The sequence below is a fragment of the Nonomuraea turcica genome (assembly GCF_030718205.1).
Taxonomy (GTDB): domain Bacteria; phylum Actinomycetota; class Actinomycetes; order Streptosporangiales; family Streptosporangiaceae; genus Nonomuraea.
In genome coordinates, this window is the sequence record NZ_JAUZQF010000019.1 from 226,328 (window position 1) to 283,006 (window position 56,679).

Genomic DNA, 56,679 nt, shown 5'->3' on the forward strand with positions numbered 1-56,679 from the left:
GGTAGCGGGTTTTGCCGGTGGTCGTGACGTGCTTGGACGGGTGGAACGCGCCGGTGGCGTAGTAGGAGCCGGTGATGGTGTCGCCCACTGCGTACGTCTGCCCGGGGGAGATCGTGTACTGGAGTGGGGTCAATGGCTGGTACGACGAAGGGTCCCGCGTATAGGCAGACTTTTCGGGATAGGCGCGGCCATACACCTTGGTGTTGGGTTTCAACGGAGTGACCAGTTGGCCCTTGGCCGGGACGGCGGTGGGGCTCGCGGCCGGGTTGTGGAACCACGCCTTCTGGCCCAGGTACCAGATGGCGGTCCAGTCGCCCCGCCGCTCGGCGACGGCGAAGCGCTGACCCGTCGCGGCGCGGGCGGAGTGGTCGTGCACGCTGTAGGAGCCGGGCTTGCCCACGTGCTTGCCCACGTCGGTGACCAGCGGGGCGGTCTCGCTCGGCGCCGTGTGCAGCCAGACGGTGGCGGCGCCGTGCGGCGGGCAGTCCGGGCCGCTGGTGGTGGCGGGGCCCTGGGCGCCTTGGGCGTTGGCGAGGCCCTGGCCGCCTTGAGGGGCGGCGATGCCCTGGCCGCCTCGGGGAGCGGCGGGGCCCTGGTCGCTCATGGGAACGGCGAGGCCCGGGGCGCTCTGGGCGGTGGGGCCCTGGGCGTTCTTGGCGGCGGGGGCCTGGTCGCTCTTGGTGGCGAGGCAGCCGGTGAAGCGAGGGCGGTTGGTCTCGTACGACGGGCGGATCATGACGGAGTCGCCGCCCTTCACGGCCGTGAGCGGACTGCCCATCAGGTCGAAGTAGTGGGCCCAGTCCCAGTAGGGGCCGGGGTCGTTGTGCATGCCGGCGACGGACTTGGGGGTGCTGCCCGGGACGTTGTCGTGGCCCAGGATGTGGGCGCGATCGAGTGGGATGCCGTACTTGTCGGCCAGATAACGGACGAGCTTGGCGGACGCCCGGTACATCGCCTCCGTGTACCACGACCCGCCCTTCGCCAGGTACCCCTCGTGTTCAATGCCGATGGAACGGGTGTTGACGTCCCAGTTGCCCGCATGCCAGGCGATGTCCCTCGTCGCCACGTGCTGGGCGACATGTCCGTCACGGGAGCGGATCGTGTAGTGCCAGCTCACGTACTTCGGGTCGCCGATCATGGCGGGGATGCCCTGGAAGGTGCCTTCCGTGTCGTGGATGACGATGTAGTCGACGGATCGGGGGCGCAGCAGGCGGTCGTGGTTGCCGTAGTCCCTGTTGTTCTTCTTGCCGAAGCGCTGGTAGGCGGCGGGCATCCAGGCGCAGGCGAGGGAGGCCGGGCACTCCGCCGTCGCGGGCCTTTCCACCGGCGGTTCCGCCTGCTCGGCAGACCAATCCTGGGACAGGGGAGCGCTGTTCATGGACGGCAGCCCGTCGCCGTCCGCACCGAGGACGGGCTGCCCGTCGGCCCCGCCGACCGGCCGGGTGCCGGCTGCCGTCTGCGGGGTGTCGCCTGCCGCCTGCTGGTCATTGACGTCCGGCAGCGGTGGATAGCCCGCCGCCGGCTGGGCGCCCTCGCCGGCGCCGGAGGACTGGGCCTCCGTGCCGGTGTACGGAACACGCAGGCCCGGTACGGGGTCCAGCCGCACCACGTGCCCGTCGTCGGTGCGGCGCAGCATCCCCTCCTGGATCACCGCGAACACCTCGTCGGCGAACTCCCGCGCCGCTGCCGGGTCCTCCGCTCCCGAGTATCGGGCGATCGCGTCGTACCAGTCGGCCGGGTCGGTGCTGGGGCGGTGCTGGTAGGAAGCGAGCAGGGCGGCGCCGGCGCGGATGTTCGCGGAAGGGTCGGTCCGCAGCCGGGCCGGCTCCACGCCGGCCAGCCGCCCCGCCTCGGGCAGCGTGGTCCGCGGCGTCGCCTGGACCGTCCGCGGCGCAGTCTGGATCGTCCGTGGCGCCGCATGGGCGGTCCGCAGCGCCGCGGCGGGCGGCGCTGCGGTGGACCGGCCCCGGTGTGGCGGCATCGGCCGGGCCTCGTCCCCCCGGGCGTCTCCCAGTGCGTCGCCGATCACAGTAGAGCCGGTGGGGATCGCGTCCACGAGGTGCATCGGCCCGTATCCGCCGGCGGTGCTCGGCCACCCTCCGTGCGTGTCCCACCGGGACCCCAGGTACGCGACCCCGAGCAGCACGCTCACCGGCACCCCGAATTCGCGGGCGGCGGCCACGAAATCGTGCTGCCGCCCCGAGGCGAGGTCCTCCCCGGGCGCGGTGAGCACACCGGCGGCAAGGATGGCGGCGAGCAAGATCTGCATGACATCTCCCCCGTGCAACGTCACGATCTGACTACTCAGCGTAACTGTTCCCAGAAAGGGATGTGTCAGACGGGACAGGTGATACGGATGAGGTCGCTGTTCATACCGCGTGGCGGAGTTAAATCCTGCCCGATATCGGGCAGGATGTTGGCGTGTCTCGTTCCAGAGCCGTAGTGTCCTCCTCTGTGTCCACGGCACGACATCCGTACGAAGATCTCATCGCGCACCTCACCAGGACGAGCCCGCTGGGGCCTGGAGAGGCCGCCCGCGTGGTCGCCGACGTGCTGTCGTACTTCTTCGAGTCCGTCGAGGAGTACGTCCGCCGCCGCCACGGCGAGCTGAAGTCCCGCGGTCTCACCAACGACGAGATCTTCCCCAGGATCGCCGCCGAGTTACGCGGCCGCCGCGTGGCCGCCCCAGAGCTGTCGCTCCGGCAGCTTCGCAGAATCGTTTACGGATAAAGAGGAGGACCTCGATGTGCGGAATCGTGGCCTACGTAGGCCCCAAGGACGCAGCGCCCATCCTGCTGGAGGGCATGCAGCGGCTTGAGTACCGGGGCTACGATTCGGCGGGGATCGTGGTGTCCAACAAAGGGCTGAAGGTCCGCAAGTGCAAGGGCCGGGTGGCCGACCTGGCCAAGGTCGTGCCCACGCGGTTCAAGGGCGGCCTGGGCATCGGGCACACCCGATGGGCCACGCACGGCGTGCCCAGCGATGAGAACGCCCACCCGCACCTGTCGGCCGACCAGCGCATCGCGGTCGTGCACAACGGCATCATCGAAAACGCCGGCGAGCTGCGCGCCAAGCTGATCGCTGACGGTGTCGAGTTCGCCTCGGAGACCGACACTGAGGTGCTCGCCCACCTGATCGCCCACGCCGTCGACGAGAACGACTCCCTGGAGGAGGCGGTCAGGAAGACGCTCAAGAGCATCGTCGGCACCTACGGCATCGCGGTCATCGACGCCGAGCGGCCCGGCGAGGTGGTCGTGGCGCGCAACGGCAGCCCGATCGTGCTCGGCATCGGCGAGAAGGAGATGTTCGCCGCCTCCGACGTGGCCGCCCTGGTCCGCTACACCCGCCAGGTCGTGCACCTGGAGGACGGCGAGCTGGCCGTGCTCAAGGCCGACGGCTTCCACACCTTCGCCAGCGACGCCCGCGAGACGGCCAAGGAGCCGCTGACCGTCGACTGGGACGCCGGCCACTACGACACCGGCGGCTACGAGCACTACCTGCTCAAGGAGATTTCCGAGCAGCCCGAGACGATCACCCGCACGATGAGCGGCCGGCTCGACGAGCGCTTCCACGTGGCCCACCTGGGCGGGCTCAACATGGACGCCCGTGAGACGCGCGGCTTCCGGCGTGTGAAGATCATCGGCTGCGGTTCGGCGTACTACTCGGGGCAGATCGGCGCGCAGCTCATCGAGGAGCTGGCGCGCATCCCGTCCGACGCCGAGCCGGCCAGCGAGTTCCGCTACCGCAACCCGGTCGTCGACCCCGACACGCTCTACGTCGCGATCAGCCAGTCGGGCGAGACCTACGACACGCTCGCCGCCGTGCAGGAGCTCAAGCGCAAGGGCGGCCGGGTCATCGGCATCGTCAACGCCGTGGGCAGCGCCATCGCCCGCGAGGTGGACGGCGGCATCTACCTGCACGCAGGGCCGGAGGTCTCCGTCGCCTCGACCAAGGCGTTCACCTCGACCGCGATCGCGTTCGCGCTGCTCGCGCTGCACCTGGGCCGGGTGCGCGACCTGTCGCCGGCCGACGGGCGGCGCATCGTGGAGGGCCTGCGCCGGCTGCCGGGGCAGATCGAGGAGATCCTCACCCAGGGCGACAAGATCGCCGAGCTGGCGCGCAAATACGCCGAGCACCCGAGCATGATGTTCGTCGGCCGCGTGCGCGGCTACCCGGTGGCCAGGGAGGGCGCGCAGAAGCTCAAGGAGATCTCGTACGTGCACGCCGAGGCCTACCCGGCCAGCGAGCTCAAGCACGGCCCGCTCGCGTTGATCGGCCCCGACATGCCCACGGTCGCGATCGTCCCCGACGACGAGCTGCTCGACAAGAACCTCACCACGCTCGGCGAGATCCGCACCCGCGGCGGCCGGGTGCTGATGGTGGGCCACCGCGAGCCCGAGCACAAGCTGGCCGACGACGTGATCGTGATCCCCAAGAACGAGATCGAGCTCGACCCGATCCTGCTCACGATCCCGCTCCAGCTGCTCGCCTACCACGCCGCGGTCGCGCTCGAACGCGATGTGGACAAGCCGCGCAATCTTGCAAAGAGCGTAACTGTCGAGTAATCGGCTCTAATTCAGCCGCAAAGCTCGTTATTCCGCTGCGAACGACATAAATTCAGTGGTGTGCGGCCGTTCGACCAACACAGGCCTAATCCCGCACGCATGTACGACTACATGCTCGGCGGGTCGGCCAACTACGCGGTCGACCGGGAGGCCATCGAGCAGCTCGCGGAGCTGATCCCGGAGGCGGTCCCGCTGGCCCGCGCCAACCGGGCCTTCCTGCAGCGTGCCGTTCGGTACGTGGCCGCCGCCGGAGTACACCAGTTCCTCGACCTGGGCAGCGGGCTGCCGACCCAGGGCAGCGCGCACGAGGTCGCACCCGAGGCCCGGGTCGTCTACGTCGACCACGACCCGGTGGTCGCCACGCACGCCAAGGCCCTGCTCGCGGAGCTCGCCGAAGCACGAGCTCCGCGAGCTCCGGGCAGGGCCGTCGTGGTCGAGGCCGACCTGCTGGACCCCGATGACGTGCTTGCCCAGGCCGGGCGGTTCCTCGACCTGGCCGAGCCGGTCGGGGTGCTGCTGGTGTCGATCCTGCACTTCCTGCCCGACTCCGCGCAGCCGCAGCGGGCGGTGGCCGCGCTGCGCGAGCGGATGCCCCCCGGCAGCCATCTCGTGATCACCCACGCCACCACCCGAGGACGGCTGGAGGAGGAGCGGCCGCAGGGCCCGGCGGCGAGTGGCGGCGATCGTACGCCCGCCGAGATCCGCGCGTTCTTCGGCGATTTCGCGCTGGAGCCGCCGGGGCTGGTGCAAGCCGTCGACTGGCGTCCTGACCGGCCCAAACTGGTGGGGGACTGGTCGTTGCCGTCGTCACTGATGGCGGGCGTGGCGAAAAAGGTAGCAGCGAAAAAGTAGCTGTTTGACCGAATTAATCCCGCTATTTCAGCATCTATCTTCGGCGCGATCTCAACACGTACGTGTGCATCTCTCTGTAATGGGTGAATAACTTAGGGTAAGGAGGGGTCGGGCGAAGGAGAGGCACATGCGCCGTCGGCGGTTCGTCGCATGGGGGCTGGGCGTGGCCGCGATCGCGGCCGGCTGCGGGACCGGGCACGTCACCGGCGGCGCCGGGGCGGGGCGGCGGGCCGAGTTCTCGATCAACCCGGGCGGGCGCCGCTGGGACCGGGTCGGGCAGGCGTTCGCCGGCGCGGCCCGCACCTCCGGATACGAGACCGGCACCGGGACGAGGATCACCGTGACCGGCCTGCCCGCGCTGGCCGCCGCCGAGCTGAACAATGCCGAGACGCTGCTCGACACCGCCACGCCGCTGTCCAGGCTGGCCGGCGACGTGGAGGTCGTGGTCGTGCCCGCGAACTCCCGCTTCAAGGACTTCGCCGACTTCGGCGCCCACCTGCTGGCCCGGCCGGGCCAGACGCCGCTGGCGGGCGGGCCGGAGGGGGCGCCCGACCACCTGCTGTTCGGACTGATCGCCAAGGGGCTCGGCGCGGACACCAGGCAGGTCGACTACACCGGCTACCCCAGCAGCCAGGAGGCCATGATCGCGCTGCTGTCCGGCAAGGCCTCGGCCGCCGCCGGGCTGCTCCCGGACTGGCGTGGGAGCATCGGCCAAGGCCGGGTGCGGGCGCTGGCGGTCTCCTCCGCCGTCCGGGTGCCCGACTTCGACGTGCCGACGTTGCTGGAGTCCGGCGTACGCGTGGACTTCGCCGACTGGACGGCGGCCTTCGGGCCCGACGACATGCCGGAGGAGAGCCGCGCATCGGCCATTCGCATGTGCGAGGACGTCACCGGCTCGCCCGGCTGGCGGGCCGCCTGCCGGGCGGCCGGCTGGATCTCGATCCCGCTCAGCGGCGACGACTTCGCGCGATGGCTCGGCTCCGAGGTGGAGCGCACCCGCGCCGTCCTGCGGGACCTCGGCCTCGTGGACGCGACCAAAGCCACAACATGCTGGGGTAGTTGCGGGAACGGCCACTAGATGTAGGATCCTGATCGTCGCTGGTTCGCCTCCCCGGAGGCGAAGCAAAAGGGAACCCGGTGCGATTCCGGGGCTGCCCCGCAGCGGTGAGCGGGAACGACCGCCGTCATGAGCACTGGAGCGATCTGGGAAGCGACGGCCATTAGGAGCCTTTGAGCGCGCCCGCGAGCCCGAAGACCTGCCAGTGGCGTGCAGTGTCCATGGCCTCGAGGGAGGGCCGCGGAGCGACGGGGACCCGCCGTGCTCTCGCGCTGCCCTCACGGGGATGAGCTCGCGAGGAGAGAGCACGTGACGCAGGTCATTGAGATCGACCGCCGGCTGGCCATCGAGGAGGCCGCGGCCCGGGTGATCACCGACCCGGCCAACTCCAGGGTCGCCGCCCGGCTGCTGGCCGAGGAGATCGCCGACGAGGCGGCCGCCCACGGGGTGCGGACGTTCTCCGAGTCCATCGCGGCCACCTACGCGGCCGGGCTGATCCAGGACGGGCTGGCCGCGTTCGTCACCACGCACGCCGCCGAGCTGGACGCGCTGATCTCGGAGGAGGCCGACGGCCGGTTCGAGTACTTCGGCCTGCGCACCGTCTACGACCGCTACCTGCTGCGCCACCCCGAGACGCGGGCCGTGCTCGAGCGGCCGCAACACTTCTTCCTGCGCGTGGCCTGCGGCTTGTCGGAGACGGTGGGGGAGGCCGCCGAGCTCTATGCCCTGATGTCCACGTTGTCCTACCTGCCCAGCTCGCCCACATTGTTCAACTCCGGCGCCCGCCGGCCGCAGCTGTCGTCGTGCTTCCTGCTCGACTCGCCGCGCGACGAGCTGGAGTCGATCTACGACCGGTACGGCCAGGTGGCGCGGCTGTCGAAGTACGCCGGCGGCATCGGCATCTCCTGGACTCGGGTGCGCTCGCGCGGCTCCCTGATCCGGGGCACGAACGGCCACTCCAACGGCATCGTCCCGTGGCTGCGTACCCTCGACTCCTCGGTCGCGGCGGTCAACCAGGGCGGCCGGCGCAAGGGTGCGGCCTGCGTCTACCTGGAGACCTGGCACGCCGACATCGAGGAGTTCCTGGAGCTGCGCGACAACACCGGCGAGGACGCGCGCCGCACCCACAACCTCAACCTGGCCAACTGGGTGCCCGACGAGTTCATGCGCCGGGTGGAGGCCGGCGAGGTCTGGTCGTTGTTCGACCCGAAGGAGGTGCCCGACCTCACGGACCTGTACGGGGAGGCGTTCACGGCCGCGTACCGGGCGTACGAGGCCGCCGGGCGATATGTCATGCAGATCCCCGCCCGCACCCTGTACGGCCGCATGATGCGCACCCTCGCCCAGACCGGCAACGGCTGGATGACGTTCAAGGACGCCGCCAACCGCACCTCCAACCAGACTGCCCGCCCCGAGAACGTCATCCACCTGTCGAACCTGTGCACCGAGATCCTCGAGGTCACCAGCGACGGCGAGACCGCCGTGTGCAACCTCGGCTCGATCAACCTGGCGGCCCACCTCACCGCCGGGGACATGGACTGGGAGCGGCTGCGCCGCACCGTCCGCACCGCGGTGCGCTTCCTCGACCGCACCATCGACCTGGGCTTCTACCCGACGCCCGAGGCAGAGGCGGCCAACAAGCGGTGGCGGCCGATCGGCCTCGGCGTGATGGGCCTGGCCGATGTCTACTTCACCCTGCGGCTGCCGTTCGACTCCCCGCAGGCCCTCGCCCTGTCCACGCGGATCGCCGAGGAGATCGCGCTGGCCGCGTACGACACCTCGGCCGACCTGGCCGACGAGCGCGGCAGGCACCCGTCGTACGCCGACACCCGGGCGGCCGGGGGAGTCCTGCACCTGGACCACTACGTAGCGAGCACGCCGCTCTGGGACGCCCTGCGTCAGAAGATCGCGATCAACGGTCTCCGCAACTCCCTTATGATCGCCATCGCGCCGACCGCCACGATCGCCTCCATCGCCGGCTGCTACGAGTGCATCGAGCCGCAGGTGTCCAACGTGTTCAAGCGCGAGACCCTGTCAGGGGAGTTCCTCCAGGTCAACCGCTACCTGGTGGCCGACCTGCAGGCGCGCGGGCTGTGGACGCAGCAGCTGCGGGACGCGATCAAGCGCGCCGACGGCTCGATCCAGGACGTCCCCGGCATCCCCGAGGACCTGAAGTCGCTCTACCGGACCGCCTGGGAGCTGCCGCAGAAGGCGCTGATCGACCTGGCGGCGGCGCGGCAGCCGTACATCGACCAGTCGCAGTCGCTCAACCTCTTCATGGCCAGCCCGACCATCGGCAAGCTCTCCTCGATGTACGCCTACGCCTGGAAAAAGGGCCTGAAGACCACCTATTACCTGCGCTCGCGCCCCGCGACCCGCATCGCCCAGACCACGGTGGCCGCCTCCGCTCCGGAGGCCGTGGTGGAGGCCGTCGCGTGCTCGCTGGAGAACCCAGAGGTCTGCGAAGCCTGCCAGTGACCCGTTGACCACTTCACCGAAGAACGCGGCCAACGATGCGCTCGTCACGGCGCGCACCCTGTGAAGAAATGTTTTGAGGAGAAAACGTTGCTGCTCGACCCCGGCATGGACCTCACCCTCCGCCCGATGCGCTATCCGGACTTCTACGAGCGCTACCGCGCCGCCATCCGGAACACGTGGACGGTGGAGGAGGTGGACCTGCACTCCGACCTCGCCGACCTGACGAAGATGACGCCGCAGGAGCGGCACCTCATCAACCGCCTGGTCGCCTTCTTCGCCACCGGCGACTCCATCGTGGCCAACAACTTGGTGCTCAACCTCTACCAGCACGTCAACGCCCCCGAGGCCCGCCTCTATCTCAGCAGGCAACTGTTCGAGGAGGCCGTCCACGTGCAGTTTTACCTGACCCTGCTCGACACCTACCTCCCCGACCTCGACGAGCGGGTGAAGGCGTTCGACGCCATCGAGCACATCCCGGCGATCCGCGACAAGGCGGAATTCTGCTTCAAGTGGATCGACTCCATCAACGGCCTGGCGCGCCTGGAAACCGCTGCCGAGCGCCGCCGATTCCTCCTCAACCTCATCTGCTTCGCCGCCTGCATCGAGGGCCTGTTCTTCTACGGCGCCTTCGCCTACGTGTACTGGTTCCGCTCCCGAGGCCTCCTCGGCGGCCTGGCTACCGGCACGAACTGGGTGTTCAGGGACGAGTCCATGCACATGGAGTTCGCCTTCAGCGTGGTGGACACGGTCCGGGCCGAGGAGCCGTCGTTGTTCGACGACGAGCTGGGCAAGCAGGTCACCGCCATGCTGGAGGAGGCCGTGGCGGCCGAGCTGGCCTTCGCCGAGGACCTGTGCGGCGACGGCATGGCCGGCATGAGCGTGGACCAGATGCGTCAATACCTGGAGTACGTCGCCGACCAGCGCCTGGCCAGGCTGGGCCTGCCCCGCCACTACGGCTCGGCCAACCCCTTCGCCTTCATGGAGCTGCAGGACGTCCAGGAGCTGGCCAACTTCTTCGAACGGCGTGTCTCCGCTTACCAAGTGGCGGTTGAGGGCAATGTGACCTTTGACGAGATGTTTTAAGACAAAGGGGGCATCAGCGTGCAGTCTCCGTCGGACTGGCCCATTCTCGTAATCTCGGTGATCGGGGCGATCATCCTGGTTGAGGCGGTCCGCCGGACGCTGAACAGGATCGGGCGCAAATTCGCGCTCGCCCGGCACCTGGTGGAGCACTGCACGTGGCCCGCGTTCACGGTGGCCGCCGTCCTGGCGTTCAACCTGGTGTTCGGGCCCGGCATGTTCGGCGACTCGCCGTCCGAGCGGAGCCTCGCCGGCACGGTCGAGCGGGTGCTCGGCCTCGTCTCGATCGCCGCGATCACCTGGCTGATCGTGCAGGCCACGTACGCGCTGACGGACGTCATCCTCGACCGGCTGGTGCAGGTCGAGGGCGAGCGTAACCGCCGGGCGCGGCGGATCATGACCCAGATCGCGCTGGTCCGCCGGGTCGCCGGCGCGATCATCATCGTGGTCGCGGTCGGCGCGATGCTCTTCTCCTTCCCACAGGTGCGGGCCCTCGGCGCCGGCCTGCTCGCCTCGGCCGGCATTGCCGGGGCCATCGTCGGCATCGCCGCCCAGCCCACCATCGGCAACATGCTCGCCGGGCTCCAACTCGCCTTCAGCGACGCGCTCCGCCTCGACGACGTCGTCGTGGTCGAGGACGAATGGGGCAGGGTCGAGGAGCTCACCCTCACGTACGTCGTGCTGCGCCTGTGGGACGAGCGCCGGCTCGTCCTGCCGGTCAGCTATTTCACTCAGACCCCGTTCGAGAACTGGACCCGGCACGGCAGCCGCGTCCTCGCCGTCGTGTTCCTGCGCGTGGACTGGTCGGTGCCGGTGAAAAAACTCCGCGAGGCCCTGTACGAGTTCCTGCAGGGCAATCCGCTGTGGGACCAGAAGGATTGGACGCTCCAGGTCACCGATGTGCTGCCCAACGGACTGGTCGAGCTCCGCGCCCTCATGAGCGCCGCCGACTCGCCGTCCTCCTGGGACCTCAAGTGCGACGTACGGGAATTCCTCGTCGACTACGTCAGGGACAACTTCCCGGAATCCCTGCCCCGCTTCCGCGTCGAAACCCCGGAGACCAGGGTCGGCTTGCCTTGGGAACACGCGGAGAAATAAATGGGTGGCTCGCGCGCCGATCACCGGTTTACCGTAGTAACCGTCCACCCGAGAAGAGCAAGCGGAGGAAGGCGGCGAAAATGCGCGACCTGAGCATTGCCCGGCCGCTCACGGCCTGCCCCGAGCAGCCGCCGCGCAGGTTTTCCGGATAGTCCTCGAGGACTACCAGGAAAGCCGTCTCGACCATATCCGAGGCGGCTCTTTTCATGCACGACATCCATATCCGAGTGTGGGGTAGCTTGGTCGCCCGCCTGCCTTGGGAGCAGGAGCATCGCAGGTTCGAATCCTGCCACTCGGACGACGGCCCTGAAAGAAAAGGGTCGCGGGCCACGGCCTGGCCGACGGGAATGGCGCCCCCCGGCCGGGCCACGCCCTCGCCCCGGGCACGGCCCACGCCAGCCAAGCCCGGGGCCCAGCCGCTGCCTGCACGGGAACGCACGCCACCTGTGGCACGCCTTGCGCAAGCATGAGAAGTGGGGGCGGTGCGTGCACTAGCGTCCCCTTATGGCTACTTTCGCCAGGCTGACCGGACGGGCGGTGGCGGGCGCCGGAGTGCTGGCGCTGTCGCCGGTCCTGGGGCTGGCCACGCTCGCCGGGATGGCGATGGTGGGCGCGGAGCCGACGGCGTTCGCGGTGACGGGCCTGGCGGTGTTCGCGTCGGTGTTCTTTCTGGGCCTGCTGCTGTGCGTGCCGAGGCCGAGGGCGGCGTGGGGGCGATGGTTACGCGCGGCGGTGATCCTCGGGGTGGAGGCGACGGTGGTCTGGCACGTCAGTGTGACCACCTTGCGCCCGGCTCCGTCTCACACTCCACCGGCGCCGGTGGCCGGGCAGCGCGAGTGGCGGCTGCCGACGGGCTCGGTGCTGGCGTACGTGCGGCTCGCGCCGAAACGGGTCACCCGGCCCGACCCCGTGGTGTTCCTGCACGGCGGCCCGGGCGTGGCCGATCTGGCGGCGTCCTCGGCGTTTTTCGGGAAGCTGGCGGCGGACGGCCACCAGGTGTACGTCTATGACCAGCTCGGGGCCGGGCGTTCGGCGCGGCTGCGGGACCCTCGGGGGTACGGGCTGACGCGCGACGTGGCGGATCTGGAGGCCATCCGCCAGGCGGTGGGCGCCAAGCGGCTGAACCTGATCGCCCAGGATTACGGCGCCCAGCTCGCGGCCGCCTACCTGACAGCGCATCCGGACCGCGTCGCGAGGGCGGTGCTCTCCTCTCCGGCCGGACTTCACCCGGCCGGACCGTCCCGGGGAGCGCCCGCCTGGGAGCCCCAAGGGCGAGAGGCGGACGGGAAGGTCGAGGTGGCGGCGGTGTTCGGACGCGACGGGACACCGGACCCGCGCCTGCTCGCCGTCTCCACGCTGTTGCGGGTGGACCCGCGGGCGGCGCACGCGTTCGCGGGTGACCGGGAGTTGGACGCCTACCTCGACCTCGTCCGCGAGGGAGCCCCGCATCCCTGCCCCGCCGCCGCACCCGGTTCTGGCGGGTATGTCGGCCTGACCGGGCGGGCCGCGCCGGGCTCGCTCCGGCTGAGCCTGGCGACGGTGACGGTGCCCGTGCTGATCGTCAAGGGCCAGTGCGATGAGCAGAGCTGGGCGTCGGCCATGGAGTTCCGGCGGGCGCTGCCCTCGGCCAGGCTCGCCTACCTCGGCGGCGGCACGTACCAGAGCGAGGCGTATCTCGGGCTGCTGCGGGCGTTTCTGTCCGGCCGTGCGGTGCCCGCCTACGAGGGCCAAGGCCTGCCCCCTGGCTACCGAGGCCCCGCCTGACCAAGTCCCCCACTCATCCGCTTCTTGGCGGCCGACAGCGTGGCATGGACGCCGAAGCCGCCGCTCGCCCGCCGGTCGCGGCTGGTCGACGGCGCCGTCCCCCGGCGCCATAGTACGAGAGTGTTGATGTTCACCCCCCGGCACCGCCGGACTACCGCCTGCCTCACCGTCGCTACCGCCGCCGCGCTGCTCGTCCCCGGCACCGCCCACGCCGGCACCGACCCCACCGCGACGGTCTTCTACCCCAACCCGGTCCAGACCCTCGGCAACCAGTTACTGACGGACGACAAGGACCGCGACAGCGCGGCCTTCGCCCTCGCCTACCGCACCGTCACTCTCACCGACCTGGACGGCTCCGGAACCCTCACCGGGCGTTACGTCCGGGTCAAGAGCGAGACCGGCAAGCCGGTGAAGGGCACCTTCTCCTTCCACCGCGACACCGACCAGTTCGAGCAGGTGATGGGGTACTACTGGGTCACCACCGCCCAGCACTACCTGCAGTCGCTCGGCTTCGGCTCCCGGCTGCGCCCGGTCAACCAGCGCCAGATCGAGTTGCGGATCAACCAGTACGGTCCCGACAACTCCTTCTTCCGCGAGGACAAGGCCAACATCACCCTCGGTAAGGGAGGGGTGGACGACGCGGAGGACGCCGAGGTGATCGTCCACGAGTACGGTCACTCGGTGCAGGACGGTCAGGTGCCTGGCTTCGGCACCACGCTGGAGTCCGGCGCGATCGGCGAGGGCTTCAGCGACTACCTCGCCGTCGCCGTGACGAGCTGGAAGACCGGCGTGCCCGCGAACGCGCCGGAGGCCTGCGTCGCCGACTGGGATGCGGTCTCCTACACCTCCACCACCCCACACTGCCTGCGCCGCCTCGACGGTACCAAGCGCTACCCGGAGGACGCGGTGGGCCAGGTCCACCGCGACGGTGAGATCTGGTCGGCGGCCCTGTACGACATCCGCGCCCGCCTGGGTGACAGTCTAGGCAGCACGATCATCATCGATGCCCAGTTCGACTTCGCCAAGGACACCACGTTCCGTGCCGCCGCTGAGGCGACGGTGGCCACGGCGCAACACCACGGCGGCGCCACCGCCGCCACCGCAGTCCGCGAGGCCTTCGCATCCCGAGGCCTTCTCTGACCGAACAGCACTCCGCCGGAGCAGGCGTGCGTGAGGTGCTCGAGCCCGAGGTCGCAGCCCTGGCGGCGGCCCCGGGCCGAGCGGCTCTAGCCGGAGCCGAGAGAGCCGACCGTCACACGCCACTCGCGCAGCTCGCGATCCTTGGTGACCTGCAGCTGTGTGTAGGGGTCCTGGTCGACGAGCGCCTGCGCCGCGGTCTCGTCCTCCGCCTGCAGGACGATCATGCCGGCCGTCAGGTCCGTGTAAGGGCCGGCCGCGACGAGGCTGCCCTGCTCCAGGAGCTTGTTCAGGTGTGCGAGATGGTCCTCGCGGCGCTCCGCTCTCAGTGGGGTGTCGTTGTAGCCGTAGGTCAGGACGAACAGTGCCATGCCGAGATGCTCCTTTTCCGCTGTTTCTACTGTTGGACGACCGGGACCGGCTGACGTTGCCCGTCGAGGTCTCCCAGCCCGTACACCCGTCGTGCGTTGCCGGCGAAGACGTCGCGTTGGCCGGCGGGCGGGAGGTGGGCCAGCGCGTCCTTCCACGTGCCGACCAAATGCGGCATGATGGTCCAGATCTTCTCGACCGGGAAGTTGGTGCCGAACATGGCCCGGTCGGTGCCGAACCAGCCGATCACCTGGTCGGCGACCATGGAGATGAGATCGGGATCCACGCGGTGGACGAAGGTGCCTTGCCCGGTGAGCTTGACGACGATGTTCGGCCGCTCGGCCAGCGCCGCCATCCCGGCCCGCCACGCCTCGAGCCACTCGTGGCCGATGAGCATGCCCGCGTGCACGAGGACGAAGGTGACGTCCGGAAAGGCGGCCGCCAATTCGCCCGCATCCGGCATCTGTTCGGGAAAGACCTGCAGTTCGAACAGCCAGCCGAGGTCGGCGAGCGCGCCGATGTTCTTACGGAAGACCGGATCCTTCATGCGGTCGGGCGCCGTGGCGAACCGGAACTCCGGCCGCTCGTGCCAGTGCAGTTGCTGCCGGATCCCCCGGATCAGTGGGGTGAGCGCAGCCTGCCGTCGCATGATCTCCGGAGCGGCCTCGTCGAACATGTCGGCCGATCCGATGACGGCCATCGGCCAGCCTGTCTCCTGATGAACCTCGCGGAGCCATCGCACCTCGTCCACGACCCGGTCGAGCGGCCAGTTCGTCTGTACGTAGACCGACTCGCCGATGCCCGAGGCCGTGGCGTCGGCGATGTACTCGTCGATCAGGTAATCCCGCCTGATCGGCTCGTAAGGCCCGAAGATCCGCGGCACCATCGGGCCGGACAGCCACGGCAGGTCCCCGGCCCGCCAGATGTGATGGTGCGAGTCGACGATGTCGCCCGTGTAGCGGGTCGTCTCCGACATGACGATCACTCCCTGACCAAGGTCTGTACCTGCTCGTACGCCGTACGCAGGTCGCGTACGCCGGCAAGTGCGTCCACACTGCCGAGCACGGCCGACATGCCGCGGGTGACCGGCCGGTACGCCGGGTCGCAGGCGAGCGGCGACCACCACAGCAACCGGTGGCTCAGCAGCGACAACCGCCGCACGGCCGCCTGCATGGGCCCGCAGTCGCCGCGTTCCAGGCCGTCCGAGAGCACGATCACGAGGGCGCCGCGCGCCACGGTGACATAGCGGGGGTTGCCGAGGAACTCCTGGAGCGAGGCGCCGATCCGCGTCCCGCCCTCGGCGTCCAGGACGACGTCGCTCAGCGAGCCCACGGCCGCATCGACGTCACGGGCGCGCAGCGGCCCGGTGACGCGGGTGAGCCGGGTGCCGAAGGTGAACACCTCGGCGCGTTCGAGGCGGCCGACCACGGCGTGGGCGAAGCGGAGGTAGGCGGAGCTGTGCTGCTTCATCGACCCGGACACGTCGATGAGCAGCAGCACGCGGCGCTGCCGCCGCGGACGGTTCCGCCGCCGCAACGTCACGATCTCGCCGTGTCCGCGCCAGGACTCACGGCAGATTCTGGCGACGTCGATCCACGGCCCTCGCCGGGCTGGCCGGCGGCGGCGTGACCGGACCGTCGGCACCGCGCCGGGCAGTTCCCGCCGCAGCAGCGAGAGCACTGCCCGGTCGGCCTCGCTCGCCGGGCCGAACACCGGGCGTCTCTCGCGCTCCGAGGAGCCGGCCTTGAGGCCCGCCTCCCCGCCGAACGTCGCCGTGAAAGGAGCTTCGTCCCCCTCTCCGCGCGGCGCGGGGGTCTCGTCGTCGGGGGACTCCTGATCGCGGACGGGCCGTGCCGCGACCTCCCCGAACCAGCGCTCGAACGTGGGGGAGTAGACCTCCAGGTCCTCGCTGGAGGTGGTGAGCGTGGCCGCCCCGATCCAGTAGAGGTGCGTGGCGTCGCGCGGGCCGACGGCCTCGATCGCCTGAAGGAAGACCCGCTGTCGGGGCACCGGCACGCGCAGGCCCTGATCGTGCAGGTCCCGCAGGAACCCGTGCACATGATCGCCGATGCGCGCGACGAGGGACCGCTCAGTCACGGAACATCTCCGCGGCATGGCGGCCGACAAGGGCCAGGTCCTCTTCGTGCTTGACGAGCAGCCCCGCGGACCGGCGCATCGCCTCCAGCCAGCTCGAGCCCTCGCGGGCCAGCGCCTGCACGCCGCGGGCCCAGGAGACCGACTCCGCGATGCCGGGGCGCTTCAGCAGAGCCAATCCGCGGATGCGATGCACGGCGGCCACGAGACGGGCCGCGCTCCTTTCGTCCAGACCCGGCGCCTGGGCGCGGATGATCGCTCGCTCCCGTTCGGCGTCGGGGAAGGGGATCCAGTGGTAAAGACACCGGCGCTTGAGCGCGTCGTGCAGTTCGCGCGTCCGGTTCGAGGTGAGGATGACGAACGGAGCGCTCGCCGCCCTGATGGTGCCGATCTCCGGGATGGTGATCTGAAAGTCGCCGAGGAACTCCAGGAGAAACGCCTCGAACTCGCTGTCCGCACGATCGATCTCGTCGATCAGCAGCACCGCCCCGGATGCCGCCCGCAGGGACCGCAGCAGCGGGCGCTGGAGCAGGAACTCCTCGCGGTACAGGTCGCCGACGCCGCGCCCCTCCACCTCGGCGGCCCGCAGGGACAGCAGCTGCTTCGGGTAGTCCCACTCGTACAGGGCCTGGGAGGCGTCCAGCCCCTCGTAGCACTGCAGCCGGATCAGCTCGCGGTCGAGGACCCGGGCCAGGACGTTCGCGATTTCGGTCTTGCCGACCCCCGGCTCACCCTCCAGAAGCAGCGGCAGCCCGAGCACGCCGGCCAGGTGGACGGCGGTGAGCAAGCCCTCGTCGGCGAGGTAGCCCTCCGCGGCCAGCCGCCGATCCAGCACGTCCTGATCAGCCGGCACGGCCGGCCCGCAGCTCGTCGAGTCCGCGCAGCACCTTCTCCGGAGTGAACGGCATGCTCGTCAGCCGTACGCCGACCGCGTCGTACACGGCGTTGGCGATCGCGGGGATCGGCGCGTTCGCCGTCATCTCACCGATTCCCTTCGCGCCGAACGGCCCGTTGTCGGCAGGCCGTTCGAGGAACACGCTGGTTTGCGCCGGGATGTCGGCCGGCCCCGGCATCAGGTATTCGGTGAAATCGACAGGGCCGTGCTCGCGCGAGTCCGGGTAGTACGGCTCGGTCGACTCGAACAGGGCGTGCGACAGGCCCATCCAGGCACCGCCCTCCACCTGCTGCGTCGCGATGGCCGGGTTGAGCGCCCGGCCGATCTCGTAGGTGTTGTAGAGCCGTAGCACCTCGATCACACCGGTCTCATCGTCGACCTCGACCTCGGCCACCGTGCACGCGTGGGCCTGGCAGGAGTCCGGGTCCATCTCGCCGGTCTCCGGCACCGGGGTGCTCGGCTCCTTGAGGAAGATGCCCCGGCCGGAGATGGTCCGGCCCTGCCGGAAATGCGCGGCGAGCGCGACTTCGCTGATGTGGATCTTCTTTTCCGACGATCCTTTGAGGCGGATGAAGCCCGTGCCGTCGGTCTCCAGATCCTCCGCGTCGACCTCCAGCTCGTCGGCGGCGACCTGGAGCATGACGTCCCTGGCCTCGCGCGCCGCCATGATCACGGCGTTGCCGACTCGGTGGGTGCCGCGGCTGGCGAACGTCCCCATGCAGTGCGGGCCGGTGTCAGTGTCGGCGGTGTCGACGATGATGTTCTCGATCGGGATGCCGAGCGTCTCCGCCGCGCATTGGGCGACGACCGTTCGCAGCCCCTGGCCAAGATCCACCGAGGAGAGCGTGACGACGAATCCGCCCATCGTGGTGGCGTGGACGAGTGCCTGCGACGGGTCGCCGCCGAGGTTCATCCCGGTCGGGTAGTTGACCGCCGCGTATCCGCGCCCGTGCCGTAACGCCATAGCTCAGCCCTCCGATCGCTCGGTCGACGACATCGCCCGGTACTCCGGCGGAAGGTCGTGCCCCACCAGGTCAGCGGCGCTCTGGATCACCTCGACCAGCGCCGTGCCGGACGCGATCTTGCGATGCGCTTTCATGTCGCCGTCCCGGTAGGCGTTCTTGAGCCGAAGCTGCAGCGGGTCCATGTTCAGCTCCCGGGCGATGCGGTCCATGTGCGACTCCAGCGCGAAGTCGCCGATCGTGACGCCGAACCCGCGCATGGCGCTGGACGGCGTTCGGTTCGTGTAGACGCAGTAGGCGTCGACGTGGACGTTCGGGATCGTGTACGGGCCGGGCATGTGCGCCGCCGCCTTGGTGGTGCCGTACGGGCTGTGCCGGGAGTACGCGCCCGCGTCCACGTAGAGCGTGATCTTGCGGGCGACGATCCGGCCGTCGTCCATGACGCCGTCCTTGATGTAGATGCGCTCGGCCGCACGCGGGGACGACACCTGCATCTCCTCGGCGCGGCTGTAGACGTACTTGGCGGGCCGGCCGGTGAGCGTGGCGGCGATGCAGGCGAGCGGTTCGACGATGACGTCGACCTTGCCGCCGAACCCGCCCCCGACGGTGCCCCCGACGACGCGCAGGCTGGTGGGCGGGACGCCGAGGATGAGCGCGGTGTTGTCGAGGGTGAAGAAGGCGGCCTGGGTGTTGCTGTGGATCCGCAGCCGGCCGTCGCCCTGGGGGACGACGATGCAGCCGGTCGGCTCGGTCGGCGCGTGTTCGATCGGGGAGGAGCTGTAGCCGCCCTCGATGATGCGGTCCGCCTCCGCGAAGCCCCGCTCGACGTCGCCGAAGCGGACCCGGCGGCAATGATGTCCCTCGTACACGAAGTGGTTGGTGCCCGCCTGCTTGATGATCGGGGCGCCGTCGGCCAGCGCCTCCTCGACGTCGAGAACGGCGGGCAGGTCGGTGTAGTCGACCACGACCCGGGCCGCGCCCTCGCGGGCGGCGTCCTCGGTCTCGGCGACCACGGCGACGATCGGCTCGCCGCGATAGAGGACCCGGTCCTCGGCCAGTACCGGCTCGTCGTCGGGTCCCACGCCGATCAGGCGCAGCACGACGTACCAGTTGTTCGGGACGTCCTCGTGGGTGATGACGCGCAGCACGCCCGGCACCGCGAGGGCGCCGGAGACGTCGACCCGGTTGATGAGGGCGTGGTGCCGCGTGGACCGGTGGATCTTGACATGCGTCATCCCCGGCAGCGTCATGTCCTCGAAGAAGACCGTGCGGCCGGTGACGTGACCGCGGGCGTCCGAGCGCTGGACCGCGGAGCCGATGACGTCGAAGTCGCCCGCACGCTCGGCCTTGAAGTACGCGACGTCGATCGGGGTGAGGCGTGCCATCAGACCTCGGCCTCCACGGGCTCGAGCCGGGCGCCGCGGCGGCGCTCGGCGGCGGTGAGGACGGCGGAGATGATCGGCTCGTATCCGGTGCAGCGGCAGACGTTGCCGCAGATCGCCTCGGTGACCTCCTGACGGGTCGGATCCGGCTTCCGGTTGAGCAGCGCCGTGGTGGACATGATCATCCCGGGGGTGCAGAATCCGCACTGCGTCGCGAAGAGGTCGACGAACGCCTGCTGGACGTCGCTGAGCCGGTCGCCATCGGCCAAGCCCTCGATCGTCTCCACGACAGAGCCGTCGACCGTCACGACGGGGATCAGGCACGAGACCACGGGCCGGCCATCCAGCAGCACCGTGCAGCTGCCGCAGCCCCCTTGCGCGCAGCCGCGCTTGGCCCCCATCAGCCCGAACGTCTCGCGCAGGGCGGTCAGCAACGTCGTCGACGGCCGGGCGATCAGCTCCCGCTCGGCGCCGTTCAGCTTGAGCGTGACGATTGTCGAGGGCATACGATTCCCTTTCATGCCCCGAGCAGGGCGCGACGCAGGTGGACGGGATAGACCCGAGCGCGGTACCAGGCGGAGGCGTAGGCGTCGTCGAACGGCTCGAAGACGTCCGCTTCGGCCGCCCGGGCGACGACCTCGGCGTTCAGCGGCGCCCCCAGCAGAACGCGCTCGGCGCCGACCGCGCGCACCAGGCGGCGCGCGAGGCCGCCGAGCACGAGACGCACGTCGCCGACCAGGCCATCCTCGATCGTGATCCGGGCCGCCACCGTGACGATGGATCCTGAGTTGAGACGCCGCCGAGTCGCCTTGTAAAACCGGAACGCATCCTTCGCCGGAGCGGTGAACCGGACACGGGTCACCAACTCGCCCGCCCATGGGCCGTCGGTGACCACCCGCTCGAGCGGCTCGCGGCGCGCGCCGTCGGCGCCGAGCACGTCCAGCTCCGCGTCCAGGGCCAGCAGAGCCGCCGCCAGGTCGCCGTACGGCTGCGGCACGAAAAGGTTGCCGGCCACGGTGGCGAGGCTGCGGACCGGCGGGGAGGCGATCGAGCGGACACAGCCGGACAGGTAGCTCAACCGGGCATCGTCCTCGACGTCCGCGAGCGTGGTGGCCGCCCCTAGGGTCACCGTGGCGCCGGCGACGTCGATGCCGGAAAGTCCCGCCCTGCGCAGGCTGACCAGCCGCAGGTCGCCGCCGGCTTGATCGTTCAGCCGGGCCATCAGATGGGTGCCGCCGCCGAGGGGCAGGGCCCCCGCCTGAAGCGCCGCATGAGCCGCCTCGGCGCTCTCAGGCATCTGAACCGATATCAGCATGCGCACTCCTATTATCGATATCGATAATTGGAGCATAGGTGGCATGATCTAAGAGTCAAGGGCGCTCTGGGCCCTCAACGTCACAGGAGGCTTGTTGTCGGAAAACCCGTCCATCGTCCCGCGCTCCGCGCGGCCGACGCTGAGCCAGCAGATCCGCGACGGTCTGCTGCAGCGGATCGTCGCCGGCGAGCTCGGCGAGGGGGACCGGCTGATCGAGACGAAGATCGCCATCGAGTTCGGAACCAGCCAGGCCCCGGTCCGGGAGGCGCTTCGGCAGCTCGAGGGCCTCGGCCTCATCGAGGGCCAGCCTCGTCACGGCAGCCGGGTGCTTCCCTTCGCCGAGCAGACGATCCGTGAGGCGTACATCGTACGGGCGGCACTGGAGGAGACGGCGACACGGCTCGCCATGCTGGCCGGAACCCTCCCCTTCGACCGGCTGGGGGAGGCGGTCGAGGAGATGTACCGCTGCGCCCGGGACAACGACGTGCACGGCATCGGCCTTGCCAGCGCGCGGTTTCACCGGCACGTCGTCCAGGCCGGCGGCAACGGGCTGCTGACCCGGGCCTGGGAGGCGCTGCAGATCGAGGCGCGCACGGCCATCGCCCTGATGGTCACCAGGCCGGAGCTCGAGCGGGTCGCCGATGAGCACCGCGAGCTCCTGGACGTCATGCGCGCCGGTGACGTCGAGATGGCCTGCCGTCACGCCCGCGACCACCAGTGGGCCTACGCCGACACGCCGCACGACCCGTACGGAACGCCGAAGCGTGGGGACTGGAACGTGTGACGGCAGACCCGCATGACGTGCTGAATCGTCGCGCGGGCTCGTCGCGTTCCGGGCTCAGGAGTCCGCGGTGAGCCGCTGCGCCTGCGCACGGCCGACCGCGGCAGCCCGGTGGAGAAAGTCGGCGATCAGGTCCAGCTCCGCGTCGTCGTAGCGGTCGAGCGCCTCGGCGAACGCCCTGCCCGGGATCTCCCAGGCCGAGCCGATCCGCGCGCGGGCTTCGGGGGCGAGGGCGACCAGGGCCCGCCTGCGGTCGTCGGGGTCGGCCTGCCGCACGACGAGGCCTGCTTTGTCCAGGCGGTCTATCAGGCGGGTGGCCGCGCTGGGGGTCAGGCCGGTGAGGCGGGCGATCTCGCCACTGCTCACGGGGCCCGACTCCAGGTCGAGCAGCGCCACGCACTGCAGGTCGGTGGGGTGGATGCCGAGCCGGTCGGCCATGGCCTGGTTGAACAGCGTGTAGGCCGCGTAATGGCGCTGGCTCTCATCGGCGATGCGCTTCAACGTCTCGGCTCGGTTTGACACAGGCCGCTCCATGCTTCTAATAATTTGCATCATGCAAACTTTGCGTGGATCAAAGTTTGTGCCACGCCTCCATCCTAGCGGGAGACCCGCATGCTCGTCCGCGCGTCTCGCCCGCTACGGCCTGGTGTGGCTCCTGCCGAGCACACCGCAGACCCTCCACTCGAAGGGATATCAACAGAAATGACCACTCTTGTCACCGGCGCCCGCGGTGCCGTCGCCAGCGCCCTCATCGGCCTCCTGCGCGAGCAGGGGCGGCCCGTCCGCCCGGCCTCCAAGGCCCCCGCCGACCCGTCGGTCGTCAAGTGCGACTTGAGCGACCCGTCCACCTTCACCGCCGCCCTCGCGGGCGTGACGTCGGTGTTCCTGTACGCCGAACCCTCGCACGCCGGCGAATTCGCCGAAACGGCCGCCGCGGCCGGAGTCGAGCACATCGTGCTGCTGTCCTCATCGGCCGTGCTCACGCCCGATCCCGACGCCGGCCCGCTGGCCAAGTCCCACATCGACGCGGAACGCGCCGTGGCCGCCTCGCCGGTGCGGAGCACGTCGCTGCGGCCCGGCACTTTCTGCGGCAACGCGATGGCATGGTCGTGGCCCGTCAAATCCGGGACGCCGATCAGCCTGCCGTACCCGGACGCGCACGTCGATGCCGTCCACGAGGCCGACGTCGCCGCGGTGGCCGCCGCCGTGCTCGCCGACCCCGCGCTCGGCGGCCGGCCGTACACGCTGACCGGGCCGCAGTCGCTCACGTTCACCGAGCAGATCGGCATCCTGTCCCGCGTCACCGGGCGTGACATCTCCGTCAAGCACGTCACCCGGCAGGAGTGGAAGGCCGAGATGGCCCAGTACATCGACGGGCCCGTCGCCGACGCCCTCCTGGACTACTGGCAGAGCTGCGACGGCCGCCCGGCCGAGCTCACCACGGTCGTCGAAGAGTTGACCGGGCGTCCCGCGCGCACCTTCGCCTCATGGGCCGAGCAACACCGAGCCGCCTTCCTCGGCTGACAGTTGGTGGCTAGCCGGTCACCACGTGCATGTACCACTTCCGTGACCGGTCGCTGTCGCAGTCGTACTGGACGAGGTCGACATTGTTCTCGGTGCTCGTGCCGCCGGCGACGGTGACGCATTTACCGGTCAGCCGGTTGATCAGGATGACCTCGCTACCATCGGTGGCGCCGGCCGGCGCGGACAGGGCGGTCAGGCTCAGGGCGAGGGTGGCAGTCAGGCCGAGGATACGCCTAGTCACCGTCGCCGACGGCCCGCCTCGCCCGGGGACGGCGGGCTAGGTAGACCACCGCGGGTGGCAGGTTGCGCCAGACGGTCGTGCTCGTCACGACCTCCTCGAACTCTGTCCGCAGGCCGCCGAGCAGCCGCCTCGCCGGGGCGGCCCAGCGCGTCCAGTTGTAGGCGAACTGCGTATAGACCCCAGCCGGGGACAGAACGCGGGCCACCGACTCGATCAGAGGGGGCTGCCCGGCGTAGGCGACCCACGGCAGGCCGCTGACCACGACGTCCACCGGCCCGACGCCGAGCCTGGCGAGCAGGCCGGGCAGGTGTGCGGCGTCCTCGCACACCACCTCGACAGACGGGTACGCCCGCGCGATCTCCGCCGCGAACCGGTCGTTGAGCTCGACCACGATGTGCCTGCCGCAACCGCCCAGCCGTCGTTGGATGGCAGAGGTGAAGGCGCCCGTCCCCGCGCCGAGCTCGACCACCACCGGCTCGCCGCGCTCCGGGACGCCCACCACCATTTGCGCCGCCAGCCGCGCCGAGCTCGGCAGCACCGAAGCCGTGCGCAGCGGCGACCTGACGAATTCCCACAGAAATCGACCGCTGCCGGCGCCACGGCGCTCCTGATCGATTGTCACAGTCCTGCTCCCCGAGCTCGCTCCGGCAACCCGCTCGAATCCTTGCGTACGTGCGGCGGTGCGATATTGCAGCCACGTGGCTCAGAGGTGAACACAAGCGATCTTGCGCAGGCGCTCCTGACGTGGCAGCGGCCCGGTCAGGGAGGTTGGCAGCGGGGGCACCAGACGGTTGTACGGCCCGCGATACGGCGGCTGGACAAGGGCGTGCCGCAGCGCGGGCAGGGGCCATCGGGCTCGTCGCGGATCCCGGTGAGCCAGGTGTCACGCGCGGGCACGCATTCGGCCTTGATCGCCTCCCGCAGGACCCGGCGCATCGCCTCGTACAACGCGGTGTGTTCGCCTTCGTCCAGATCTCCCACGGCACGCTGCGGATTGATCCGGGCATGCCAGCAAATTTCGTCGGCGAGCAGGTTGCCCAGGCCGGCGATGAATGTCTGGTCGGTCAGCACCGACTTGAGCCGTCCCCTGCGACCCGACAGCAGCTCGTCGAAGCGCTCGCGTGACACCTCACGCGCGTCCGGGCCGAGTTCGCCGAGCACCCGCTCGACCTGAGTCTCATCGCCGGCAAGGCGGATGCCCTGGAGTTTCCGCATGTCACGAAAGCGCAGCTCACCGTCGTCGAACTGCCAGACGACTCGGTCATGCCGGTGCAACGGCTCGCCGGGGGGATGCCAGGACAGTGAGCCGGTCATGCCGAAGTGCAGCATCAGCACCGGCCCGCCGGCCGGGGCGATCAGCCACTTGCCGTGCCGTCGCGGCGGCTCGAACCGGTGTCCCCGCAGCGCGCCGGCCAGTTGCCGCGCGCCGATGCCGCGAAGGACCCCGGGGTCGCGCACGCGTACGCCCCTGATCGGCTCGCCGGTGTGCTCGGACAGCACCCTGCGGAAGCCCTCCACGTCAGGAAGTTCCGGCATGAGGACAGCCCTGCCCACGCAGCCCCGTCCCATCCCTGAGCCCGCCGTGTGTCTACCGCGCCGAAGGCCCCGCAGGTCACCTGCGCCGCCGCCGAGGTGGGGTTGAGGCAGGTGTGGAGCCTCATTCGTGGGGCAACGGGTGGGCATGGCTGGAATAACACTGCGGAGCAGCGCATTCAGCGATCATGCGATGATCCCACGCGAACATTCCCACGAGGCTGGCGACGTCTCCCCCGCGTTGGAGTGGGCCGGCGTGCCGGATGAGGCCGCGGAGCTGGCGCTGCTGTGCGAGGATCCCGACGCCCCCGGCGGCACCTTCACCCACTGGCTGGTCGTCGGCATCCCGCCGGACGCCTCCGGTCTGGAAGCAGGCGACGAGCTGAAGGCCTTCACCGTCGGCCGTAACGACTTCGGCACGCAGGGATACGGTGGGCCGCATCCGCCGCCGGGCGATGCTCCGCATCGCTATTTCTTCCGCCTCTATGCCATGCCCGCGCCGACCGGCCTGGCCGACGGCTTCTCCGCCGCGGAGTTCCGGCGCGCTACCAAGGGAAACGTGCTCGCCTCGGGCACGCTGGTCGGCACGTACGGACGATAGGCCGGGCTCACCGTTTCCTAGGGCGCGCCGCTCTGGCGGATCACGAGTTGGTTGCTGACGTCCACCACGCCCGGCGTGTCCCAGGCGTCATCGCCGGCCGCGCGCTTGGCCAGCCAGGTGCTCACGTCACCACCCAGAATGACGACCCGCTGCTTGACGTCCACCCGGATGTCGGCGTCCTTGGTGTGCGGGTTGTCCCGTAGTCGATCGACCAGCTGGGACTTGATCTCGCGGTCGGTCGGCACGGCTGGGTGCTGGTCCCGCCAGCCGTAGTAGTAGCGGTCCGGCGGGTAGCTCCAGGCCGGGAGCGGGGACGGGGACATGATGTGCCTCCATGATCTCGACCGATGTCACCAGTCCGCTACCCGTGCCGGGGCCGGGCTATCACCCCAGGTCAGGCGGTCCCCGCCACGGTTCGATGTTGACTGCTGTGGCCGGCGGGCAGGGTGGCCTCATGGGCTTCCTCGCGACCAAGGACTTCCGCCGGATCCCATCTGAGGTGATCAAGCATGTTCGCTGACCGCACGGACGCCGGACGCCGTCTGGCGGCACGCCTGCAGCACCTGCGCGGGCAGGACGTCGTGGTCCTCGGCCTGCCGCGCGGCGGGGTGGCGGTGGCGTTCGAGGTGGCCCGGGAGCTCGGGGCGCCGCTGGATGTCATCCTGGTCCGCAAGCTGGGCGTCCCGATCCAGCCCGAGCTGGGGTTCGGGGCGATCGGTGAGGACGGCGTACGCGTCATCAACCCGGCGATCGTGGATGCCGCCCGCCTGGCCGCCGACGACATGGAACAGGTGGAGGAGCACGAACGCGAGGTGCTCGGCCGCCGGGCGGAGCAGGTCCGCGCCGGACGGCCGAAGCTGCCCCTGACCGGCCGGACCGCGCTCATCGTCGACGACGGGATCGCCACCGGATCCACCGCCCGCGCCGCATGCCAGGTCGCCCGCGCACAGGAGGCCTCCCGCGTCGTCCTGGCCGTGCCGGTGTGCCCGCCCGAGGCGGCCGAGCAGTTGCGCGCCGACGCCGACGAGGTGATCTGCACGGAGACCCCCGGCGATCTCGGCGGCATCAGCCAGTGGTACCACGACTTCCGCCAGGTCGACGACGAGGAGGTCGCCGACCTCCTGCGCAGCGCCGGCTAGAGGCTGTGCCATTGCCGGACCGCGTCCAGGTGCTCCTGGCGGCCGATGGCCACGAGATTGGAGCGGTAGAGGCCGATCGTGCCAGGGGCGTCGAGGTCGGCTCGGGTGCACGAACGCAGGACGTTGTCCAGCTCGTCCACCAGCAAGACCCAGCGATAGCGGGCGAAGACGAGGTCGAGCAGGGCGCCCGCGTCGCCGCCGCAGTTGGCCTGGAGCTCGGGATGCAGCTCGAACAGCAGCGTCGGCGCCGAGGCCAGGGTCTGAGCCGCACCTTGGAGCACGAAGCCCTCGTACCCCTCGACGTCGATCTTGATGACGTCGGGCGGCCCGAGGCCGCTGCCGTCGAGGTAAGCGTCGATCGACGTCATGGGTACGGTGACGGCACCGGCAGCTGTGCCCACATTCGCCACGGCGGCCGAGTGTTTGCCGGACTGCTCGCCTGACAGGTGGAGGGTCAATTCGCCGGGTGCGGACCCGACGGCCATCTCTTCTACGGTCACGCGGCCGGCCAGCTCGTTGCCCTCGACGTTGCGCCGCAGGTAGGCGACGTTCTCCGGCACCGGCTCGAAAGCGATCAACCGTCCGTCCCGCGGCAACCGCACAGCGCCCGTGCAGGCGTAGACGCCGATGTTAGCTCCGACGTCGACGATCGAACGGCTCACCGAGGCCAGCCGCTCGAAGACGCGGACCTCGAACTCCTCGTAATAGCCCGCCGAGATCGACGGCATGATCGTCGCGTCCCACGCCGGACCGATCAGCACGACGCCTCGGTAGTGCACCTTCACATCTCGATCGCCGGCGGCGACGCCTACCCGGAACACCATGTGGTAAATCCGGTTGACCAGCGGGAACCGCCGGATGCTCCGGCCCCCTAGCACCGTGCGGGTCAGCCGGCTCCTGTTCGCCGCCCTCGCCGCGCGCATCATCCCGATAGCGATGGTTTGCCGCAGTCGCTTCAGAGATGGGGGCATGCTGAAGAAATTTATCAAGCCGATGAGCCATATGTCGGTATATCAGCAACCCCAACAGGTCGATGGCCGGCCATCCCGGGCCGGCTTCAGTCCGGTGCCAGTGGCAGGCGCAGGACGAAGTTGGCGCCCCGCGGCGAGTCCTCCACGGTCAGCATGCCTTGATGCGTCTGCGCGATGGCCCGCGAGATGGCGAGGCCGAGACCACTGCCGTGCGGATCGCGCCGGCGCCCTTCGGTCAGGCGGACGAAGGGCGTGAAGATCCGCTCGCGGTCGGCCGGCGGGATGCCGGCGCCGTCGTCGAGCACACTGACCGTCGCCTGCCCGTCCGCGCGCACCACGCTCACCTCGACACAGGTCAGAGCGTGACGCTGGGCGTTCACGAGCAGGTTCACCAGCACCTCGGCGATCTGGACGGGGTTGCCGAACACCGCCACGTTCTCGTCGGCGTGGATGCGGATCGGCACCTTCCCGCCCCGTCGTGCGACCTCCTCGCGTGCCAACGCGGTGAGATCCACCCGCTGGGGCGTGTGCGACGAGGTGCGCACGCGGGTCAGCGCCAGCATCTCATCGATGATCAACTGGCAGCGCTCCAGCGTGGCCAGCGCATCGTCTATCGCCGTACGCGGGTCCACGTCGGAATACAGCTGAGCCTCTTCCAATTGGGTACGCAGTCCGGTCAGCGGGGTGCGCAACTCGTGAGACACCATCGAGGCGAAGTGACGCTGATGGTCGACCGCCTCCTGCAGCCGCGACAGCGTCTCGTTGGCGGTGCGGGCCAGCAGCGCGATCGCGTCCTGCCCGGACGGCTGCGGCACGCGCATGCTCAAGTCGGTCACGGTGACCTGGGCGATCCGCCTGCGTATCGCCTCCACCGGGCGCAACGCCTGCCGGACCAGAATCCAGGCCACGCCCGCGAACAGCCCGCTGGCCAGCAGGACGGCGGCGCCGAGGAGAAGCTCCAAGGTGTGCGTGGCCAGGATCGCGGGTTGTACGCGACCGGCGTACACGATGTGGGATTCGCCGCCCCACAGCAGTTGCTCCTCTTGCGGCGAGGGCCTGACGGCCGTGAACATCACGCACTGCGTGGCGGAACATTCCGTGCGATGCTGGATGCGATCATCGGATGAGGGCCAATATTTGCTCAGCGCCGGCCGGCCGGCAACTGCTCTGCTGGCCGACTCGACCTCGCCGGATGAGTTGACCAGCTGGATCAGGTTGACGTCCGAGGCGGTGACCGGGGGCGGGGGCCGTGCCTCGTTCATCGCTCCGATCCAGTCGACCGCCGCCCGCTCGGTGTCTTCGAAGACACGCTGCTCCACGTCGACGCGGATCGAGAAATCCGCGACGATTCCCACGGCGCTGAGAGCCATCAGCGACAAGAGCCCCGTTGCCAAGGTCAGCGTCGCCTGGACGGAAAGGCGACGGGGAAACGACACTTTGCGACCTTTCCGGTGTCTGCCGGCCTCGGAGAAGGCGCCAGACACGTTCAGCTCTCGATGTTCCCGCCTTTCCTGCCGTCGGCGTGTCCATCCGGCACCTGGCACCTGACGTCCGCTGAGAGGCGCCAGATCCCGCGCCATCTCACGGTGTCCTGTCCGTGGTGCCTATGAAAGGCAATCTTGCAGCTCACGGCTATCATTTCCCTCGCCGGTCGCGGAAGACGACCCTGCCTACGGTCAAAGTTCTTTGGCCGTCCTTTGGTCAGGCCCGCTCAGGCGCTCTGCCGGACGCGGCGCAGGAGTCGGGCGATGAGCGCCGGCATGGCGAGCACGGCCGCGAGGATGCCGAGGGTCGCGGTGCCGAGCACAGCACCAGCGGGATCAATCCGCGGCGGCGGGTGAAGGCCGCGAACACCGCCCCGGGCGGGCTGATCGGGACGCGTGGAGACCCGCGAACGGGCCGCTGACCGTCACGGCAGCCGGGCGGCGGTGAGCAGGGCGGTCATGTGCCGGGTGCCGCGCCGTCACCGATCCGCCACGCGGAAGTCACGGCCGGCCGCCATGATCTCGGCATGTTCGCGTCACGCTTAGCACAGGTAGCCCGCCGTACCGCGGGGATCGCCGCGGCCGCCGTACTCGTGATCACGGCCACCGCCACCACGGCGCACGCCGCCTCGGACGTGCCCGATCGTCGCATCAGGGTCGCGACCTTCAACATCCACCACGCCCAGGGCGTGGACGACAAGCTGAACCTGGAGCGCGTCGCCGATGTGATCCGCACCGGCGAGGCCGACATCGTGGGCCTGCAGGAGGTCGACCGGCACTGGTCGGAGCGGAGCGAGTTCGCCGACCAGGCGTCCTGGCTGGCCGAGCGGCTGCACATGCACGTCGTCTACGGCGCCAACCTCGACCTCGACCCGGCCACCCCCGGCGCGCCGCGCCGCCAGTACGGCACCGCGATCCTGTCCCGCTACCCCATCCTTGCCTCGGACAACACCCTGCTGCCGCGTTACGAGGGCCACGAGCAGCGTGGCCTGCTGCGGGCCCTGGTGCAGGTGCGCGGGGTGCGCGTGCAGGTGTTCAACACCCACCTGCAGCACAACAACGCCAACGAGCGCCTGGAGCAGGTGCGCGCCATCCAACCCCTGGTCGGCGCGCGCGAGGAGCCGGTGGTGCTCACCGGGGACCTCAACGCCCGCCCCGACGCGCCGGAGATCCGCGCCCTGTCCGACACCCTGACCGACACCTGGCCGCGGGCGGGCGCGGGTGAGGGCTACACCTACCCGGTGGCGGCCCCGAACGCGCGCATCGACTACGTGTTCACCTCGGCCGACGTCCAGGTCGAGTCGGCCGCCGTCGTCACGAGCGATGCCTCGGATCACCTGCCGCTGTTCGTCGACCTGCTGGTCGGCCGCCGTGGCTGATGCCCTCCGGCGTCGCGGATTCCTCTCCGGCATCGGCACGGTCGCGGGACTGGCGGCCCTCAGCCAGGTGCCGCTCGAGGGCACCGCGCTCGCGGCGCCACGCCTGCGCGGCGAGGAGTATCCGTTCAAGCTCGGCATCGCCTCGGGCGACCCGACGCCGGGCGGCGTGGTGTTGTGGACCCGCCTGGTGCCTGATCCGTTCAGCCCCGACGGCGGCATGCCGAGCCGTGCGGTGCCGGTGGACTGGCAACTGGCAGTGGATGAGAACATGCGGAATGTCGTCAAGCGGGGCACCGTGTCGGCGCTGCCTGAGCTGGCGCACTCGGTGCACGTCGAGGTGGACGGGCTGCAGCCGGGGCGGCACTACTACTACCGCTTCCGCTACCGCGGCGATGTCTCCGATGTGGGCCGTACCCGTACCGCACCCTCCGAGCACGGCGGGCCGGGCTCGCTGAGCTTCGCCTTCGCCTCCTGCCAGGATTGGACCCACGGCTTCTACCCGGCGTACCGGAGCATGGCCGAAGAGGACCTCGACCTGGTGATCCACCTCGGTGACTACGTGTACGAGTACGGAGTCCCCGCCGACGGCGGCATGCGCAAGACCGCGACGCCGGACGTGCTCCGCGAGGGCCCGCGCGACCTCGACCGCTGGCGCATGCAGTACGCGCTGTACAAGTCGGACCCGGATCTGCAGCGCGCCCACGCCCGCTTCCCGTGGCTGGTCACCTGGGACGACCACGAGGTGGCCAACGACTACGCCGGGGCGTACGGTCCGATCGACGCCAACCGGGCGGCGGCCTACAAGGCATGGTACGAGCACCAGCCCGTTAGCCGCAGGTCCCTGCCGCGTGCGGACGGCTCGCTGCGGCTCTACGGCCGCTCCCACTGGGGCCGCCTGGCGCAGATCGACCTGCTGGACACTCGGCAGTACCGCAGCGCGCCGCCGTGCGGCTGGGGCGAGGCACCCGCGTGCGCGGCCGGGAACGACCCGGCCAAGGGCACCATGCTCGGCACCACGCAGGAGCGGTGGCTCCTGGACGGACTGTACGCGTCCAAGGCGCGGTGGAACGTGATCGCGACGAGCGTGATGATGGCCCGGCTGGACCACGACGGCCCGACCGGCGACGTCATCTGGCACGACGCCTGGGACGGCTACCCCGCCTCACGCAGAGCCATCACCGACACGTTCGTCACGGCCAAGGTGCGCAACCCCATCCTGGTCGCCGGCGACTGGCACTCGACGTTCGTCAACGACATCCACCAGGACTTCGACCGGCCTGACTCCCCGGTCGTGGCGACGGAGTTCGTCGGCACGTCGATCTCCACCAATGGTGACGACGAGGTCTACGGGCCCTACTACGGGCCCATGATCAAGTGGAATCCGCACATCAAGTTCTTCGACGGCGACCGCCGCGGTTACGTCACGTGCCGGCTTGACGAGCACGAATGGCGTACCGACCTGCGCATGGTGCCCACCGTCAGCCGGGCGGACGCCACCGCCACGACCTTCGCCTCGTTCGTCGTGGAGGACCGCCGCCCGGGAGCCGCCAGCGTTTAGCCAGGCCCGTCTCCGGGATGATCACTTGCTCCGGTAGACGCGCACGTAGTCGAACTCGGCGTTGACGGCCGGCTGCGCGCCTCCATGGGCGACCAGGCCGATCCGCGGCGCCGTGTCCTTCGGGAACGTCCACACGCCGGCCCACGTCCACGTCTTGCCGTCGCGGCTGGAGCCGGCGCGGAACTCGTGCTCGCCGTTGGCCGGGTCGACGTGGTGGGCGAGCCTGAGCCACGTGGTCTTCGCGGGCGGGCCGGCGATGTTGCCGCCGTACGACAGCCGGCCGGCGAACGGGAGCTCCCTGCCGTACTCCACCTGGCGGGTGTTCCAGATGGCCACCTGGCACAGGCGGGCGAAGTCGTCGTCGGAGACGTACGCGACCAGGCCTGCCTGCTGGTAGTTGCGTACCGTGTCCTCGCCCAGGTCGAGGGTCACCTTGGTCTCGACGATGTAGTCGCCCTCGGGCGGGGTGCGGAGCAGGACGCCGGCGGTGTTGGCCGTGCCGACCAGGTCAGATCCCTGGACCGGCCAGCGGAGCACGCCGTTGGTGACGCGCGCGGAGGTGTCCTCGCGGACCCACTGCCAGCCCTTGCCGTCCTCGCTGTCGAACTCGTCGGCGTCGAGCAGCGTGCCGGGGCGAGGGACCGCCGCCGGGCGGGAGACCGGGGTGAAGAGCCGCGCCACGCTGACGTTGTCGAAGTCGGCCGGGCCCTCGGCGACCAGCCCGAACGTGCCGGACAGCGGGACGGGGGAGTGGAGGCGCACGGTGGCGCGCGGGTCGCCGAGCCGATCGGCCGAGCCGACCTGAGCGCTGATCGTCCGGCCCTTGACCGTGACGGCCAGGTTGCGCCAGGTCGCCGCGCCACCCGGCAGGGCAGCCGTGCGCCGGGCCCCGCCTGCGGTCACGACGAGCTCGTCGCCGGACACCAGCACGGTCGCCCCGCCGATGCGCAGGCCTCCCGACCGGCCGGTCACCCGGAGGTCCGTCTCGGCACGCAGGTCGCCGCCGACGCCTCGGCGGGCGATCAGCGTTGCCGCCTTGCCGTCTCCGGTGCCATGCCGGGCATATCCGTCCTGTACGGTCCAGCCGTCCGAGCCACGCCATCCCGACAGATCACCCGTGAAACGCTCGTCCACGGTCCCGCGCGTGACCGGCGCTTCTCCCGACCGCTCCGATGGCCCGGCGCCCGCCCGCACCACCGGCCAGTCGTCGATCCAGTCCAGCCGGTCCAGCAGCATGGGCCGCTCGTTGATCCCGTAGGGCTCGTCCAGGAACGGATCCGCCCGGTCGATCGCGTGGTACAACATCCAGTCCTGCCCGGACAGGTCCGTCAGCTGCGAGTGGTGGCCGGCCCCGATCCAGCGGTTACCGTTCTGATCCAGGACGGGGGTGCCGCCGGCACGGGAGGCGAGCAGCGGCTGCCCGTCGCGATCGACGAACGGCCCGCGCGGGCTGGTGGCTCGCCCGGCCAGGACCGAGTATCCGGTCGTGGGCCCGGCGCAGCAGTTCGCGGACGAGGCCAGCAGGTAGTAGAACCCGCCACGCCGTACGACGTACGCGCCCTCGAACTTGTTGTCGATGGCCACCTGGGCCGGCTGTCCCACGGTCCGCAGCCCGTCCGGGGTGAGCTCCGTAACCCACAATCCCCCGAAAAATCCGCCGAAGTAGAGATATTTTCGCCCATCCACGTCCGTGAACTGCGCCGGGTCGATCGTGTTCCAGTACGAGTCCCCGGCCGGCCGCGGCGGCACCACGGGAGCGGCCTGATGCGTCCACGGCCCGGTCGGCGACGGCGCCGTGGCGACCCCGATCGAGAAGTCCCACGGATGCGGGGTGCTCGCGGTGTTGGTGACGGTGAAGTACATGACGTACCGCCCGTCGAGATACCGGACCTCCGGCGCCCACAGCAGGCTGCCGGGCGCGGCGTACGGCGGCAGGTTGTCCTCCCCGAACGCGTCACCCACGTACGTCCACTCCACGAGATCGCTGGAGCGGGCGATGGGCAGCCGGTGGTGCCTGCCCTCCCCTTCCCGCAGGGGATCGGAGGTTCCGTAGGAGTACCAGTAGCCGTCGAGCCCGCGGATGACCGCCGGATCGGCGAAGGTGTCGGCGAAGCCGGCCGACACGGGGTTGGCGTACGAGGAGGAGGGACCGGACAGTAAGGACAGGACCAGCGAGGCAACCGCTGCGATGCGCATGTATCAGCCCTTCAGCCCACTACGGGAGATGCCTTCGATGACGTAGCGCTGCGTCAGCGCGAACAGGATCAGCACCGGCACGCTGGCCAGCACGGCCCCCGCCATGATCACCGGATAGTCGATCGTGTAAGCGCCCTGCAGGATGGACAGCCCGGGCGGCAAGGTGAAGTAGTCCGGGCTGAAGATCACGAAAATCGGCCAGATGAAGTCGTTCCAGTTGCTCAGGAAGCTCAGCACCGCGAGCGTGGCCAGGGCCGGCTTCGACAGCGGCAGCGTGATCCGCAGGAAGATGTGCCAGTGGTTGGCCCCTTCCATGAGCGCCGCCTCGTCCAGCTCCCGCGGCAACCCCAGGAAGAACTGCCGCAGGAAGAACACCCCGAACGCCCCCGCCGCCCCCGGCACGATCAACGCGGTCAGGCTGTCGAGCCACCCCAGCGCGTCCACGATGAGGAACGCCGGAATGAGGAAGACGAACCCCGGCACCAGCAGCGTCCCCACGATGACGCCGAACATCACCCGCTTGCCCCGGAACTCCAGCCGGGCCAGCGCGTACGCGGCCAGCGACGACACGACCAGCACGAGCAGCATCTGCCCGGTCGCGGCGATGAGGCTGTTGGCGAACCACCGCAGCACCGGCGTCTGCGTCGTGCCCTCGAACAGGGTGCCGTACGCCCGGGCGGTCGGCTCGGCCGGCCAGACCGTGGGCGGGACGCGGGTGGCCTCGGTCTGGCTCTTCAGCGAGGTGCCGAGCGCCCACAGCAGCGGCGCCACGAACACCACGGCCAGCGCGACCAGGACGGTGTACCGCCTCATGACCGCCCCCGGAACAGCCGGAAGTTGATCACGCTGACCACGATCAGGGCGAGCGTGAGCACGTAGCTCATGGCCGAGGCGCTGCCCATTTTGTACTGGCCGAGGCCCTGGTCGAGGATGTACACGATCGCGGTCCTGGTCTCGCCGCCCGGCGCGCCCTGGGTGAGCAGGTACGACTGGCCGAACATGTTCGCCGAGGCCAGGATGGTCGTGGTGATCACGAACAACATGACGGGCCGCAGCCCGGGCAGCGTCACGTGCCGGAACTCGGCCCACCGGCCGGCCCCGTCCACCTTGGCGGCGTCGTACAGGTCGCGCGGAATGTCCTGCATGCCCGCCAGATAGATCACGCCGTTGAACCCCAGCGTCCACCACACGGTGACGCCGACCAGCGCGACCCACCCCCACGGCAGCGAGGTCGTCCATGCGATGTCGGTGCCGAGCAGCCAGTCGACGAGCCCGAGGTTCGGGTCGAGCAGCAGCCGCCACATCAGGCAGACGACGGCGACCCCCAGCACGTACGGCGCGAAGAACAGCCCGCGAAAGAACGTCCTGCCCCGGAAAGACCGGTTGAGCAGCAGCGCGATCCCGAGCGGCAGCACCACCAGGAACGGCACGCTGAACAGCGTGAACAAGCCGGTGGCCCGCATCGACATCCAGAAATCGGCGTAGACGGCCGAGGTGGGATCGAAGAGCGCGGTGTAGTTGTCCAGCCCCACGAACGGCCTGCCCTCGAGCAGGAAGTCCCAGTCGTGCAGGCTCACCCACACGCCGTAGATCGCGGGCGCCAGCACGAACACGCAGAACAACACCAGGTACGGGGCCATGAACAAATACGGAGTGGCCCACCCGGACCAGGCGACGGGCGTCGCCGCCCTGGCCGTGGAGGCCTTCGCGGTGAGTGTGGCCATCAGGCGCCGTACTTCTTCCGGTTCTGCTCGAGGATCTTGTCCGCTTTGGCGGACGCCTCGGTGAGCGCGTCCTTGGGGCTCTTCTTCAGCAGGATCGCCGCGTTGATGGCCTGGTCCACGACGGCGGAGGCGTCGCCGATGCCGGCCACGGACGGCAGGAAGTACAGGTTGTCGATCTGGGAGCCGATGGCCGCCTGCTCCGTGAGCGCCTGGAACTCGGCGCCGTCGCGGATGGACTTGCGCGCGGGCACCTGCCCCGCCTTGGCCCATTCGATGGAGTGTCCGCTGATCCAGTTGATGAAGACCTTGGCCGCGGTCAGCTTGTTCTGATCGGATGTGCGCTGCTTGAAGACCACGAACTGGTGGGAGCCCGCCCAGGCGGCCGGCTTCGTGCCGATCTGGGGGAGTGGCGCCACGCCCCACTCCAGGTCCTTGACCGCGCGCAGCGTGTTGATGGACCAGATGCCGTTCCAGTTGAAGGCGTTCTTGCCGTTCTGGAGGGCGATGAGGTCGGCGTCCTGCCCCACGTTCTTGGGGCTGTAGCCCTTGTTGACCAGCTCGACCAGCCAGGTCAGCGCCTGCACACCGGGCTCCTCGGCGAAGCGGGAGACGCTGGCGTCGTCGGCGAACAACTGCCCGCCGTGCTGGTAGAGCAGGCTGCCGAACTGCATGCTGCCGGTGAACGGGAACGGCGTCGCCCAGTGCCCCTGGATGCCGGCCTTCTTCAGGGCTTCGAGCGCGGCCAGGTATTCCTCGCCGGTCTTGGGCGGGTTGTCGGGGTCGAGCCCGGCCTTGGACAGGACTGTCTTGTTGTAGAACATGCCGAGCGGGTGCACGTCGAGCGGAATGGAGTAGCGAGCGCCCTTGTAGACGCCGGCCTGCCAGACCGGCGGGGAGAAGTCGGCCTCGGTCAGGGTGAGTGCCGTGGCCACGTCGTCGAGAGGCAGCACCACCTGGCGGGCGGCGTTGGTGGCGACGCTGTCCACGTGCATGATGCCGAGGTCGGGGCCCTGGCCGGCGGCCACCGCCGCGGGGACCTTCGCGTAGTAGTCCGCCCACTGGTAGACGTTCATGGTCACTTTGATGGTGGGGTGGGCGGCGTTGAACTGCTCGATCAGCCGCTTCATGAACGGGCCGTCGCCGCCGGTGAAGCCGTTCCAGAACGAGAGGGAGACCGCCGGGCCCGTGTACGTCGTCGGGGCCGCCGTCGTCGCCGGCTGCTGAGCGGCCTGTCTCGGCCCGCCGCCCCCGCCGCAACCGGTGAGAACGAGGGCTCCGAGGCCGAGGCCGAGCGCGCGTCGCCGGGTGAGGTTGTCCAGGGACATCTGCATCACACTCCTGACCCATATGGTGATGCCTCGTTCTACATCGTTGTATCTAACGTTGTAAACAGCGCCGCCGGGGTTCGTTACAGCGTTGTAAACCGGGCCCGTCCTCTGCCCGCGCGCATGCCGGACACCGCCGTGAGCAGCCCATCGGGCGCGGGGGACGTGCCGCCAGGGGGCACGAGAGGCCAGGCGAGGGCTAGGGGGAGGTGGTTTCGCGGGCGAGGAGGCGGTGAGGGGCGCAGAGCTCCTGAGGCGGTGGCCCGGAGATGCCGGCCAGGCGCGTGGCGAGGAGATCGACGGCGGATTCGGCGATGTGGGTCTTGTCCGGCGCGATCGTCGACAGGCTGGGAGTGGAGAAGCGGCCGTCCTCGATGTCGTCGAACCCGATCAATGCCACGTCCTGTGGCACCCGGACCCCTCTGGACAGCAGCGTGCGCAGCGCGCCCAGCGCCAGCGTGTCGTTGAAGCAGAAGACCGCGTCGGGCGGCGAACCCGACTCGAGCAGCCGCGCCATCGCGGCCGCCCCGTCCGAGCGGTGGAAATCGCGCACGTACGCCACCGCGTGCGCCGTCAGCGAGGAGTCGGCCAGCGCGCTCTGGAACCCGCGCAACCGCTGCTTGGCCGTCATGGCCGAAGCCGAGCGCTGGGCCCCGATGGCGGCGATGCGGCGGCGGCCGAGCTCGATCAGGTGTGTCGTGGCCAGCCGCGCCGCCGCGATGTTGTCCACCGCGATGTGGTCGAGCCGCGAGCGGCCGACCCGCTCGCCGAGCAGGACCATCGGCGTGTGGTCCGTCCTGGCCGCCAGATCGGCGCGGGTGAGCGCGAGCGGGCTGAACAGCAGGCCGTCGATGAGCTGGGCCCTGATGCCCGACACCACCAGCAGCTCCTTGGCCCGCTCGCCCTGGGTCTGGTCGATGAGCACGGTCCACCCGTGCCGGTCGGCCGCCTCGATCACCCGGGTGGCGAGCTCGGCGAAGTAGGGGATGGACAGGTCGGGGACGGCCAGCGCGATCACGCCCGATCGGCCCTGGCGCAGGTTGCGGGCCGACAGGTTGGGCCGGTAGGCCAGCTCGGCGATCGCCGCCTCGACCTTGGTGCGGGTGTCGTGGCTGACGTGCGGGTAGCCGTTCACGACGTTGGAGACGGTTTTGACGGACACTCCGGCGTGCTCGGCGACGTCCTTCAGCCGTGGCCGCATGATCCCCCCTCTCCAGCTCGGAAAGCACTCTACAGCCAGATTTCCAACGATAGAACAATGGCCATTTACAACGTTGCATACGACGTTGTAGAAGTGGTGGGACCCGCACGCGTGAGGAGCCGCCCTGTGAAGAACGCACGACTGACCCTCGATCCGGCCTTCGAGATCGCTCCCGTGAACCGGCGGCTGTTCGGCTCGTTCGTGGAGCACATGGGCCGCTGCGTCTACACCGGGATCTTCGAGCCGGGACACCCGCGCGCCGACGAGCACGGCTTCCGCACCGACGTCCTGGAGCTGACCCGCGAAATGGGCGTCAGCGTGGTGCGTTACCCGGGCGGCAACTTCGTCTCCGGCTACCGCTGGGAGGACGGCGTCGGCCCCGACCGGCCCACCCGGCTCGACCTGGCCTGGCGGCAGATCGAGACGAACCGGTTCGGGCTCAACGAGTTCATGACCTGGACCAGGAGGGCCGGGGTCGAGCCGATGATGGCCGTCAACCTCGGCACCAGGGGCATCCAGGAGGCGTGCGACCTGCTGGAGTATGCCAACCACGCCTCCGGCACGCACTGGTCGGACCTGCGCGTCAAGCACGGCGTCGCGGAGCCGTACGGGATCAAGCTCTGGTGTCTGGGCAACGAGATGGACGGGCCCTGGCAGATCGGGCACAAGACCGCGGAGGAGTACGGCCGGCTGGCCAACGAGACCGCCAGGGCCATGCGCCTGGTGGATCCGGGGGTCGAGCTGGTGTTGTGCGGCAGTTCCAACAGCCAGATGCCCACGTTCGGGGCGTGGGAGGCGACCGTGCTGGAGCACGCCTACGACGCGGTCGACTACCTCTCGCTGCACGCCTACTACGAGGAGAACGGCGACCTCGACAGCTTCCTCGCGGCTGCGGTCGACATGGACCGCTTCATCTCGTCGGTGGTCGCGACCGCCGACCACGTCCGGGCCAAGCTGCGCAGGAACAAGTCGATCAAGTTGTCGTTCGACGAGTGGAACGTCTGGAACCAGTCCCGCTTCGAAGGGCGTGAGCAGGGCGACTTCGACGAGGCGCCCGAGCTCATCGAGGACACCTTCACCGCCGCCGACGCCGTGGTGGTCGGTGACTTCCTCATCACGCTGCTGCGCCACGCCGACCGGGTGAGCGTGGCCTGCCAGGCGCAGCTGGCCAACATCATCGCGCCGATCCGCACCTCACCAGGAGGTCCGGCCTGGCGGCAGACGATCTTCCACCCGTTCGCGCTGACCGCCCGCCACGCGCGCGGCACCGTGCTGCGGGTGGAGCCGCGCTCGCCCCTGCTGGACACCGCCAGGTATGGCGAAGCGGCGCAGCTGTCCAGCGTCGCCACCCTCGACGAGGAGGGCGTGACGGTGATCGCGGTCAACCGAAGCGCCCACGAGGAGCTCGACCTGACCGCCGACCTGCGCTCCGCCGGTCCGCTCCGGGTGGCGGAGACGCACCTGCTGGCGGCCGGCGCCGACCCGCATGCGACCGAGGTGGCCGTCGTCCCCCTGGCCAACGCGCGGCTCGACGGGGGAGAGCTGCGTGCCGTGCTCCCGGCCGCGTCCTGGAGCCTGATCCGTCTCACCTTCCCCAAGGACTGAGATGCCGGCGCCGGACCACTGCAAGCCGAGGTCAATTCCCGCGCAAGGCGCCGTCTTTAGCGTCGGGGTGTGTCCAAACGACTAGTTCTTCTCGGCGGCGCCACCCTCGCGGCGGTCGCAAGCCTGACGCTCGCCTCCGTCAATCCCGCCTCCGCTGCATCCGGCGCTCCTGCCGCGGCCGGGGCGCCCGCGCCCGGCAAGGTGGCGAACAAGCTGTTGCGCGCCTGGCTGGCCGCGGACCGCACGGCTGCCGCCAAGGTGGCCACCCCCGCGGCGGTGAACACGATCTTCACCTACGCCTATCGCGCCCCCGACCGTTTCGGCGGCTGCTCCGGCAACGTGTGCCGGTTCGTCCACACCAGCGTGCGGGTGCCCGGCGGGCTCGACGGCATCGCGATGGTCGTGACCGGCTCGAAGGTCACCAAGGTCTACCTGTCGCGGCACGTCGTCACGCCGTCCAAGGTGGCCGCGCACCTGCTCGCCGCCTGGAAGCGGGGCGACCGGTACAGCGGGCTCGAGGTCGGCAGCCTGAGGGCGGTGAAGACGCTGTTCAAGGTGAAGTACGACCCGCACGGCGTCACCCACTACTTCCAGGGCTGCAGCAGGGAGCCGAAGGGCTACTCGTGCGCCTACTCCTACGACGGCGGTGCGATGGTGATGCACGTGCGCGGCTCCAAGACCACCGGCTACGAGGTCGGCTCGATCACCTACATCGCTGACTGACGGCCGGCACAACCTGCCCTTGCCCGCGGAGGGGGAGGCGCCGGCACGCCTAGCGGCCCTTGTGGAGGAAGGCGGTCAGGCGGTCCCACGGCCACGTGTTGATCACGTCCTCCGCGGTGAGCCAGCCGCGCTGGGCCGTCCCGATGCCGTAGCGCATGTTGGCCAGGTGGCCGACCGCATGAGAGTCGCTGTCGACGGCGAACTTCACGCCGTACCCATGCGCCTGCCGGATCAGGTCGGCGGCCAGGTCGAGGCGGTCGGGGAAGGCGTTGATCTCCAGCGCGGTGCCGGAGCGCGCGCAGGCCTGGAAGACCTGATCCCAGTCCACCTCGATCGGCGGGCGGCGGCCGATCAGGCGGGCGCTGGGATGGCCGATGATGTGGACGTGCGGGTTCCGCGCGGCGCGTACCAGCCGCCGGGTCATCTTGGCCCGCGGCAGGTCGAAATGGGAGTGCACCGAGGCCACGCACACGTCGAAGCCGGCCAGCACGTCGGACGGCCAGTCCACCTGGCCGTCGGGGCCGATGTTGAGCTCGACGCCGTGCAGCAGCCGCAGCCCGGACGTGCCCTCCAGCGCGCGCAGCCGCTCGCGTTGCGCGAGGGCCTTGTCCAGGGTCATGCGCTGCATGTACAGGTCGGGCCCGTGGTCGGTGACGGCGTAGTAGGCGTACCCGCGTGCGGCCGCGGCGGCGACCATGTCCTCGAGTGAGGCGTGGCCGTCGGTGAGGTCGGTGTGGGTGTGCAGGTCGCCGCGCAGGTCGTCCTCGGTGACCAGCTCGGGCAGGTCTCCGGCCAGCGCGGCCTCGATCTCGCCGGTGTCCTCGCGCAGGGTCGGCGGGATCCACGGCAGGCCGAGCCGCTGGTAGACCTCCTCCTCGGTCCTGGAGACGATCTTCTCGTCGGTGACGGCGTCGAACAGGCCGTACTCCGACAGCTTGAGCTTGTGGTGCTGGGCGATCTCGCGGGTGCGGATGTTGTGCGCCTTGGCGCCGGTGAAGTACTGCACGGCCGCGCCCCACGCGTCCGGCGGCACGACGCGGAGGTCCACCTGCAGCCCCTGGTCCGTACGGAGTGAGGTCTTCTTGTCGCCGCGCACGATGACCTCGGTCACGCACGGTAGCCCGGCAAAGGCGTCCATCAGCACCTTCGGCCGGTTGGACGTGGCCAGGACGTCGATGTCGCCGATGGTGTCCTTCATCCGGCGCAGTGACCCGGCGTAGCCGCAGCGCCGGCAGCCCCCTACGTCCTGCAGCGCCACCACGATGTCCTCGGCCAGCGGCATGGCCACGCCGATGTGGACCCGCCGGCCCGCGTCCCGCAGCAGGGCGATGCCATGCAGCAGGTTCTCCTCGGTCTTGGCGCCGAATCCCGGCAGGTCCCGCAGGGCGCCCGCGGCGATCGCGGACTCCAGGCTTTCCGGGGAGTCCACGCCCAGGCGCTGGTGCAGCACCATCGCCCGCTTGGGGCCGAGCGCGGGGATATGGGTCAGTGCGCGGACCCCGGCGGGAATGCGGGTGCGCAGCTCCTCGAGCTTCGGCATGGTGCCGGAGCGCAGGTATTCGGCCACCTTGGCGGCGATCGACTCGCCTACGTTGGGGATCCGCCGCAGCGCGCCGGCGTCGTAGCCGGCGATGTCGTCCGGATAGGCGCCCACGGACCGGGCCGCCTTCTGGTAAACGCGGACCTTGAAATCCTCATGACCGGTGATGGCGAGCAGATCAGCGTACTCCTCCAGCACGGCGGCCACGTCGTCGTTGGTGCGTGCCATCTCGCATCATCCCCCACACACCCCCTATCCCGAAAACGCGCCGGCTATCCGACTGAGCCGTCAGCCGTCCTCCTCCACCCGCACCGTGCCCGCGGTCCCGTCGATCGTGATCAGCTGGCCCGTCTTGATCTCGTGTGTGGCGTTGCGGACGCAGATGACCGCGGGGATGCCGTACTCCCTGGCCACGGTGGGACCGTGTGCCACCGGCGACCCCGTCTCGGTCACCAGGCCCGCCGTCGTCATGAACAACGGGGTCCAGCCGGGATCCGTCGTAGGGGCCACGAGGATCTCGCCCGGCTCGATGTGCGCGCCGGCCGGGTCGCGGATCACCCGCGCCCTGCCGGTCGCCCGGCCGGCGGCCCCTGCCATCCCGGTCAGCACACCCTCTTCCACGGGTCCCCGCGGGGCGAGCGCCTCCACGTCGGTCCCGTCCGACAGGAGGGCTCCCGGGACGGTGGGTCGCCGCAGCTCCCGCTCGTACTCGGCGCGGCGCGCCGCGACCAGGTCCCGATGGTCGGCTCCCTCGTGTACGGCGGCGCGGGCCTCGAAGAGGTCGAGGAACATGATGTCGCCGGCGCGCTCCAGCAGGCCGCGCGCGGCCAGGTCGGTTCCGATGAGCAGGAGTTGCCGCCGCGCGGCCTGGATCGCCGGCAGCCAGGCGAACTTCCCGATCTCCCGGAGCCCAGTGAGCTTGCGCGAGCGGCGCATCAGGAACGTCGCGAGCCGGGCGCGTACCGGTCTCGTGCGCCGCGCTCGCCGCGCCAGCGTGTCGATCATCTGCTCCGCCTTCCGGGCGGCCTGCTCGAACCGCCGGTCGGGCGCCTGCTCGGGGTCGTCCACGCGAAGGTAGTTGGCGATCGTGGCGAAGAGGGGAGCGGGGTCCTCCTCCCAGCGGGGGATGCCGACGTCGATCTCGGCGGCCGCGCGTATGCCGTACCTGTCGAGAAAGCCGGCCATCCCGATGTCGGGGAGGCCCCCCGCGTGATACCTCGCGGCGAGCTCCTCCGGCGGGGTGCCGAGGAACAGGTCACGGTGGTCCCGCGCGTGAACCGCGATCCTCCAGAGGGCGAGATCCATCTCCGTGGTCACGTTGTACGGCATTCCTCCGAGGACGACGTCCAGCTCGTCGTCGGCGGCAACGCCTTCGAGCAGCCCGGACGGCGCCGTGCCTGCGACCATCCCGGCTATCAGCGGCCACACCAGCCGCATCATGCCGGGACCCGTGACCGCTTTGTGGGAATCCTCGATCACCCAGCGGAGCCGCTCGGCAGACGTGGCCGGCTCGACCGGCGGCGTGATCTGGCGCCTGATCTCCGCCACGGCGCGATAGGCCCTGGCCCGGCCGGTGTCCGGACGCGCCAGACTCCGGACGATGCCGGCGATCGCGCCGGGCGCCAGCCGTGCCGTCATCTTCACGGCATTGCCGAGATGGAACGGCAGGCCGGGCCGCGGGGCGAACCGCGGATCGTCCAGCATGCGCTCCACGGCGCCCTGCACCCGCGGGCCGTACACCTGCAGAGAAGTCCCCAGCCGCCTGCGCATCGACGTGTTACGCATGAAGTCGGTCAGATCGAAGTAGAGCCGCCCGCCGATGGGGACCAGCCGAGGCAGCGGATCGCGCGGATCGATCGAGGCGCCCACGGCCGTGAACCACATGCCCGAGCCCGTCTTGAGTAGCGACACCCCCATCGGCGTGGTCGGCCTGAGCATCCCTTGGAGGTGGCCGAACTCGAGGTAGAGCCGCATGTCGCCGGTGTCGGGCGGGGCCGGGAACAGGGTGGTGATCGGACGGGACTGCAGCAGCCACAGCGTGCCGTCCGCATCGATCGCCCACTCGATGTCCTGCGGCGAGCCGAAGTGCTCTTGCAACCGCCGCCCGGCGTCCCGCAGCTCGTCGAGTTGCTCCTCGCCGAGGCACCCGTCGCCGTCCGGCACGGCCGGCGCCTGGTGGCCGAGGACGTAGTGGTCGGGGACGACGGTGCCCTCGACGATGGCGGTGCCCAGCCCAGGGGCGGCGTCGACGACCATCTCGGTGCGGCAGCCGCTGATCGGGTTGGCGGTGAACAGCACACCCGCGACCACGGGGTCGATCATGCGCTGGACCACCACGGCCATGGAGGCGTCCTCGATGCCCGCCGTGGCGCGGTAGGCCACAGCCCGTTCGGTGTGCAGGGAGTCCCAGCACCTGCGGACCGCATCGATGAGCGCATCGGCGCCTTCGACGTTGAGATAGGTGTCCTGCTGGCCGGCGAAGCTGGCGTCCGGCAGGTCCTCGGCGGTGGCGCTGGAACGCACGGCCACGCGCCCGCCGCCGAGCCGCGCGTAGGCGGCGATCAGCTCACTCTCCGGGAGATCTCTGGAGGTGTAGGACTCGACGGTCAGGCAGAAGCCGTCCGGAACCCGCTCGCCCGCCTTGATCATCTCGCCGAGCCCGGCGGCCTTGCCACCCACGAGATCGATCATGGAGGAGTCGATCTCAGATAGATGGATGAGTTTCATCCCGTATCCTCCTCGCGGCCTCTGCGTAGATCTCCAGTGAGCGGAGGACGACCTCCCGCTCCTCCTCCGTGAAGTGATTCCAGAGCGCCATCTGCACGTCGACCCGGATCTCCAAGCTCCTGCGCAGCAGCGCTGCCCCCTTCTGGCTCTGGCGAATCCTGCGCACTCGGCGGTCCGTCTCGTCCTCGTGCCGCTCGGCCAGTCCGCGCCGGACGAGCGAGTCAACGAGGCGGCTGGTCCACGAGACCGAACGCCCGATCAGGGCGGCCAGCTCCTTGACGGTCGGCGCGGTGTCCCGGTCGAGCACCTGAAGCAGGACGCGATCCAGCGCCCGCAGGTCGTCGCCCTCGTACATCCGCGTCAGCGACGGCAGCAGGTCGCGCTGCATCGAGGTGGTCACCTCGATCAGGCGTTGCCGGAAATTCATGTGCTCACCCACACTAGTTGCTATCTAGCAACTAAATTAACCCACTGGCGGGCTTCCGGGACCGTCTGCCCTTGCGCTTTTTTCAGGGATATTTGGAGCTTCAGCGGACCGCAGGGTGCGGGGAGCTCTGCGTCAACGCGGCTGGGCGGCCGCGATGACGCCCTTCACAGCCTGGTCGACCCGTGCGGCGGCCTGTTCCGGATCCGGCTGACCGGAGTCGAGCCAGGCGATCACGGCCTCGATCGTCAGCGTGGGGATCAGACGGGAGGCCCACTCCAGCCAAGGACCCGCGGGGACGCGCTGGGCCAGGTTGTGCCGGGCGATCTCGGCCGAGGCCGTGGTGATCGAGTCGATCAGCTCGCGGAACTCCGGCTCCCGCGCCGCGTGATGGAACAGCAGCCGGAAGGCGTCCGGATCGGCGGCGGCGGCCCGCAGCAGCGATGGAATCGAGGTCTCGTCGAAGTCGTCCTCGCCCACGGTCTCGACCAGTCGCTGGCAGGCGCGATCCAGCACGGCGCGGTAAAGGTCGGCCTTCGAGTCGAAGTGCCGATACAGCAGCGCCCGCGTCAGGCTCGCCTCCCTGGCGACGTCGTCAAGGCTCGTGGCGGCATAACCGGAGCGGGCGAAGGCGTGCGTGGCCGCATCGAGAATCTGCTCCCGCCGCTCTGTCCTGCGCAGCCGGCGCACCGGTGTCTGCCCGCTGGTCGTCATGTCGTCCTCTCTTGTGGAATCCACAGTCTATAAGTAGCTTTGTATACATGGAAGACTACAAAAGGGCGTCTACCAAGGAGAGTGGCATGACGACTGCTTTCCAGCTGCCCTTCGAACAGCCGGGACCCCTGCAGCCGGCACCGCTCCTGCGCCGGCTGCAGGAACAAGGGCCGATCCACCCCATCCGCACCGCCGTCGGTGATCCGGCCTGGCTGGTCACCGGATACGAGCTGGTGCAGGCACTGCTGGACGACGACCGCCTCGGCCGCTCCCACCGCACGCCCGAAACGGCGTCCCGTACGGGCAAGTCGGCTCTCTTCGGCGGTCCGCAGGGCGGCTTCGACACCGAACAGGCCGATCACCGGCGGATGCGTGCGTTGCTGCAGCCGCACTTCTCCCCCAAGCGGATGCGGGCACTGCGCCCCCGGGTGGAGGCCCTGACCAGCGCGCTCCTGGATGAGCTGGCAGCCCAGGAGCCGCCCGCCGACCTGCACGGGGCGCTGGCGGTGCCGCTGCCGATCGCGGTGATCTGTGAGCTGCTCGGGGTCCCGTACGACGACCGGGCGCAGTTTCGCGCGTGGACCCAGGCCGCGGCCGACGTCACCGATCAGGCGCGCTCCGAGCAGGGGCTGGCCGAGCTCTTCGGTTATGGCCAGCGGTTGGTGGCACGCCGACGGCGCGAAGGCCGGATCAACGACGGCGAAACGGATGTGATCAGCCGCCTGGCCATGACCGAAGGGGTCAGCGACGACGAGGCGGCCATGATGGGCATGTTCCTCCTGTTCGCCGGCCACGAGACCACGGTGGTCGCGATCGGCATGGGTGTGCTGTGGCTCCTCGCCAACCCTGACCAGTGGCAGGCGCTCATAGCCGACCCGTCCGGGATCGACGTGGCCGTGGAGGAGATTCTGCGGGCCCCAAGGCTGGGCGGCGGTGGCATTCCCCGCTACGCCCGCACGAGCATGGAAATCGCGGGTGTGCGCATTCACGAGGGAGACCTGGTGCTGCTGGACACCGGCGCGGCCAATCACGACGCCGGGGTCTACACCGAGCCTTACCAGTTCGACATCGCTCGCCGTGAGGCCGGTCATCTCAGCTTCGGCCACGGCGCCCGATACTGCATCGGCGCCCCGCTGGCGCGGCTGGAGCTCGGCGTCGTGTTCTCCCAGCTCATCGCCCGCTTCCCCACGCTGACTCTGGCCGTAGGCGTGGAGGAGGTGCATGTCGACCCGCGGGTGCTCACCGCCGGGCTGACCGCACTTCCGGTGAGCTGGTGAGCGCCGTGACACCGGCAGGCGTGAGCCGCCCGTGAACGCGTGAAATTCGCGGATTCAGACGTTGATCAGCCAAATCCCCGGCTGAATCGAGTAAGGATCCTTCTACGAATGGTGATGGCATCTGGGCGGCCTCGCGGGGACGCTGCGAGCTTCGCCATATGCGATCTCGAGTGCGCCTGTGGCTGGCCGTGGTTGTCGCCGGAGCCGTGATGCCGTCGACGGTATTCACCGATGCTCACTCGGCCGGCATGATTCCCCTGGTCAACCCCATAGTCGGCAATGAAGGCTTCCTCGTCATGGTCGAGGGGGACGCGGAACTGGTGAGGAACGAATCGGAGGGACCCATCGCCATCGGCGGCGACCTCGTCGCCGGCGGCTCGTACAACGTGGCGGTCCACAATCCAGGGACCTTCGTCGTTCCCGGCGACACCCGGCCCAGCGCTCTCGTGGTGAACGGTTCGATCGACTTCGGCGACAGCTCGCCCTTCGGGATCGTACGGGTGCTGAACAACGGCTACGTCAAGATCGGCGACCTGGGCGGCGCAGAGGTCTCCTCAGTGGACCAGAACGGAGCTGCCGCCCTCACCCAGATCACGTCGGATGCCGGCCGTGACACGACCCCGAGGATCGAGCTGTCGGTGAGCCAGCCGGAGGATTCCGTCGGCCCCGTCCAGGTGATCGACTTCGACGCCGTCTTCGACCAATTCCGCGAGCGCAGCACCGGCCTGGCCGCGTGCCCGAACGACGTCACCCTGCTGGACGGAAACGAAAATTCCTTCCCCGATCAAGACGCCATTCCATCGGGCAGCACTGTCAAGATCCGCTTGACGCCGGGGGCTCAGAATGTGCTGAACATCAACTCGGCGACCCTCAACCACATTTCCACGCTCACGTTCCTGAATTCGCCGTCCGCCGACACTCCGTTGCTGATCAACGTCGACACGAGCGACGTCGCTGATGAATTCACCTGGGTAGCGCCCAACATGGCGGCCATCGGCTTCGAGCAGGCGCGCTACATCCTGTGGAATTTCCCGACCGCCGACTCGATCACCCGCTCGCCCAGCGGCGCCGCAGTCGAGGGCACCGTCTACGCTCCCGATGCCGACTTCCACGACGAGGGCACCTCCAACATCGAGGGCAACATCATCGTCAGTTCCCTTACCCAAAACCCGAACGGCGCCGAATACCACGACGCCTCCTTCGCCGGCGACCTGACCCCATGTACCGACCCGGCGGATCCCGAAGATGATCCGACAGACCCTGACGATCCAACCGATCCCGATGATTCGACGGATCCTGACGATCCGGCGGATCCTGACGATTCGACGGATCCTGACGATCCGGCGGATCCTGACGATTCGACGGATCCCGATGATTCGACGGACACACCGACGGTCGCTGAAACCCCCGATACCGACGACGGTGGCCGCGACGCCGACGCCGACGCCGACGCCGACGCCGACGCCGACGATCTCATCCACGGCGACGCCGACGCCGGCGGAGCGCCGCAGGGGCACATGCACGAGAAGCACGAGACGTACGAGGACGAGCACGAGAAGCGCAAGCAGGAGCAGGAGCAGGAGCAGGAGCAGAAGCACGCGTACAAGCTCGACAACCACGACAAGCACGCGAAGCACGCGCACAAGCACGCCAAGCACCCGCACAAGCACCGCAAGCATCCGCGCAGGCACGAGAAGCACACGCTTCACGGGCTAGCATGATCACCATGCCGTCTCCATCACGTCTCGAAGAAGCGCAACGTCTCCTTGGGCAGATGGATCCCAGGCGAGAATCAGGTGCCTGAACGGCAGCTCCCCCGGAAGGAGAACTTCATGATCGACACTGACGTGCCGCACTCCGCTCGCATCTGGAACTACTGGCTGGGTGGCAAGGACAACTACGAGGTCGACCGGATCGCGGGGGAGGAGTACAAGAAGATCTTCCCCGAGGTCGTCGAGCTCGCCCGGGCGTCCAGGGCGTTCCTTGCCCGGACCGTCACCTACCTGACCGAGGAGGCGGGCATCAGGCAGTTCCTGGACGTCGGCACCGGCCTGCCGACGGTGGACAACACCCACGAGATCGCCCAGCGCATCGCCCCCGAGTCGCGGATCGTCTACGTCGACAACGACCCCCTGGTGCTGGTCCACGCCCGTGCCCTGCTGGTCGGCGCGCCGGAGGGCGCCACCGACTACATCGACGCGGACGTGCGCGACACCGAGACCATCTTGACGACCGCCGCGAAGACGCTGGACTTCGGCAAGCCCGTGGCGCTCAACCTCAGCGGCATCATGGGCCACATCGCCGACCTGGACGAGGCTTTGTCGATCGTCGCCCGGCTGATGGGCGCCTTGACGCCGGGCAGCTATCTGGCACTGAACGACGGCACGAACGTCCACAGCGCCGCGGGGGCGGAGGCTCAGGAGCAGTACAACGACAGCGGCGCCGTGGCCTACATTCAGCGCACTCCCGCGGAGATCGCCCGCTTCTTCGACGGCTTGGAGCTGGTCGAGCCGGGCGTGGTGACGGTCAACCACTGGCGCTCGGACGGCCGCGAGCTCGACGCCTACGGCGGGGTCGGCCGGAAGATGTGAGCACTGTGCGGGTGCAGGGAATGACCTTCATCCGGCGGGCCGGCGCGTGGCAATGCGCGGTTCAGCCCGCCGGACGGCCGTCACGGTGTCCAGGCCGGATCGCGGCCGATCATGCCGAGCAGGCGGTCGAACTGCGGGGCGTCGTCCGCCACGGCCACCGGCGGGCCGAAGGCGCCGCGTTGCCTGCCCATCTCCACCATCTGCTCAGTGAAGTCCATAGCCCGTGAGAGCGCCGCCGGGTCCGGCTCGTACTCCTGCCCCGTGGCCCTGGCCAGATCCCAGGCGTGCACCACCATGTCGACGAGGTACATCTGGGCCAGCGCGGTCATCGGCAGGCCCATGGCGGGGCTGGTGCCCTCCCACGCCTCGGGCCGCGACCAGGCGCTCAGCATGCGCTCCGCGCGCTCGGGGAAGTCGCCCGCGTAAGGCCCTTGCTCGATGCTCGGCCCTTTGCGACCCAGCGACTCGAACATCTCCGCCACCCACTCGAGGTGGTTGATCAGGTCCTTGACGTCGAACTTCACGCAGGGCGTCGAGAGCCCGAACTGCTCCTGACGCACCGCGCGCACCACTCCCGCGGTCCGTTCGGCGGCGCGCGTCATCAGCGGCATCATGTCTTCCATGGCAGCCATCGTGTCCCGCCAGCCCTCAGGGCGGCTTGTAAAAACGCGACAGCGCGGCTGGGTCAACCCATATGCGGGGCTCAAGGCCTTCGATTACATCCGGCAGGCGCCATCGCCCGAGATTTCGGCGTATGTGGAGCACTTCTGGGTTGTCACGTGGACCGACCTCGCCGAGCCGTACGAACAGCGCATCGTCTCGCACCCCACCGTGAACCTGACCATCACCGAGGACTTCCACCAAGTCGCGGGAGTGATCAAGGGAGGGTTCTCCTACACGATGCGCGGCAGCGGCCGCGCGCTCGGCACGCGCTTCCGCCCCGGCGGCTTCCGGCCGTTCCTCGGCGGCCCGGTGTCCGAGCTGACCGGCCGCTTCACGGAAGTCGGCGAGATGTACGGCGCGGCGGGCGCGACCCTGGTCGAGCAGGTCGTGGCCGAACCCGACGCCAGGGCCGCCATCGCGCACGTCGAGACGTTCCTGCTGAGTCTGGGGCCGGAGCAGGATCCGCTGACGGACGAGGTCGCGGCACTGGTGGCGATGGCGGAGAACGACGTGTCCATGACCAGGGTCGATGAGCTGGCCGCCCGATCAGGGCGGTCGGTGCGCTCGCTGCAGCGGCTGTTCCGGGAGTATGTCGGCATCGGCCCCAAGTGGGTGATCCGCCGCTTCCGGCTGCACGAGGCCGCGGAGCGGGTCTACCAGGGCCTCGACCTCGCCACGCTGGCCGCGGAGCTCGGCTACACCGACCAGGCTCACTTGACGCGCGACTTCACCGCCGCGGTCGGCATGCCACCCGCGGCCTACGCCCGGCTCAGAGATCAGGCCTGAACCCCACGTCCACTGATCCCGGCAACCTGGCGCCTCCACGCGGCGAAGAGCGTCACCGTGGAGTCGATGATCTTACGGTGAGTGGTTAAGCTGCGTCACGGTGAGATCGCGAGCGGGCGACTGCGAGGTGTCGGGGTGGCGGGAGAGGCGGCGCGGCTGCTGGTGCGGTTCGGCCGCCGGTACGCGGCCGCCGTGCGTCTGGCGACGCTCGTCCCCATCTGCGCGATCGCCCTGTTCCGCGCCCCGCCCGAGCACGTGGCGGCCACCGCGGTGGCGGCCGGCATCGCGGCAGCCTGGACCTGCGGATATGCGTGGTGGCTGCGGCCGGGCCAGGGGACCGCGCCGGTCGCCCTCGACGTGGTCGTCCTGCTGGGTCTGTGCGCGAGCATCTTCTGGACCGACGCCGTCGAGGACCGCAACACGGGGTGGCTGCGGCTCCTGATCACCTTCGCCTGCGTGACGTGCCAGTGGCACACCCCGCCGCTCGCGGGCGGCGTGGCGGCGTTGGCGGCAGGAGGCGGTGCGGTGGCCCTCCTCACCGCGGCCGGAGCGGTGCAGGTGGACAGCACCCTGGTTACTGGGGTGATGTGGGCGATACCGGCCGCCGCGCTGTCCAGAGCGGCCTGGGTGCTCGTCCACCGCGCCGCGCAACGGGCCGACCGGATGGGGGCCGAGGCCGCGCGGGCACATGCCGATTCGCTGGTGGCCGCGGCCATCCGTGCCGAGGAGCGTGAGCTCGCCAACGCCTTGCACGACACCGCGGCGACGACCCTGCTGATGGTCGGCATCGGGCAGGTGCGGTCGGACGAGGACTGGCTGGCGCCGCAGGCACGCCGCGATCTGGACAGGCTGCGCTCCGACGACGGGCGCGCCCCCCGGCACGCCGACCTCGTCGACCTGTTACGCGCCGACCTCGACGCCGTGCAGCTGACCGTGGAGTTCGACGCCCCGGCGCGGCTGCGGCTTCCGTTCGAGGTCGCCAGGGCGATCGCCGACGCGGCGCGGGAGTCCCTCACCAACGTGCGCCGCCACGCGGGCACGACCCGGGCGACGGTCCTGCTGCGCGGGGACGCCCGGTCGCTGCGGCTCGACATCGCCGACCAGGGCAAGGGATTCTCGCCGGAAGACGTATCGGCCACCCGGCGCGGCCTGCGCGAGTCCGTGCGCGGCAGGATGAGCCGCCTTGGCGGCACGGCCACGATCACGTCGGCCGAGGGCCAGGGCACCCTCGTACGGCTGGAGTGGAGCGCCGCCGATGACTGACGTCGTGGAGGAGGGGGCGCGGGCGCAGCTGCGGCACGGGCTGCGGATCGCGACGCTGCTCGTCGCCGCGGCGACCGTGTTCGTGCTCGGCCTGGCCAACCTGCTGCCTCGCCTGGACGTCTATGAGTCGGCGCCGGCGCAGCTGGCCGCCTTCGCCGCGCTGGGGTCCGTGATCCTCGGCGAGGCGGTGCTCCTCGTCCGGGGGCGGGCGTGGGGCCGGCTGCGCGGGCCCGCCATCGCCGTGGTGCTCGCCGCGTCCGCGCTGTCGTATGCGACCCTGCCGGACGGGCGCACCTCGAGCGGCACGGACTGGATTTTCGGTGCCGCCAACTGGGTGGGCGTCGTCGTGCTGCTGGACCGTCCGCTGCGGTCCGCGGCGGCGTTCCTGATCGCCCACGAGCTCACTGCCCTGCTGCACTTGCTCCTGTTCGACGACCCCAGCCGGCCGGCGCTGGCCCGGTTCGCCACGGGCTCGGTGAGCGTGGTCGGCTTCCCACTGTGCATGGCCGTGGTGGCCGCCGTCCTGCGCCGCCTCGGCGCGGCCGCCGCGGCCTCCCGCAGAGAGATCGAGCGGGTACGCGTCGCCGAGGCCGTCGCGGCGGAGTCCCACCGCCGCAGGCGGCAGCGCTTCGCCGAGCTGTCCGTGGCCACCATTCCGCTGCTCGAAGGACTCGCCGACGGCTCGCTGCGCCCGGAGGACCCGGAGGTTCAGCGGCGCTGCGCCATCGAGGCGGCCAGGATGCGGCGGCTGTTCGCCGAGTCCGACACCGTCGAGAACCCGCTGCTCCACGAGCTGCGTCACTGCGCCGACGTGGCGGACCGCAAGGGCGTCGTGGTGGAACTGGACGCGCGTGGCCGATGGCCCGCACCGCCCGTGGCCGTACGGCGCGATCTCACCGAGGCGGTGCTCACCGTGCTCGCCACCGCCGTCTCACGGGCGCGGGTCACCGTCGTGGGCGGCGCGGACCTGGTGTCGGTCAGTGTCGTCGCGGACTGCGGCGAGGTGGACGTGCCGAGCCCGGCGACTCCGGGCGTACGGGTCAAGGCGTTGACCAAAGACGACACGGTCTGGATGGAGGTCACGTGGCAGCCGACGCTGCAGCGGACGAATTGATCACCGCGGTGATCGTGGATGATCACGCGGCCATCGCCGCCGGCGTCCGCTCCTGGTGCTCTGAAGCCGTGCCGCCGATCCATCTCGTCGACGCGGGGGACCGGCTCGGCGATGTCTGGACCGGACCGGGCGCCGCCGCCGACGTGGTGATCTTCGACTTGGAGCTGGTGCCGCGCAGACCGGACTTCGGCGAGCTTCGCAGGCTGGTCGACAACGGCAGGCGCGTGATCGTGTATTCGCAGCACACCGACGATGCGATCGCGATCAAATGCGTCGATCTCGGCGCGCTCGCCTACCTGACCAAGCGCGAGGGCCCCGACCATCTCGTACCGGCCATCCGGGCGGCAGCGCGGGGCGAGCCCTACACCGCGCCGTCGCTGTCCGGCGCGCTCATCGCCGACGACACCCCCGGCCGGCCGCGGCTGTCCCAGCGCGAGACCGAGGTGCTGCGGGCGTGGTTCGTGTCCTCGTCGAAGGACCTGGTCGCCGCGAAGCTCAACATCACCGTCAAGACCGTTGACACCTATATCGCGCGTGTACGGGTGAAGTACGCCAATGTGGGGCGGGCGGCCCGGACCAAGAGCGAGCTCGTCGGGCGTGCCCTCGACGACGGACTCATCACGCTCGCTGAGCTCAACGAGACGACGTCCCCGTTGTAGGGCGTTCACCGGACACCGGCGGGCCCTTCGTCTTCGTAGAGTGGCGGTCAGTCGCGGCCAAGCCGCGCGCGTGCCCGCCAGGACGAGGTGGCGGGCGATGACACCTCGGCGCAGCTCCGCGGCGGTTCACAGGGCAGGGAGATGCCTTTGCCGCGCAGGAGAACAAGGGGAGCGCTCCCGATGGAGCTGGACATCAAGATTCTCGGCCCGTGGCAGGTGCTCGCCGGCGGGGAGCCGCTGCGGCTGACCGGGCAGCGGCGGATCGGGGTGCTGGCCAGGCTCGCGATCAGCGCCGGGCAGCCGGTCACCGCGAAACAACTCATCACCGACGTGTGGGCGGAAAGCTGGGCCGCGACTGCCGACAAGCAGCTCCATATCGTGGTGTCGAAACTCCGGGAACTGCTCGCGCCCCACGCGGGCAGCGAGATCATCGAGACCGTTCCCGGTGGATATGTCCTCACCCTGCCCCGCGACAACATCGACGCCCACCTGTTCACCCGCCTGGTCCGGCGGGCACGTGCCGCCAGGACACACGAGGGTACGGCCGCCGCGGACAGCCTGTTCCGGCAGGCCCTCGCCCTGTGGCGGGGCACGGCGCTGGCCGAGGTGGGCGCGCCGTGGGCCCAGATCGAGTCCGCCCGGCTGGAAGAGGAACGCCTGGCGGCCTTCGAGGACCACGTCGACCTGCGCCTGGCCACCGGCGGTCACCACACGGCGGTGCCCGACCTCGTGCCCCACGTCGAGGCCAATCCCTTGCGTGAGCGTCCACGTGCTCAGCTCATGCTGGCGCTGTATCGGGCGGCCCGTCCGTCGGAAGCGCTCGAGGTCTATCAGGAGGCCCGGCGCGTCGCCGTCGCCGAACTGGGCATAGAGCCGGGTGCCGAGCTGCGGAGGCTGCATCGCGCCGTGCTGGCCGGCGATCCCGTGCTCGACCTGGCCACGCCCGCGCGGGAGACCGTACTCGGAGATCCGATCATCCCGGCCGAACTGCCCGCCGACACGCAGGCGTTCACCGCCCGCACCGACGAGGTCGCCTGGCTGCGCGAGGTGCTCACCCGACCGGCCCAGGGGGTGCCCGCCGTGGCCGCCATCGACGGTCCCGGCGGCATCGGCAAGTCCGCGCTGGCCGTCCATGCCGCACACGCCGTCGCCGACCGGTTCACCGACGGAGTCGTCTACGTCAACCTGCACGGGGCCACCGCGGGGCTCACGCCGCTCTCCTCGCTCGAGGCGCTGCGGCGGCTGCTGCGCTCGCTGGGGCTCGACGGCGCCGCCGTACCAGCGGAGCCGGACGAGGCCGCGGCTCGTTACCACTCGCTCACCGCGGCGTGCAACCTGCTTGTCATTCTCGACAACGCGCGCAATGCCGCACAGGTACGCCCGTTGATCCCGACCGGAGCGGACTGCGCCGTCGTCATCACCAGCCGCGATTTCCTCGGCACCCTGGAGAACGCGCACCACCTGCACCTCGCCGGCCTTGCCGACGCTGACGCCGTCACCCTGCTGGCGCGCACCGCGGGACCGGAACGTGTCCAGGCCGAGCCCGGGCCGGCAGCCCAGATCGTCCGGCTCTGCGGTGGACTGCCCCTCGCCGTTCGCATCGTGGGCGCCCGGCTGGCCTCCCGTCCCGGCTGGACCCTGGCCTGCCTTGCCGAGCGGCTGGCCGACGCCCCGCGCCGCCTCGATCTGCTCCAGTACGCCGACCTGGCCGTAGGCGCCGGCATCGCGCTCAGCCACCAGCACCTGCGGGAGGAACCCACCGGCCGGGACGCGGCGCGCCTGCTGTCGCTGCTCGGCGTGCTCGACGCGTCCACCCACACACCCGCGGCCGCCGCCGCGCTCGCCGGCTGGCCGGAACACCGGGCGGAGGCGGCCCTCGACCGCCTCC

The 56,679-nt window shown here is 70.0% G+C and carries 51 protein-coding genes, 1 tRNA gene and 1 riboswitch (2 of these 53 only partly in view); of the genes, 26 read left to right on the forward strand and 26 right to left on the reverse strand.

Features of this window, described 5'->3' with window-relative positions; all coding sequences use genetic code 11:
* On the reverse strand, positions 1-2,269 hold the 5' portion of the coding sequence (locus tag Q9G87_RS40800; RefSeq protein ID WP_305921956.1) for an N-acetylmuramoyl-L-alanine amidase. 65 nt of this gene lie to the left of the window's left edge; only the first 2,269 of its 2,334 coding nucleotides appear in the window; it begins with the start codon at positions 2,267-2,269; the stop codon falls past the left edge of the window.
* 185 nt (positions 2,270-2,454) lie between these two features.
* On the opposite strand from Q9G87_RS40800, the gene Q9G87_RS40805 reads away from it, so the two are divergent.
* From Q9G87_RS40805 to Q9G87_RS40850, 10 genes are all read left to right on the forward strand, one after another.
* Positions 2,455-2,730 (forward strand): hypothetical protein, encoded by a 276-nt coding sequence (locus Q9G87_RS40805; protein WP_305921957.1) that lies wholly within the window; start codon positions 2,455-2,457, stop codon positions 2,728-2,730.
* A gap of 14 nt (positions 2,731-2,744) precedes the next feature.
* Positions 2,745-4,565, forward strand: coding sequence for a glutamine--fructose-6-phosphate transaminase (isomerizing) (gene glmS / locus Q9G87_RS40810; RefSeq protein ID WP_305921958.1), 1,821 nt, complete (start codon positions 2,745-2,747; stop codon positions 4,563-4,565).
* Between the two features lie 60 nt (positions 4,566-4,625).
* On the forward strand, positions 4,626-5,417 hold the full coding sequence (locus tag Q9G87_RS40815; RefSeq protein WP_305921959.1) for an SAM-dependent methyltransferase: 792 nt from the start codon (positions 4,626-4,628) through the stop codon (positions 5,415-5,417).
* Between the two features lie 127 nt (positions 5,418-5,544).
* Complete coding sequence (locus Q9G87_RS40820; RefSeq protein WP_305921960.1) at positions 5,545-6,495, forward strand: tripartite tricarboxylate transporter substrate-binding protein; 951 nt, start codon at positions 5,545-5,547, stop codon at positions 6,493-6,495.
* A 4-nt stretch (positions 6,496-6,499) separates the two neighbouring features.
* Positions 6,500-6,695: riboswitch (cobalamin riboswitch) on the forward strand.
* Positions 6,696-6,783: 88 nt separating this feature from the next.
* Positions 6,784-8,952 carry a ribonucleoside-diphosphate reductase subunit alpha gene (locus Q9G87_RS40825; protein WP_305921961.1) on the forward strand — a complete coding sequence of 723 codons (2,169 nt, stop codon included), beginning with the start codon at positions 6,784-6,786 and terminating at the stop codon, positions 8,950-8,952.
* An 87-nt stretch (positions 8,953-9,039) separates the two neighbouring features.
* Positions 9,040-10,035 carry a ribonucleotide-diphosphate reductase subunit beta gene (locus Q9G87_RS40830; RefSeq protein ID WP_305921962.1) on the forward strand — a complete coding sequence of 332 codons (996 nt, stop codon included), beginning with the start codon at positions 9,040-9,042 and terminating at the stop codon, positions 10,033-10,035.
* 18 nt (positions 10,036-10,053) lie between these two features.
* A complete protein-coding gene (locus tag Q9G87_RS40835) occupies positions 10,054-11,130 on the forward strand; it encodes a mechanosensitive ion channel family protein (protein WP_305921963.1) in 1,077 nt (358 codons plus the stop codon).
* Between the two features lie 223 nt (positions 11,131-11,353).
* Positions 11,354-11,428 (forward strand) — tRNA-Pro (locus Q9G87_RS40840).
* Positions 11,429-11,634: 206 nt separating this feature from the next.
* A complete protein-coding gene (locus Q9G87_RS40845) occupies positions 11,635-12,894 on the forward strand; it encodes an alpha/beta fold hydrolase (protein WP_305921964.1) in 1,260 nt (419 codons plus the stop codon).
* A 126-nt stretch (positions 12,895-13,020) separates the two neighbouring features.
* The gene (locus Q9G87_RS40850; RefSeq protein ID WP_305922006.1) at positions 13,021-14,034 is read left to right on the forward strand and encodes a M36 family metallopeptidase; all 1,014 of its coding nucleotides are present in this window, start codon (positions 13,021-13,023) and stop codon (positions 14,032-14,034) included.
* An 86-nt stretch (positions 14,035-14,120) separates the two neighbouring features.
* Here the strand turns inward: Q9G87_RS40850 and Q9G87_RS40855 are convergent, their stop codons facing one another.
* Genes Q9G87_RS40855 through Q9G87_RS40885 form a run of 8 tightly spaced genes read right to left on the reverse strand, consistent with a single transcriptional unit; the run spans position 14,121 to position 21,048 of the window.
* Complete coding sequence (locus Q9G87_RS40855) at positions 14,121-14,402, reverse strand: YciI family protein (protein ID WP_305921965.1); 282 nt, start codon at positions 14,400-14,402, stop codon at positions 14,121-14,123.
* 26 nt (positions 14,403-14,428) lie between these two features.
* On the reverse strand, positions 14,429-15,376 hold the full coding sequence (locus Q9G87_RS40860; protein WP_305921966.1) for an amidohydrolase family protein: 948 nt from the start codon (positions 15,374-15,376) through the stop codon (positions 14,429-14,431).
* A 5-nt stretch (positions 15,377-15,381) separates the two neighbouring features.
* Positions 15,382-16,497: a vWA domain-containing protein gene (locus Q9G87_RS40865; RefSeq protein ID WP_305921967.1), complete on the reverse strand. Its 1,116-nt coding sequence runs from the start codon at positions 16,495-16,497 to the stop codon at positions 15,382-15,384.
* Positions 16,490-17,347, reverse strand: a complete 858-nt coding sequence (locus Q9G87_RS40870) for an AAA family ATPase (protein ID WP_305921968.1) — start codon at positions 17,345-17,347, stop codon at positions 16,490-16,492. Before Q9G87_RS40870 ends, Q9G87_RS40865 begins: the two co-directional genes overlap by 8 nt.
* Positions 17,337-18,353 carry a xanthine dehydrogenase family protein molybdopterin-binding subunit gene (locus tag Q9G87_RS60930; RefSeq protein WP_371825901.1) on the reverse strand — a complete coding sequence of 339 codons (1,017 nt, stop codon included), beginning with the start codon at positions 18,351-18,353 and terminating at the stop codon, positions 17,337-17,339. Before Q9G87_RS60930 ends, Q9G87_RS40870 begins: the two co-directional genes overlap by 11 nt.
* A gap of 3 nt (positions 18,354-18,356) precedes the next feature.
* Complete coding sequence (locus Q9G87_RS60935; protein ID WP_371825902.1) at positions 18,357-19,736, reverse strand: xanthine dehydrogenase family protein molybdopterin-binding subunit; 1,380 nt, start codon at positions 19,734-19,736, stop codon at positions 18,357-18,359.
* The gene (locus Q9G87_RS40880) at positions 19,736-20,239 is read right to left on the reverse strand and encodes a (2Fe-2S)-binding protein (protein WP_305921969.1); all 504 of its coding nucleotides are present in this window, start codon (positions 20,237-20,239) and stop codon (positions 19,736-19,738) included. The genes Q9G87_RS60935 and Q9G87_RS40880 overlap by 1 nt, the downstream gene beginning before the upstream one ends.
* An 11-nt stretch (positions 20,240-20,250) precedes the next feature.
* The gene (locus tag Q9G87_RS40885; RefSeq protein WP_305921970.1) at positions 20,251-21,048 is read right to left on the reverse strand and encodes an FAD binding domain-containing protein; all 798 of its coding nucleotides are present in this window, start codon (positions 21,046-21,048) and stop codon (positions 20,251-20,253) included.
* A 94-nt stretch (positions 21,049-21,142) separates the two neighbouring features.
* Between Q9G87_RS40885 and Q9G87_RS40890 the strand changes: the two genes are divergently transcribed.
* Positions 21,143-21,832, forward strand: a complete 690-nt coding sequence (locus tag Q9G87_RS40890) for a GntR family transcriptional regulator (protein ID WP_305921971.1) — start codon at positions 21,143-21,145, stop codon at positions 21,830-21,832.
* Positions 21,833-21,886: 54 nt separating this feature from the next.
* On the opposite strand, the gene Q9G87_RS40895 is transcribed toward Q9G87_RS40890, so the two are convergent.
* Entirely contained in the window at positions 21,887-22,351 is a 465-nt protein-coding gene (locus tag Q9G87_RS40895; RefSeq protein WP_305921972.1) for a MarR family winged helix-turn-helix transcriptional regulator, read from the reverse strand.
* Positions 22,352-22,531: 180 nt separating this feature from the next.
* Between Q9G87_RS40895 and Q9G87_RS40900 the strand changes: the two genes are divergently transcribed.
* Positions 22,532-23,353: an NAD(P)H-binding protein gene (locus Q9G87_RS40900; protein ID WP_305921973.1), complete on the forward strand. Its 822-nt coding sequence runs from the start codon at positions 22,532-22,534 to the stop codon at positions 23,351-23,353.
* Positions 23,354-23,363: 10 nt separating this feature from the next.
* Here the strand turns inward: Q9G87_RS40900 and Q9G87_RS40905 are convergent, their stop codons facing one another.
* From Q9G87_RS40905 to Q9G87_RS40915, 3 genes are all read right to left on the reverse strand, one after another.
* A complete protein-coding gene (locus Q9G87_RS40905) occupies positions 23,364-23,594 on the reverse strand; it encodes an RICIN domain-containing protein (RefSeq protein ID WP_305921974.1) in 231 nt (76 codons plus the stop codon).
* Positions 23,587-24,216 (reverse strand): class I SAM-dependent methyltransferase, encoded by a 630-nt coding sequence (locus tag Q9G87_RS40910; protein ID WP_305921975.1) that lies wholly within the window; start codon positions 24,214-24,216, stop codon positions 23,587-23,589. Before Q9G87_RS40910 ends, Q9G87_RS40905 begins: the two co-directional genes overlap by 8 nt.
* Before the next feature lie 137 nt (positions 24,217-24,353).
* Complete coding sequence (locus tag Q9G87_RS40915; RefSeq protein WP_305921976.1) at positions 24,354-25,130, reverse strand: Fpg/Nei family DNA glycosylase; 777 nt, start codon at positions 25,128-25,130, stop codon at positions 24,354-24,356.
* Positions 25,131-25,320: 190 nt separating this feature from the next.
* Between Q9G87_RS40915 and Q9G87_RS40920 the strand changes: the two genes are divergently transcribed.
* Entirely contained in the window at positions 25,321-25,728 is a 408-nt protein-coding gene (locus Q9G87_RS40920; protein WP_305921977.1) for a YbhB/YbcL family Raf kinase inhibitor-like protein, read from the forward strand.
* Between the two features lie 17 nt (positions 25,729-25,745).
* Here the strand turns inward: Q9G87_RS40920 and Q9G87_RS40925 are convergent, their stop codons facing one another.
* Positions 25,746-26,051, reverse strand: coding sequence for a BON domain-containing protein (locus Q9G87_RS40925; protein WP_305921978.1), 306 nt, complete (start codon positions 26,049-26,051; stop codon positions 25,746-25,748).
* Between the two features lie 186 nt (positions 26,052-26,237).
* Here Q9G87_RS40925 and Q9G87_RS40930 point away from each other — a divergent pair, with 186 nt between their 5' ends.
* Positions 26,238-26,867: a phosphoribosyltransferase gene (locus Q9G87_RS40930; RefSeq protein ID WP_305921979.1), complete on the forward strand. Its 630-nt coding sequence runs from the start codon at positions 26,238-26,240 to the stop codon at positions 26,865-26,867.
* On the opposite strand, the gene Q9G87_RS40935 is transcribed toward Q9G87_RS40930, so the two are convergent.
* Both Q9G87_RS40935 and Q9G87_RS40940 read right to left on the reverse strand, forming a co-directional pair.
* Positions 26,864-27,838, reverse strand: a complete 975-nt coding sequence (locus Q9G87_RS40935) for an FkbM family methyltransferase (RefSeq protein WP_305921980.1) — start codon at positions 27,836-27,838, stop codon at positions 26,864-26,866. The genes Q9G87_RS40930 and Q9G87_RS40935 overlap by 4 nt on opposite strands.
* A gap of 86 nt (positions 27,839-27,924) precedes the next feature.
* Entirely contained in the window at positions 27,925-29,274 is a 1,350-nt protein-coding gene (locus Q9G87_RS40940) for a sensor histidine kinase (protein ID WP_305921981.1), read from the reverse strand.
* Between the two features lie 575 nt (positions 29,275-29,849).
* Here Q9G87_RS40940 and Q9G87_RS40945 point away from each other — a divergent pair.
* Both Q9G87_RS40945 and Q9G87_RS40950 read left to right on the forward strand, forming a co-directional pair.
* A complete protein-coding gene (locus tag Q9G87_RS40945) occupies positions 29,850-30,701 on the forward strand; it encodes an endonuclease/exonuclease/phosphatase family protein (RefSeq protein WP_305921982.1) in 852 nt (283 codons plus the stop codon).
* On the forward strand, positions 30,694-32,259 hold the full coding sequence (locus tag Q9G87_RS40950; protein WP_305921983.1) for an alkaline phosphatase D family protein: 1,566 nt from the start codon (positions 30,694-30,696) through the stop codon (positions 32,257-32,259). The genes Q9G87_RS40945 and Q9G87_RS40950 overlap by 8 nt, the downstream gene beginning before the upstream one ends.
* A gap of 21 nt (positions 32,260-32,280) precedes the next feature.
* Here the strand turns inward: Q9G87_RS40950 and Q9G87_RS40955 are convergent, their stop codons facing one another.
* From Q9G87_RS40955 to Q9G87_RS40975, 5 genes are all read right to left on the reverse strand, one after another.
* Positions 32,281-34,455 carry a family 43 glycosylhydrolase gene (locus Q9G87_RS40955; protein WP_305921984.1) on the reverse strand — a complete coding sequence of 725 codons (2,175 nt, stop codon included), beginning with the start codon at positions 34,453-34,455 and terminating at the stop codon, positions 32,281-32,283.
* Positions 34,456-34,458: 3 nt separating this feature from the next.
* Entirely contained in the window at positions 34,459-35,268 is an 810-nt protein-coding gene (locus Q9G87_RS40960; protein ID WP_127934709.1) for a carbohydrate ABC transporter permease, read from the reverse strand.
* A complete protein-coding gene (locus Q9G87_RS40965) occupies positions 35,265-36,179 on the reverse strand; it encodes a carbohydrate ABC transporter permease (RefSeq protein WP_305921985.1) in 915 nt (304 codons plus the stop codon). The genes Q9G87_RS40960 and Q9G87_RS40965 overlap by 4 nt, the downstream gene beginning before the upstream one ends.
* Complete coding sequence (locus tag Q9G87_RS40970; protein WP_305921986.1) at positions 36,179-37,510, reverse strand: ABC transporter substrate-binding protein; 1,332 nt, start codon at positions 37,508-37,510, stop codon at positions 36,179-36,181. Before Q9G87_RS40970 ends, Q9G87_RS40965 begins: the two co-directional genes overlap by 1 nt.
* A 193-nt stretch (positions 37,511-37,703) precedes the next feature.
* Positions 37,704-38,705: a LacI family DNA-binding transcriptional regulator gene (locus Q9G87_RS40975; RefSeq protein ID WP_305921987.1), complete on the reverse strand. Its 1,002-nt coding sequence runs from the start codon at positions 38,703-38,705 to the stop codon at positions 37,704-37,706.
* Positions 38,706-38,831: 126 nt separating this feature from the next.
* Between Q9G87_RS40975 and arfA the strand changes: the two genes are divergently transcribed.
* Together arfA and Q9G87_RS40985 are read left to right on the forward strand one after the other, a co-directional pair.
* Complete coding sequence (arfA, locus tag Q9G87_RS40980) at positions 38,832-40,310, forward strand: arabinosylfuranosidase ArfA (RefSeq protein ID WP_305921988.1); 1,479 nt, start codon at positions 38,832-38,834, stop codon at positions 40,308-40,310.
* A 69-nt stretch (positions 40,311-40,379) separates the two neighbouring features.
* A complete protein-coding gene (locus Q9G87_RS40985; RefSeq protein ID WP_305921989.1) occupies positions 40,380-41,033 on the forward strand; it encodes a hypothetical protein in 654 nt (217 codons plus the stop codon).
* A 49-nt stretch (positions 41,034-41,082) separates the two neighbouring features.
* Here the strand turns inward: Q9G87_RS40985 and polX are convergent, their stop codons facing one another.
* The 4 genes from polX to Q9G87_RS41005 form a co-directional block, all read right to left on the reverse strand.
* Complete coding sequence (gene polX, locus Q9G87_RS40990) at positions 41,083-42,801, reverse strand: DNA polymerase/3'-5' exonuclease PolX (protein ID WP_305921990.1); 1,719 nt, start codon at positions 42,799-42,801, stop codon at positions 41,083-41,085.
* 60 nt (positions 42,802-42,861) lie between these two features.
* Positions 42,862-45,300 (reverse strand): PEP/pyruvate-binding domain-containing protein, encoded by a 2,439-nt coding sequence (locus tag Q9G87_RS40995; protein WP_305921991.1) that lies wholly within the window; start codon positions 45,298-45,300, stop codon positions 42,862-42,864.
* Complete coding sequence (locus Q9G87_RS41000; RefSeq protein ID WP_305921992.1) at positions 45,278-45,727, reverse strand: MarR family winged helix-turn-helix transcriptional regulator; 450 nt, start codon at positions 45,725-45,727, stop codon at positions 45,278-45,280. The genes Q9G87_RS40995 and Q9G87_RS41000 overlap by 23 nt, the downstream gene beginning before the upstream one ends.
* Positions 45,728-45,859: 132 nt before the next feature.
* The gene (locus Q9G87_RS41005) at positions 45,860-46,462 is read right to left on the reverse strand and encodes a TetR/AcrR family transcriptional regulator (protein WP_305921993.1); all 603 of its coding nucleotides are present in this window, start codon (positions 46,460-46,462) and stop codon (positions 45,860-45,862) included.
* Positions 46,463-46,524: 62 nt separating this feature from the next.
* Here Q9G87_RS41005 and Q9G87_RS41010 point away from each other — a divergent pair, with 62 nt between their 5' ends.
* The 3 genes from Q9G87_RS41010 to Q9G87_RS41020 all read left to right on the forward strand — a co-directional run bounded on the left by Q9G87_RS41010 (position 46,525) and on the right by Q9G87_RS41020 (position 50,306).
* A complete protein-coding gene (locus tag Q9G87_RS41010) occupies positions 46,525-47,715 on the forward strand; it encodes a cytochrome P450 (RefSeq protein WP_305921994.1) in 1,191 nt (396 codons plus the stop codon).
* A gap of 170 nt (positions 47,716-47,885) precedes the next feature.
* Positions 47,886-49,436, forward strand: coding sequence for a choice-of-anchor A family protein (locus Q9G87_RS41015; RefSeq protein WP_305921995.1), 1,551 nt, complete (start codon positions 47,886-47,888; stop codon positions 49,434-49,436).
* A gap of 111 nt (positions 49,437-49,547) precedes the next feature.
* Positions 49,548-50,306, forward strand: a complete 759-nt coding sequence (locus Q9G87_RS41020) for an SAM-dependent methyltransferase (protein ID WP_305921996.1) — start codon at positions 49,548-49,550, stop codon at positions 50,304-50,306.
* 80 nt (positions 50,307-50,386) lie between these two features.
* Here the strand turns inward: Q9G87_RS41020 and Q9G87_RS41025 are convergent, their stop codons facing one another.
* On the reverse strand, positions 50,387-50,929 hold the full coding sequence (locus Q9G87_RS41025) for a TIGR03086 family metal-binding protein (RefSeq protein ID WP_305921997.1): 543 nt from the start codon (positions 50,927-50,929) through the stop codon (positions 50,387-50,389).
* On the opposite strand from Q9G87_RS41025, the gene Q9G87_RS41030 reads away from it, so the two are divergent.
* The 5 genes from Q9G87_RS41030 to Q9G87_RS41050 all read left to right on the forward strand — a co-directional run.
* A complete protein-coding gene (locus tag Q9G87_RS41030) occupies positions 50,928-51,755 on the forward strand; it encodes a helix-turn-helix domain-containing protein (RefSeq protein ID WP_305921998.1) in 828 nt (275 codons plus the stop codon). The genes Q9G87_RS41025 and Q9G87_RS41030 overlap by 2 nt on opposite strands.
* Positions 51,756-51,836: 81 nt before the next feature.
* Positions 51,837-53,018 carry a sensor histidine kinase gene (locus tag Q9G87_RS41035; protein ID WP_305921999.1) on the forward strand — a complete coding sequence of 394 codons (1,182 nt, stop codon included), beginning with the start codon at positions 51,837-51,839 and terminating at the stop codon, positions 53,016-53,018.
* A complete protein-coding gene (locus Q9G87_RS41040; protein WP_305922000.1) occupies positions 53,011-54,132 on the forward strand; it encodes a hypothetical protein in 1,122 nt (373 codons plus the stop codon). The genes Q9G87_RS41035 and Q9G87_RS41040 overlap by 8 nt, the downstream gene beginning before the upstream one ends.
* Entirely contained in the window at positions 54,102-54,791 is a 690-nt protein-coding gene (locus Q9G87_RS41045; protein WP_305922001.1) for a response regulator, read from the forward strand. The genes Q9G87_RS41040 and Q9G87_RS41045 overlap by 31 nt, the downstream gene beginning before the upstream one ends.
* Before the next feature lie 180 nt (positions 54,792-54,971).
* On the forward strand, positions 54,972-56,679 hold the 5' portion of the coding sequence (locus Q9G87_RS41050; RefSeq protein WP_305922002.1) for an AfsR/SARP family transcriptional regulator. Its footprint extends 290 nt past the window's final position; only the first 1,708 of its 1,998 coding nucleotides appear in the window; it begins with the start codon at positions 54,972-54,974; its stop codon lies beyond the right edge, outside the window.

What these genes read in the sequence shown, in the direction of transcription:
- glmS (WP_305921958.1), top strand. Translation starts at nt 2,745, where the DNA reads ATGTGCGGAATCGTGGCCTACGTAGGCCCCAAGGACGCAGCGCCCATC.
- Q9G87_RS40820 (WP_305921960.1), top strand. Translation starts at nt 5,545, where the DNA reads ATGCGCCGTCGGCGGTTCGTCGCATGGGGGCTGGGCGTGGCCGCGATC.
- Q9G87_RS40845 (WP_305921964.1), top strand. Translation starts at nt 11,635, where the DNA reads ATGGCTACTTTCGCCAGGCTGACCGGACGGGCGGTGGCGGGCGCCGGA.
- Q9G87_RS40850 (WP_305922006.1), top strand. Translation starts at nt 13,021, where the DNA reads ATGTTCACCCCCCGGCACCGCCGGACTACCGCCTGCCTCACCGTCGCT.
- Q9G87_RS40855 (WP_305921965.1), bottom strand. Translation starts at nt 14,402, where the DNA reads ATGGCACTGTTCGTCCTGACCTACGGCTACAACGACACCCCACTGAGA.
- Q9G87_RS40860 (WP_305921966.1), bottom strand. Translation starts at nt 15,376, where the DNA reads ATGTCGGAGACGACCCGCTACACGGGCGACATCGTCGACTCGCACCAT.
- Q9G87_RS60930 (WP_371825901.1), bottom strand. Translation starts at nt 18,353, where the DNA reads ATGGCGTTACGGCACGGGCGCGGATACGCGGCGGTCAACTACCCGACC.
- Q9G87_RS60935 (WP_371825902.1), bottom strand. Translation starts at nt 19,736, where the DNA reads ATGGCACGCCTCACCCCGATCGACGTCGCGTACTTCAAGGCCGAGCGT.
- Q9G87_RS40880 (WP_305921969.1), bottom strand. Translation starts at nt 20,239, where the DNA reads ATGCCCTCGACAATCGTCACGCTCAAGCTGAACGGCGCCGAGCGGGAG.
- Q9G87_RS40885 (WP_305921970.1), bottom strand. Translation starts at nt 21,048, where the DNA reads ATGCTGATATCGGTTCAGATGCCTGAGAGCGCCGAGGCGGCTCATGCG.
- Q9G87_RS40900 (WP_305921973.1), top strand. Translation starts at nt 22,532, where the DNA reads ATGACCACTCTTGTCACCGGCGCCCGCGGTGCCGTCGCCAGCGCCCTC.
- Q9G87_RS40915 (WP_305921976.1), bottom strand. Translation starts at nt 25,130, where the DNA reads ATGCCGGAACTTCCTGACGTGGAGGGCTTCCGCAGGGTGCTGTCCGAG.
- Q9G87_RS40920 (WP_305921977.1), top strand. Translation starts at nt 25,321, where the DNA reads ATGATCCCACGCGAACATTCCCACGAGGCTGGCGACGTCTCCCCCGCG.
- Q9G87_RS40925 (WP_305921978.1), bottom strand. Translation starts at nt 26,051, where the DNA reads ATGTCCCCGTCCCCGCTCCCGGCCTGGAGCTACCCGCCGGACCGCTAC.
- Q9G87_RS40930 (WP_305921979.1), top strand. Translation starts at nt 26,238, where the DNA reads ATGTTCGCTGACCGCACGGACGCCGGACGCCGTCTGGCGGCACGCCTG.
- Q9G87_RS40935 (WP_305921980.1), bottom strand. Translation starts at nt 27,838, where the DNA reads ATGCCCCCATCTCTGAAGCGACTGCGGCAAACCATCGCTATCGGGATG.
- Q9G87_RS40945 (WP_305921982.1), top strand. Translation starts at nt 29,850, where the DNA reads ATGTTCGCGTCACGCTTAGCACAGGTAGCCCGCCGTACCGCGGGGATC.
- Q9G87_RS40955 (WP_305921984.1), bottom strand. Translation starts at nt 34,455, where the DNA reads ATGCGCATCGCAGCGGTTGCCTCGCTGGTCCTGTCCTTACTGTCCGGT.
- Q9G87_RS40960 (WP_127934709.1), bottom strand. Translation starts at nt 35,268, where the DNA reads ATGAGGCGGTACACCGTCCTGGTCGCGCTGGCCGTGGTGTTCGTGGCG.
- Q9G87_RS40965 (WP_305921985.1), bottom strand. Translation starts at nt 36,179, where the DNA reads ATGGCCACACTCACCGCGAAGGCCTCCACGGCCAGGGCGGCGACGCCC.
- Q9G87_RS40970 (WP_305921986.1), bottom strand. Translation starts at nt 37,510, where the DNA reads ATGCAGATGTCCCTGGACAACCTCACCCGGCGACGCGCGCTCGGCCTC.
- Q9G87_RS40975 (WP_305921987.1), bottom strand. Translation starts at nt 38,705, where the DNA reads ATGCGGCCACGGCTGAAGGACGTCGCCGAGCACGCCGGAGTGTCCGTC.
- polX (WP_305921990.1), bottom strand. Translation starts at nt 42,801, where the DNA reads ATGGCACGCACCAACGACGACGTGGCCGCCGTGCTGGAGGAGTACGCT.
- Q9G87_RS40995 (WP_305921991.1), bottom strand. Translation starts at nt 45,300, where the DNA reads ATGAAACTCATCCATCTATCTGAGATCGACTCCTCCATGATCGATCTC.
- Q9G87_RS41000 (WP_305921992.1), bottom strand. Translation starts at nt 45,727, where the DNA reads ATGAATTTCCGGCAACGCCTGATCGAGGTGACCACCTCGATGCAGCGC.
- Q9G87_RS41010 (WP_305921994.1), top strand. Translation starts at nt 46,525, where the DNA reads ATGACGACTGCTTTCCAGCTGCCCTTCGAACAGCCGGGACCCCTGCAG.
- Q9G87_RS41020 (WP_305921996.1), top strand. Translation starts at nt 49,548, where the DNA reads ATGATCGACACTGACGTGCCGCACTCCGCTCGCATCTGGAACTACTGG.
- Q9G87_RS41030 (WP_305921998.1), top strand. Translation starts at nt 50,928, where the DNA reads ATGGCAGCCATCGTGTCCCGCCAGCCCTCAGGGCGGCTTGTAAAAACG.
- Q9G87_RS41025 (WP_305921997.1), bottom strand. Translation starts at nt 50,929, where the DNA reads ATGGAAGACATGATGCCGCTGATGACGCGCGCCGCCGAACGGACCGCG.
- Q9G87_RS41040 (WP_305922000.1), top strand. Translation starts at nt 53,011, where the DNA reads ATGACTGACGTCGTGGAGGAGGGGGCGCGGGCGCAGCTGCGGCACGGG.